At 62.7% G+C, this 48,518-nt stretch carries 30 protein-coding genes and 1 pseudogene; 9 read left to right on the forward strand and 22 right to left on the reverse strand.

From position 1 onward, the window contains the following. The 3 genes from JZY06_RS07100 to JZY06_RS07110 form a co-directional block, all read right to left on the reverse strand. On the reverse strand, positions 1-2,350 hold a 2,350-nt coding region (locus tag JZY06_RS07100; RefSeq protein WP_207278867.1), incomplete at its 3' end, for an Ig domain-containing protein. A 1,119-nt stretch (positions 2,351-3,469) separates the two neighbouring features. After that, a complete protein-coding gene (locus JZY06_RS07105; RefSeq protein WP_207278868.1) occupies positions 3,470-3,799 on the reverse strand; it encodes a hypothetical protein in 330 nt (109 codons plus the stop codon). Between the two features lie 144 nt (positions 3,800-3,943). After that, positions 3,944-4,930, reverse strand: a complete 987-nt coding sequence (locus tag JZY06_RS07110) for a bile acid:sodium symporter family protein (RefSeq protein ID WP_207278869.1) — start codon at positions 4,928-4,930, stop codon at positions 3,944-3,946. 146 nt (positions 4,931-5,076) lie between these two features. Here JZY06_RS07110 and JZY06_RS07115 point away from each other — a divergent pair, with 146 nt between their 5' ends. Continuing rightward, complete coding sequence (locus JZY06_RS07115) at positions 5,077-7,131, forward strand: MMPL family transporter (protein ID WP_330617175.1); 2,055 nt, start codon at positions 5,077-5,079, stop codon at positions 7,129-7,131. 4,183 nt (positions 7,132-11,314) lie between these two features. On the opposite strand, the gene trpA is transcribed toward JZY06_RS07115, so the two are convergent. The 6 genes and pseudogenes from trpA to JZY06_RS07140 all read right to left on the reverse strand — a co-directional run bounded on the left by trpA (position 11,315) and on the right by JZY06_RS07140 (position 18,455). Then, positions 11,315-12,154: a tryptophan synthase subunit alpha gene (trpA, locus tag JZY06_RS07120; RefSeq protein WP_207278871.1), complete on the reverse strand. Its 840-nt coding sequence runs from the start codon at positions 12,152-12,154 to the stop codon at positions 11,315-11,317. Further along, the gene (trpB, locus tag JZY06_RS07125; protein WP_207278872.1) at positions 12,151-13,419 is read right to left on the reverse strand and encodes a tryptophan synthase subunit beta; all 1,269 of its coding nucleotides are present in this window, start codon (positions 13,417-13,419) and stop codon (positions 12,151-12,153) included. Before trpB ends, trpA begins: the two co-directional genes overlap by 4 nt. 156 nt (positions 13,420-13,575) lie before the next feature. Beyond that, positions 13,576-15,057, reverse strand: a complete 1,482-nt coding sequence (trpCF, locus tag JZY06_RS07130; protein ID WP_207278921.1) for a bifunctional indole-3-glycerol-phosphate synthase TrpC/phosphoribosylanthranilate isomerase TrpF — start codon at positions 15,055-15,057, stop codon at positions 13,576-13,578. 18 nt (positions 15,058-15,075) lie between these two features. Continuing rightward, the gene (trpD, locus tag JZY06_RS07135; protein WP_330617182.1) at positions 15,076-16,101 is read right to left on the reverse strand and encodes an anthranilate phosphoribosyltransferase; all 1,026 of its coding nucleotides are present in this window, start codon (positions 16,099-16,101) and stop codon (positions 15,076-15,078) included. Between the two features lie 57 nt (positions 16,102-16,158). Further along, positions 16,159-16,824, reverse strand: a pseudogene (locus JZY06_RS12285) (anthranilate synthase component II); the annotation flags it as partial. Between the two features lie 2 nt (positions 16,825-16,826). Continuing rightward, entirely contained in the window at positions 16,827-18,455 is a 1,629-nt protein-coding gene (locus tag JZY06_RS07140; RefSeq protein ID WP_207278873.1) for an anthranilate synthase component 1, read from the reverse strand. Positions 18,456-19,345: 890 nt separating this feature from the next. On the opposite strand from JZY06_RS07140, the gene JZY06_RS07145 reads away from it, so the two are divergent. Then, a complete protein-coding gene (locus JZY06_RS07145) occupies positions 19,346-21,220 on the forward strand; it encodes a phosphoenolpyruvate carboxykinase (GTP) (RefSeq protein WP_207278874.1) in 1,875 nt (624 codons plus the stop codon). 428 nt (positions 21,221-21,648) lie between these two features. Here JZY06_RS07145 and JZY06_RS07150 read toward each other — a convergent pair whose 3' ends face one another. From JZY06_RS07150 to JZY06_RS07190, 9 genes are all read right to left on the reverse strand, one after another. After that, complete coding sequence (locus JZY06_RS07150) at positions 21,649-22,488, reverse strand: ABC transporter ATP-binding protein (RefSeq protein WP_207278875.1); 840 nt, start codon at positions 22,486-22,488, stop codon at positions 21,649-21,651. Then, positions 22,485-23,579 carry a FecCD family ABC transporter permease gene (locus JZY06_RS07155; RefSeq protein WP_242516811.1) on the reverse strand — a complete coding sequence of 365 codons (1,095 nt, stop codon included), beginning with the start codon at positions 23,577-23,579 and terminating at the stop codon, positions 22,485-22,487. The genes JZY06_RS07150 and JZY06_RS07155 overlap by 4 nt, the downstream gene beginning before the upstream one ends. Before the next feature lie 2 nt (positions 23,580-23,581). Beyond that, positions 23,582-24,586 carry a FecCD family ABC transporter permease gene (locus JZY06_RS07160; RefSeq protein ID WP_207278876.1) on the reverse strand — a complete coding sequence of 335 codons (1,005 nt, stop codon included), beginning with the start codon at positions 24,584-24,586 and terminating at the stop codon, positions 23,582-23,584. Positions 24,587-24,648: 62 nt separating this feature from the next. Continuing rightward, positions 24,649-25,701, reverse strand: coding sequence for a hypothetical protein (locus tag JZY06_RS07165; RefSeq protein WP_207278877.1), 1,053 nt, complete (start codon positions 25,699-25,701; stop codon positions 24,649-24,651). Positions 25,702-25,758: 57 nt separating this feature from the next. Next, complete coding sequence (locus JZY06_RS07170) at positions 25,759-27,957, reverse strand: hypothetical protein (RefSeq protein ID WP_207278878.1); 2,199 nt, start codon at positions 27,955-27,957, stop codon at positions 25,759-25,761. Continuing rightward, positions 27,957-28,961 carry an ABC transporter substrate-binding protein gene (locus JZY06_RS07175; RefSeq protein WP_207278879.1) on the reverse strand — a complete coding sequence of 335 codons (1,005 nt, stop codon included), beginning with the start codon at positions 28,959-28,961 and terminating at the stop codon, positions 27,957-27,959. The genes JZY06_RS07170 and JZY06_RS07175 overlap by 1 nt, the downstream gene beginning before the upstream one ends. Positions 28,962-29,143: 182 nt before the next feature. Continuing rightward, entirely contained in the window at positions 29,144-31,711 is a 2,568-nt protein-coding gene (locus JZY06_RS07180; RefSeq protein WP_207278880.1) for a YncE family protein, read from the reverse strand. 268 nt (positions 31,712-31,979) lie between these two features. Next, complete coding sequence (locus JZY06_RS07185) at positions 31,980-34,253, reverse strand: heavy metal translocating P-type ATPase (protein ID WP_330617177.1); 2,274 nt, start codon at positions 34,251-34,253, stop codon at positions 31,980-31,982. 160 nt (positions 34,254-34,413) lie between these two features. Further along, a complete protein-coding gene (locus JZY06_RS07190; RefSeq protein ID WP_207278881.1) occupies positions 34,414-34,737 on the reverse strand; it encodes an ArsR/SmtB family transcription factor in 324 nt (107 codons plus the stop codon). 123 nt (positions 34,738-34,860) lie between these two features. Here JZY06_RS07190 and JZY06_RS07195 point away from each other — a divergent pair, with 123 nt between their 5' ends. Further along, on the forward strand, positions 34,861-35,427 hold the full coding sequence (locus JZY06_RS07195; RefSeq protein ID WP_207278882.1) for a TM2 domain-containing protein: 567 nt from the start codon (positions 34,861-34,863) through the stop codon (positions 35,425-35,427). Between the two features lie 107 nt (positions 35,428-35,534). Here JZY06_RS07195 and JZY06_RS07200 read toward each other — a convergent pair whose 3' ends face one another. Then, on the reverse strand, positions 35,535-36,008 hold the full coding sequence (locus tag JZY06_RS07200) for an SdpI family protein (RefSeq protein ID WP_207278883.1): 474 nt from the start codon (positions 36,006-36,008) through the stop codon (positions 35,535-35,537). Between the two features lie 366 nt (positions 36,009-36,374). On the opposite strand from JZY06_RS07200, the gene JZY06_RS07205 reads away from it, so the two are divergent. Both JZY06_RS07205 and JZY06_RS07210 read left to right on the forward strand, forming a co-directional pair. Then, positions 36,375-37,673, forward strand: a complete 1,299-nt coding sequence (locus JZY06_RS07205; protein ID WP_207278884.1) for a dicarboxylate/amino acid:cation symporter — start codon at positions 36,375-36,377, stop codon at positions 37,671-37,673. Positions 37,674-37,845: 172 nt separating this feature from the next. Then, on the forward strand, positions 37,846-38,955 hold the full coding sequence (locus JZY06_RS07210) for a hypothetical protein (protein ID WP_207278885.1): 1,110 nt from the start codon (positions 37,846-37,848) through the stop codon (positions 38,953-38,955). 34 nt (positions 38,956-38,989) lie between these two features. Here JZY06_RS07210 and JZY06_RS07215 read toward each other — a convergent pair whose 3' ends face one another. Further along, entirely contained in the window at positions 38,990-39,910 is a 921-nt protein-coding gene (locus JZY06_RS07215) for a hypothetical protein (protein WP_207278886.1), read from the reverse strand. 867 nt (positions 39,911-40,777) lie between these two features. Here JZY06_RS07215 and leuS point away from each other — a divergent pair. From leuS to JZY06_RS07230, 3 genes are all read left to right on the forward strand, one after another. Further along, positions 40,778-43,651, forward strand: coding sequence for a leucine--tRNA ligase (gene leuS / locus JZY06_RS07220; RefSeq protein WP_207278887.1), 2,874 nt, complete (start codon positions 40,778-40,780; stop codon positions 43,649-43,651). A 157-nt stretch (positions 43,652-43,808) separates the two neighbouring features. Beyond that, positions 43,809-45,113: an FAD-dependent oxidoreductase gene (locus JZY06_RS12490; RefSeq protein ID WP_207278888.1), complete on the forward strand. Its 1,305-nt coding sequence runs from the start codon at positions 43,809-43,811 to the stop codon at positions 45,111-45,113. Between the two features lie 163 nt (positions 45,114-45,276). After that, complete coding sequence (locus tag JZY06_RS07230) at positions 45,277-46,566, forward strand: NAD(P)/FAD-dependent oxidoreductase (protein ID WP_207278889.1); 1,290 nt, start codon at positions 45,277-45,279, stop codon at positions 46,564-46,566. A gap of 24 nt (positions 46,567-46,590) precedes the next feature. Here JZY06_RS07230 and JZY06_RS07235 read toward each other — a convergent pair whose 3' ends face one another. Together JZY06_RS07235 and JZY06_RS07240 are read right to left on the reverse strand one after the other, a co-directional pair. Continuing rightward, complete coding sequence (locus JZY06_RS07235) at positions 46,591-47,028, reverse strand: hypothetical protein (RefSeq protein WP_207278890.1); 438 nt, start codon at positions 47,026-47,028, stop codon at positions 46,591-46,593. A 176-nt stretch (positions 47,029-47,204) separates the two neighbouring features. Further along, complete coding sequence (locus tag JZY06_RS07240; protein WP_207278891.1) at positions 47,205-48,014, reverse strand: Fpg/Nei family DNA glycosylase; 810 nt, start codon at positions 48,012-48,014, stop codon at positions 47,205-47,207. Between the two features lie 235 nt (positions 48,015-48,249). Between JZY06_RS07240 and JZY06_RS07245 the strand changes: the two genes are divergently transcribed. Continuing rightward, the gene (locus JZY06_RS07245; RefSeq protein WP_207278892.1) at positions 48,250-48,492 is read left to right on the forward strand and encodes a hypothetical protein; all 243 of its coding nucleotides are present in this window, start codon (positions 48,250-48,252) and stop codon (positions 48,490-48,492) included. Positions 48,493-48,518: the final 26 nt, after the last annotated feature.

The raw sequence follows: 48,518 nt of genomic DNA on the forward strand, positions 1-48,518 counted from the left end.
AGTCAAGGTCGCCGTCGTTGGTGACGCCGTCGGTTGTGGGGTTCAGCGGGTCGGTGCCGACGATTTTTTCGTCGGCGTTGTTTACGCCGTCGCCGTCGGCGTCCGGGTCCCTGCTATCGGGGATACCGTCACCGTCACGATCGCTGTCGCCTTCACCGACGACAAAGGTGATGGTGTCAGTGACGGGATAATTGATGCCGTCGGGGCCGGTGACCTGATAGCTGACCGGGAAAGTGTGGGTGCCTGCCTCGGTCGGGGTGCCTGACAGGGTGCCGTCGTCGGACAGGCTCATGCCTTCCGGAAGATTGCCGCCTTCCGGGATCGTGAACTGGGTTGCCTTTGTCCGGGCGTCGACACCGGCAACAGTCAACGGCTGGGAATACGGCTCGTCTTTGACGGCCTGTTCCCCTTGTTTGAGTCCCTTGTCAACGAGGCTGTCATCGGCCGGTGCGGCGGTGTCGACCACCAGGATACGGGTCGGAATTTCCTTGTCTTCGGTACGACCGTCGGCATAGGTGATTGTTGCCACGACCAGTGCGTCGGTGTAGCCGGCGGAACCGGGGGCAGGTTTGCCGGTGATGTTTCCGTTCTCGTCCAACTGCAGACCGTCGGGAAGTTGTTCACCCTCGGCCAGCTGGTAGGAGACACTGGCATCGTCGGGAACCGACTGGGTGACTGAACCGGAGTAGGAACCATCGTCACCGATGACCCCCACCGGTGTGTTGGTCTGCTTGGCCAGCGAGACAAACGAATCCACGCCCAGCGGTCCGTCATCTTCCGCACCGGTTTCGAACACCTTTGCCTCGTAGAGGGTGGTGTTTTCCAAATCATCGGGCACGGTGATCGGGCAGGAGGGCAGGTGCGCGGCGGCGTCAGGAACAAGGTTCTCGCAACGGGCGCCAGTGACTTCTTCCGTTGTGCCACGGGTACCGTCATCATTGAACGTGGTTTTGTACCACTTGATCACGTAGGTGAGGTTCTCCACCGGCGGGTAGCCGTTGGTTTCGGTCTGGACGGTGGTGCCGCCCGGAGCCGGATTGCTGATTGAATCGTATTCCTTCACATTGAAGGTTGCTTTACCACGGCCGAGAGCGAAGTCCGCGCTGCCGACGGAATACGGGGTATGCGTATCCAAGCCGAGCACACCGGAAGCGTCGCGGTAGCCCAACGGGAAGTAGCCGTAGGTGGACAGTGAGTCATCGATATCCGGTGCGATGTAGAGATAATCACGGTTGATGTGCTTGAGTTCTGTTTTTCGACTGCCGCGGCCGGTCTCCCAGCCTTTGCCCTCGGACGTGCCGATGGTGCCGTTGGTGTCGACCACATCTTTTTGCCCGTTGATAAGTCCCTTGAACTGGATGGAGTATTCACCGTTTTCCTGAACGGTGCCCGTTGCGGTTTCGGCAATCAGGGCGGGACGCTCGGTAACCAGCCTGGTCACTTCATTGGTGATGTCGATTTCCGAGGCATCCGGGTGCGCTGCTTTCCAGGCATCCATCAGTTCTTTGCCGGTGTCGTTCAAATATGAGGCGACGATAGTCACGCCCGTGGCCCAGGGATCACGGGTCCGTGACCGTTTCGGGAAGTCGGGGCCGTTGACCGGACCCAGACCTGTGGCGTCTTTCAGGTTCCAGAAAACCTCACCCTGGACGCGTCCACGGATGTTTCTGATCGCCAGGGGCACGGCCTCGCCGGAGTCACCGGAGTCATCCCACTGGTCGCGGTCTTTTTGCAGGCCCAATGGTTTGCGTTCAACAGCCATGTTGTAGCGGCGAACCTGGCCGTTGTCACCGGCGGGCAGCCACTGGGAGAACTGGCGGTTGGCGATGCGGGACTGCAGACGCCCCTGCGAATCGTTGTAGGCGGGCAGCCATTCGGTGCCGACAGTATTGGTCCACACCTTGATAAATTCCGCCCCGTCGGCCTCAAAGACGTGGGTGGTGCCGTCGAAAGCAGTGAAATCCGACATGGGGATGCGGTAGGTGCCGTCTGCGGCGGTGACAGCGGTATAGACCGGGGAACGGTAGCCGTCCTCGGTCCAGTAGGCGTAGACCGGCAGTCCCCCCACCGGAATATCTTCCTCATCCCAACGGTAGCCCTGTCTTTCCGAGAAGTTCACGAATACGCGACCTGCAACCGGCTTGGCTTGGGTGTCCCCCGACGAATCGATGGCTGATTCCTCAGCGCCTTCGGGGACCGGCGCGAACTGCTGTGACGGCAATGCCGCACTTGCCACGCCGATGGTTTGGGGAACGACAGTGATTGCGCCGAAGCTCATCGTGACGGCCGACAAGGCGGCGATCACCATCCGACCGACTCGTTTGTTCGTTTTCTTCTCAGTACTACTCAAGGGAACCTTCAATTGCTCTTCGCCGCTTTAAGTCTCATCCGTCGTGCGACGTGTTCTCTGGCAGTAGAAAACTGCCATGACGGAAAAGATGTGGTCCGGTGTGTTTACTCATGACGGCAATGCGCTTAAACGGCATAGCTGCCACCGGACGGCACCTTTGAGCTTACGCCATTAGATGATATCTAATAATGGTCAGTGGTGATCAGGGGTGGCTGAAAATGTGCGGCGCCGACCGCTCACTGATCGGAAAACGGGATGCACCGTGCTCCGGAATAAGGGTGACCTCATCAAAAATAGGCCCTAAAAATGACGAGGAGTCATAATATAACCTGAGGAAGCGGCGGCGGCATAGTCTATGTTTAATCGTTTGCCCGGCACGGGCAAACTGAGTCAATCGAAACAGTACAGCGTATGTAGAAAGAGTGCGTAGTAGCTGAAAAAAAGACGGTCATAAATGTGAAAATCCGTCTTTTTTCACCCCCGTTCACCTGTTGCGAGGTGCTGCCGTAAGAGGGGGGTAAGGAAAAAGCCAGGAAAGTATGGGTTTTTTCAGACCAGGTTCACCCTGCCGTGCCGGTCGTTCTCGGCCTGAAGGGCAAGCCGTGTCTTTGGCGGGCAGGCAGCTGTCGCCCGCACACACCGCCCCAGCGTGTTGTGGCCGGGCTAAACGTGCTTTTACTTGTGCAGGGGGCAATGCCTGGCGTGCAGGCGGCAGCAGGGAAAGAATCGTGCCGGCCCGGGTGGGAGTGGGTCCGATGGCACTGGCCCGCCGGAATAATCGGCCGGGCAGGCGGAGTATGCCGCTGCTGACTGTGCATCATCGTGGTGTGTGGCACACACGAGGCGGGACGGCGATTGCCACCTGCCCGCTGGTCGCCCGCCGGGGATTCGTATCGGTATCCAGCCATCCCGCTTGTACTGACGGTGAGGGCGCATCCGGTGCGGTGGGGCGAGTTCCTGGCGCACCTCACTGGCTGGAGGGGGGCGCTCCCCCGGATGCGGAAATCAGGATGGGAAAAACGTCGATAGCGGCGTCCCCGGCCCAACGGCTAGAATAGTCACATGACGAAAAGGCGTCCATGCTCCGGGACGCCGGAGCAACGAGCCATCAAGCCGATATCAGTCTTGCAGATCGGCAAAAAGTTCGACAGCTTCTGCCCACCAGCGATTGAATTGGTCGGGAGTGATTGATTCGTGCGAAATATCCGGGAAATGATGGAACTGGTCCGGGTGCGGCACCTGTTGCAAGGGAGGGGCGGCCATATTGCGGGCCTTTCCCGCCGTGTAGCCGCCGGTGACCTTATCCGTCCCATCGGCCATCTCGACCATCCGGACTACCGTGCACATGTCTGTGCCGGGGTCGGGTCGAAGTTCTGCGGCGTGGGCCAGCCGTGCCGCCCCCGGTACGTCCAGGAGAAGTCTCACATACAAAAAGTTGGATTCGCTCACCGGTCCATTGTGGCCGGAGACTCCCCCGGCGGCAAACCATGAAAAAAACAAGGATGTTTCACGTGAAACATCCTTGTTGCGATACCCAGTCATTGAAGGGACAAGGAGAACTGGGCCAGCGCGACTGATTCCGGGCAGGTGTTTTCAGCCAGCGGCGCGGCGGCTTGAATCCGAAGTGGCTGCCGCTGTCGCGTAGCGGCCGGCCAACCAGGCACACATCATCAACTGAACCTGGTGAAAAATCATCAGCGGCAAAATAAGCAGGCCCACACCTGCTCCACCGAAGATCACGGCGGCCATCGGCAACCCGGTAGCCAATGATTTTTTTGTTCCGCAGAATTGGATCGCTTTCATATCGGAGTCGTCGAAACCAAGTCGTAAAGCCGTAAAACGAGTCAGCCACAGCATGAACAGAACGACGGCGATTGAGAACAACACCAAAAAAACGATGCTTCGGGGTGATACTTTCGCCCAGATTCCCTCCACCATTCCCGCCGAGAACGCCGAATAGACAACCATGGTGATCGACCCGCGGTCAACGATCTTGGTCGCTTTCATCGCAGCGAAGTTTTTCACCCACCGACGGGTGAGCTGTCCCAGGGCAAAAGGCAACAGCAGTTGGATCGCAATATCGGCGAACACCTGTCCGTCAATGTGAACCCCACTGCCCTGTGCCATCACGAGTAATACCAGCAGCGGGGTGATCACGACACCGAGGAGATTTGACGCCGAGGCACTGACAATGGCACCTGCAACATTGCCCCGTGAAATAGAGGTAAAAGCCACCGAGCTTTGCACAGTCGACGGCACCAGGGTGAGATAGACCAAACCCAAAAATAGCCCGTGTGGCATCAGGTCCGACAAGGGAGCCATGGCGATACCGATCAGTGGAAACACCACAAAGGTAAATACCAGAATCGTCAGATGCAGCCGCCAGTGTTTAAGTCCCCGCAGAGCTTCCTGCGGCGATAAACGAGCGCCATAGAGGAAAAACAGCAGTGCAATAGCTAACTTCGTGGCGATGGTGAATAGGTGTTCAGCCTGACCAGTCACCGGAAACACAGCGGCGACAATAACGGCGCCAATGATGAGAACGATCAACGGATCGATGCGAATGCCCGGTTTGTTCATGGGCCTGATTGTATGCACACAGGCAGCATCTCTCTATCGGTGGCACTATCGGAGTTATGAATTCTGATACACCTGCCCGAGACGCCTGTGCACCCGGGCATGCTCACCACGGTTTCACCGACCGGGAGTCCGGTCCGTTGGACTTGGTGGCACTGAAAAAATCTGTTGCATGGGCGGTGATTGTCGTCTTTTTCGGCGCAGCCATAGCGCTGATGACGTTGCTTGACGGCGGCACCTCCTCCGGAGCGCCACAGACGGTACCAACCCAGTCCGAATCTCACCGTGTCAGTGATCTCCTTCCCGAATTTTCCGACGGGGACGGATTACCGGCCACCATCGTCTTTGAGGACAGTTCCGGGCTTACTCCACGTGAGCTGGGCATGCTCAATGGACGGCTGCAGGACATTCTGGAGAACACCTACGGAACGCAGCAGGCTTTCATTCGGCAATCGTCCCCGGTGATACCGCTTGACGACACCGTCGCCAGGGCTGAAGTGTCCCTGCCGGCGGAACTGTCGGGAATGGATGTCACCGAGGTTGTTGAAGGTTTACGGGATGCACTCGGCAATGAACTACCCGAGTCCGTTACTGCCAGCGTGACTGGCCCCGCCGGGTTCGCCGCGGACACCGCCAACGCTTTCAAAGGCGCTGATTTCCGGCTATTGGGCATCACGGCTGCGGTGGTGGCCGTATTGTTGATCGTCACCTACCGCTCCCCTGTCCTGTGGCTGGTGCCGTTGATCGGCATCGGCTTGGCTGACCGGGCAGCAGGAGTGTTCACCGGATGGTTGTCCGCCGAAACCGGCTGGTTTGCCAGCGACGGGTCGACTTCCGGCATCACCTCGGTTCTGGTGTTCGGTGCCGGCACCAACTACGCGCTTCTTCTGGTCAGCCGCTACCGGGAGGAATTAAGAAAAGAAACCAATCACCATCGTGCGCTAGCCCGTGCTGTGCGGGCTTCGCTTCCCGCCATCGTTGCCTCGAACCTGACTGTCGTTCTTGCCCTTCTTACTCTGCTTGCAGCCTCAGTTCCGGCCTACCGCAGCCTGGGCCTGTCCTCGGCTATCGGGCTATTGTTCGCGCTGGCATTCGCCCTGCTGCTTCTTCCGGCCATGCTGTCGGTGACCGGCCGAGTTTTGTTCTGGCCGAAAATCCCGCGACCGACTCAGGGTGTGGATCGAGACCAGGTTGGCGGCATGTTCTACCGTATTGCTCGGGCGGTGGGGCGCAAACCTGCGGCCGTTACCGTGATTATGGTGTTTCTGCTTGGCGTGCTCGGCTGTGGTTTAGCCACCACCGACTACGGTCTGTCGTCGACCGAGCAGTTCCGCACCCGCTCCGAAGCGGTCGAGGGGCAGAAACTTGTGGCCAGTCATTCCGCCGGTTCCTCTTCCGGTCCTTTGCACATCATCGCGCCATCACAGCACACACAAGCCTTGATCAAGGAAGTGGAATCCCTCGGATTGTCACCTTTCGGTCCTCCGGTGACAAACTCCGACAACACACTGGTGCTGATTAATGTTCAGCCTCCGGGCGCCCCCGGTTCCCCACAGCAGCTGGAAGCTGTCACAGATATCAGGTCATCATTACATCAGGCGGTCCCGGACAGTCTGGTAGGGGGACTGCCCGCGTCGACCGTGGACTCGAAGAATGGGACGCTGCGGGATATGAAGGTGGTTATCCCACTGATCTTTCTCGTCGTCTTCCTCGTGTTGATCGTGGTTCTGCGGGCCCTGGTGGCTCCGGTACTTCTGCTTCTCGCCGCCGCCCTGTCGGCAGTGGCCGCTATGGGAGTGGGAGCCGCGGTGTCTTCTCTTGTTTTCCAATTCCCCGGCCTGGCCTACGAAGCGCCGCTGTATTCAGTTCTTTTCCTCATTGCGCTGGGTATCGACTACACCGTGTTTTTGGTTCTGCGGGCCAGAGAAGAAGCCGATGATCACGGCACCAGGGACGGTATGATTCGGGCTGTTGGACTAACCGGTGGAGTGATCACATCAGCCGGTATCGTTCTTGCCGCGGTCTTCGTTGTACTTGGCGTCCTGCCGTTGATCACCCTGACGCAGGTCGGCATTATTGTCAGTATCGGGATCCTTGTCGATACCTTCCTCGTTCGGACGATCGTCGTTCCCGCCCTGTTCGAACTTGTCGGGTCGGCAATGTGGGCGCCGGGCAGAAAACCCGTGGCCGATCTCAACCACTAGCTCTCCCCCGCTTCCATCCCGTCGCACCTTCTCGTGCGGCGGGTTTTGCATATAAGGACCGCGGTGAGCATTAGGCGGAATTGTTTCTCCCGCGAGGCAGGGAACATCAGACGAGCGCACCGCTTTGCCGACGGGGCAGGAATTGAAGCCCGAGGTGTTCCCGGACGTCATTCAAAGAGTCTCTTCGGCCCTTAGGATTCCGCCCGGCATGCATCGTTCCCAGCGGCCAACGCCCTCGGTGTGCCCATGGGAGAGGCCGGTCCCGGTCCGGGGAGGCGTTGATGGCTGTGTGGGGATCTGTTGTCATTTCGTTGACGATCGGGATGTTTCACGTGAAACATGAAACGTCTGTTGGTACTGCCCTGGCAGACGGTCAACGTCGCGGTGCCCGGTGACAAGTATTGGTCTTCCTCGGCAGTGCCTGAAGATTGTGGATGGTGCGTCGTGAAAGGGCAAGATCATCAACGCTGAGTGGATAGGTGCTTTCCGTGGTGGTCGCTGTTTATCCAGCAGCGTAGTTGCCGCTGATGTTTCACGTGAAACATCAGCGATGGACAACCCCGGCAATGGTGTTGTGGAACGTGTCCTCTCAGGTGCTTGTTGGCCACGATGGGTGGGCAGCGTGGACCGGTAGAGCCGTGGACTCAATCGGTTGCAGGTGGCAATACGTGCGCGCCTACAAACTCCTCTGCCGAATTTTTTACGTGGCTAGCGCCTTGAAAAGACAGGTGTCGCCTTCGGTCTTTTTGAATCTGCACCCGCCCTGGTGTCCTCCACATTCGTTATCTGTCTTCCTCAGACGTGCGGCTGTAACCCGTCAGAACGGTGTATTAAGTTTTAGCTGAAGCATCTCGTTCTCGGCAGGCACTAGGCTTCGGCGGGAGGGCGCAACCTCCCCCAACATAGTGGTTCATGACCTATTACAGGTGCATCGGCAAAAGCCGTCTTTTCCGTGGGCCTCGCCTTGTCGCAGTGGTTCGATCTCTTGGCTTTCTGCTTTGTCCGTGCAATGCTGCGGGGTGACACGTGGCTCCCCTTTGACCGGATGGGGTGCCGCGGAGACGGGATTGACACACCATTGGCGGCCCACACGATAACCTGCAAACCCGGATGTTTCACGTGAAACATCCGGAACCCCGGCTTGGTATTCCTGCAGTCGGTTCCTCCCCTCCCCCACCGCGGAGAAAGATTCAGGTACAGGATGGACCAAAGTCAGCTGCGCGTACGTGGACGGTCTAGTGGGGAACAACGTTGTGAACTCCGGCTCCGTTAGCAATCGGTATCTCCTTCGGCGGCGGTGGGAGCGCCGATCGGCGCGAATGGAGCGGCACGGTAGGTGGGTATGTTTCACGTGAAACACGGTTATTTGTCCCCCATGGTTGTCCGGCATGAGACAGGTGCCGGTTGTGTGGGTGAACGATCACCCGGAATGCGGCGTTTCGTTATGCGCGAAATCCGGTTAATTCGTCACCAGGCAGTGGCTGGTCACCGGTAAATTCACATACCTTGGCATCCACTTGTCTCGATATTTTTCAAGACCACGGGCCTGGTGTCATCGGTTAGTCAGCAGTGCACTGGACTGGCTGCCGGTGGGGTGTTGTGGGCACTCGCGGTTGGCTGATCGCCTTTTCCTCATCCGAAACGTGTGCCGGGCTTGCCGATATGTGTCCACGAAATCGGTGAGCCGTTGTGGTTAAACGAGATTCCTTTTTCAAAGAGCTTGTTGTGGGCCGACGACGGGCTGTCACTCGTGGTTGTAGTCATTGGTGACTCGGAGGTCCGGGAAGACATGTTTCTCTGTCCCGGGGTGGCAACGTGCTGCAGCGGTTGACCTACGGGTGTTTGTGGATTGTCAGGCGGCGACGTCGATTGAGCATGGGCTTACAGGTGTCCCCCTCACCGGTATCTTGCCTCCATAGTGCCTACCCGGGAAGTGGAAGCAAATAGAAATAACAGTGGGGTGATGGCACTTCGGGTCAGTGGTGGGATAGCGATCCCTGTTGAGAATGTCCCCTGACAATGGCAGTCACCCGGGCCGGAAAAATTGCCCGATACTCCCCCGGGTGTTCGTTTTTGGGCCTCTGGTGGTTGTGGGGATGTCTCATGACACCGGTGTCCCCAATCGCCCCACCCCAATCGGTCATCGATCAGCTTTATGACTGTCGTGCAGGTAGTGTCGTGAAAGTTCTCAAGCTGCAACGCGCTAGGGATGTTTCACGTGAAACATCGTGGAATGACATCCGTGCCGCCGACGGGGCAAGAATTGGCTCAGGACTCAACAGATTCCTTCCATCTGGTGCTTCATTTGCCGCGAGTTGGCGAATGAGACACCCGTTGCAGCCTCCGGGATGCTGGTGCCTCTTCCCGTTGGAGTCCTGCCGCCAAAGGTGACACCGGATGCTTCCCTCGGGGCGAACATTGTGCAACAGGTGGGACGGGGAAGCGGTGTGCGTAAAAGAAGGCGGAGGGACAATGAGGTGGTCGAGGGCTACCTGCATGGGTCAGCGGCTCGTTGCTGTTTTGGCATGCTCGGGTCCCAGCTGTGGCCGGATGCTCCTACGGGGACAAATTTGGGTGGGCGGAAAACACGGTGTTTCCCCGCTCTGCTTGTGTGAGGTGGATCCGAGGATAAACACAGTTTTGCCGTCGTGGCATCCTCATGTGGGCAGAAGGATCCACACACTCGTCTTAGTGACAAAAAACGACGAAAAAATGGACGTATACTGACCCCGTCGCGTAACGTCACTGTGACACTGATGGGGTATGAGCGGCGAGACTCCATTTACTGGTTTACGGCGACGGCACAATGTCCAAGCGGAATATTAGCAAAGCTAATAACCGGTACAGAGTTTTCTGGCTCTGGCAAGGAAAACTAGCCCCTCCCCCAACCTTCGAAGGTCCGCTTTGTGCCGACGCTGACGCCAGGCTGTCCCTGTGGGCCGTTGTTTCACGTGAAACATCACCGCCTTTTGTCGCGGCGGGAGGAAGGCGTTGCTATGACTGCTCTCCGGTTGACGTCCACATGGCTGATGTGCCGTAGGGTTTTCACTCTGGTGGCTTTGCGGATGGCGGGAGAAAATCCGCTGCCTGATCTCTATGCGGGGCACGTGAATGGTAGGAGAATGATGGTCCGGGGTTTCGTGTGTGCCACTGAGTACTTCTCAACGTTGTGACGCACACACTGGCGGGTGTCGCAAAGCGCCAACGCAGAAGGGCAGCGGGCAGTGCTTTTCTATCGGGATCTGATGAAACTTGGCTGCCATAAAAAATCACCACCGAATCGAGCACTGGGCCTTCGCACCTCTCGGCGTTGAGAGGTTGTGGGTCCGGTGTGTTCATCATTGACTCATGAGATGGCGGTGGGGCTTGGCCAAGAAAAAATGAAGAAGATTTCTGTTGCGGAGCCATGTGATGGGTGACAAGGTGCGCTCCCTGGCCCGTGACGTGTGCCGGTCAGATATCTTTCATGCCCTGGAGCAATGTCCGCCCCATCGTTGAGTTTGCGACCGATCCCCCGAATGGATGGTGTGGAGTATCAAAGTTGTGCGGCATTTGGCGTCCATGGTTGCCCGATGTGGATCGTCCCGGCCCTTGCTTAAGGCGCTGCTGCGAGATGGTCGTGTGCAGGTCAAGCGTTATACCCGGCAGCTGGGGTTTTGCGTTGACGTGGACCAGGTTCCAGGATGTTTCACGTGAAACATGTGAAACAATATCGTTTCACCTGGGACCCGTGGATTGATATCCGGTCCGCCAATTTTTTGCTGGAGTGGCACTGTCCTTTCCTCGCCTGCGGTATAAGAGATAACGGATGCAGCGCTGCTTTGATGCGCTGGGCGGACTGGTTCAATCGGCACGAACCTGTGCCCGGCACAGCTACCGCAACCTGACATCGTGTGGTTTCAATCAACGTGGACCCGGAGTGGTGGCCATCGTGGCCCGGACGATTGTCCGCAGATAAGGGTCAAGGGGAACCGTTCGGCACACAGATGTTTCACGTGAAACATCCGGTGTGGCCCACTTCTGCGCCTACGATGGCGATAAGCGATGTTTCACGTGAAACAGGGACTGTTTATTTTCATCCCACATGGGAAAGCCGCCGTGATAGTGCGCGTCTGGGTTGTCGTAGGGGCCGGCGCAGAAAGAAACCCGGCCACAGTGTGGCCGGGTTTCGTTTCACGTTATTTTAACGCCTGGTGGCGGCTTTCATCGCTGAGACAAAGTTGATGAGATCGCGCCGCAAGGCTTCTTTGTCATCAACCGTGCGGGGATCCGGGTGCTGACCGACACAATGCCGGGCGATGATTTTGGTGATCGCGCTTCCCGAGATCGCCCCGGCCGCACCCGCGGCAATGGCATTGGCGACATGGTCTGGTGTGGAGATACCAAAGCCCAGAAGCGCCGGTGCGCGATGAAAACCCTCGAGGTACGTGACGATATCGGACAGTCCCTCGGTGGAGGACTCGACCTCGGTACCGGTGACACCAAGTCGACTCACGGCGTAGATGTAACCGGTGGAATAGGCGGCGACACTGGCAATGGTCTGCTCGCTCGCTGAGGGCGGGGCAATGAAGATCTGGTCGATGCCGTGCCGGTTGGCGGACTCTTTGAAGGGTCTGCCTTCACGGACGGGAACATCGGGGATCAGCACTGAATCGGCGCCGGCTTTCGCCAGATGCGAATAGAAACTGTCCAGTCCGCGGGCGAAGGGCACATTGCCGTAGATCAGCAAACCGATTGGCAGGGACGGATAGGTGTCCCGGATCCGTTTCACGACACCGAAACAGGTATCCACATCGACTCCGGCATCCAATGCCCGCAAATGGGAGTCCTGGATGGTTGGTCCATCGGCGACAGGATCACTGAAAGGAACACCGAGTTCCAGGGCGTCTGCCCCGGCTTCGATGACGGCCTCGATAATGCTGAAGCTGGTGTCGGCGTCCGGATCGCCGAGCATGATGAAGGGGACGAAAGCGCCTTCGTTTTTGGACTTCAGTGTCGCGAACAAATCTTCGTAGCGGCTCATCGCTGATCCTCCAGGAGGTAGTCGGGCTTGTCTTCCAGTGTGCGGCAGATGTGGTCGACATCCTTGTCGCCGCGCCCGGACAGAGACACCAAAATGGTGATCTGCTCATCGTTTTTCTCTGCAAACTCTGCTCGTTTAAGGGCGTAGGCCATCGCGTGCGAGGACTCCAGGGCGGGAATGATGCCCTCGAAGCGGGACAGGTACTGGAAGGCCCTGATGGCTTCTTTATCGGTGATTCCGACGTATGTGGCCCGACCGGAGTCGTGAAGATACGCGTGCTGCGGTCCAACCCCCGGGTAGTCCAGGCCCGCGGAGATCGAGTAGCTTTCTTCCACCTGCCCGTCGCCGGTGCGCATCAGATACGAGTGGGAGCCGTGCAAAATACCCAGTTCGCCGGCGTGGATGGCACCACCGTGGTGGCCGGTGTCAAAGCCTTCGCCGGCCGGTTCGACACCAACCAATTCCACGGACTCGTCATCGATGAAGTCGGCGAACATGCCGATGGCATTGGAACCTCCGCCGACACAGGCTGTCACAACATCGGGAAGAGCATCGGTGCGCTCAAGCATCTGCTGCCGGGCTTCCCGGGAAATCACCCGGTGGAATTCCCGGACGATGGTCGGAAACGGGTGCGGTCCGGCCGCGGTACCGAGCAGATAATGGGATTCGTGGAAGGTGGCGGTCCAATCGCGCAGCGCTTCGTTGACGGCTTCTTTCAGGGTCCCTTTGCCGGCGGTGACGGGCACCACGGTCGCGCCCATCAGTTCCATGCGGTAGACGTTCGGCTGCTGCCGGCGGACATCTTCCGCCCCCATGTACACCACACAGTCCAGCCCCAGCAGTGCACAGGCCAATGCCGTGGCGGTGCCGTGTTGTCCGGCACCGGTTTCGGCGATAATGCGGGTTTTACCCATCCGTTTGGCCAGCAGCGCCTGGCCGATGACCTGGTTGGTTTTGTGGGCTCCGCCGTGGACCAGGTCTTCCCTTTTGAGGAAGATGCGGGCATGGCCTTTTCCCCTGCCTTCCAGAGGCAGGTTGCGGCATTCGGTTAACGGGGTCGGGCGGCCCAGATAGTCCCGGAGATATCCCGCCAATTCCTCCTTGAAGTCGTCGTCGTTGATGGCGTCGACAAAAGCCTGCTCCAGCTGGTCAAGAGCCGGAATTAAAAGCTCGGGGACGAACTGGCCGCCGAACTTCCCGAAGTATGCGGGAAGGATGGTGTGGCCACCCGAATTGGTGTCGACAGACGGTGTCTGGTCGGTCATGGTGATCCTGAAGGGGTTGGTTGGTTGTTTATTGTTTTCGGTCTGCGGCCGGGTACCGGGCGCCGCATGGATGTTTCACGTGAAACATCCGGTGTGCCCGGGCGATGTTTCACGTGAAACACCGCCACAGATTTCTTGTGGGCGTTGGTGGGTGATTCAGTCGATGAAGGCGCGGATCCGGCCGAAGGCCTCCGCGATTTTACCGGCGTCTTTGTGGTGCGCCCACGTGCCGGCGGACGGGCCGTATTCCAGACCGGAGTTGAGGTCCACTCCCCCACATCCGACCCTGAGCGCATCATCCAGATTGTCAAGAGTTAAACCACCGGCGAGCAGACTGCGTTGTTTGATCTTGTCCGGGATCCTCGTCCAATCGAAACTGGTGCCCGTGCCGCCGCGACCGGAGTCAAGCACAAGCATGTCGACCAGGTCCTCGTCGATCAGCATCTCGGCAACTGCTCCAGCGCCGTCAGTAGTCATCGACAGTGCCCGCCAGTAGCGGGGTGACCCGGCCTCACCGGCAATCTCCGCGGTGACTTTTCTGGCCAGCTGACGTTCCTGTTCAATCGATCCGACAGGCTCATGAACCTGAACGGCGTGGACGCCAGCCAGTGCCAGGCGGCCCCAGTCCTGTTCGTGCCGGGAGACCGCCACATATTTCAGACCCGGTTCAGCGTTGATGATGCCCACTGCTTCGTCGGCTGTCACGGTGCGCGGTGAGTTCTCGTCGAGGATCAACCCGCCGTAGACAGCACCTGCCGCCCGGGCAGCCTGGGCGGCGCGGGCGGTTTTCAGGCCGCAGACCTTATTGTCGCCGAAGACCAGCCTGCGGGCCGCCAGATCAATATCGGGTTCCCCGGTGAGCTGACTGCCCACCAGGAAGCCGTTGACGGGGCCTGCAAGCCTGGTGACGGTTGCATGGTCCCGGATGCCCGATTCGGCGATGACAACGGCGTCCAGGGGCGCTGAGGGCGCCAACTGCCCGGACCGTGACAGATCAATCGACAGATCGTGGAGATTCCGGTGGTTGATCCCGATAATGCGGGCACCGTGTGCGCGGGCGCGTTCCATCTCCCCGTCATCGACCACCTCGGTGAGAATGTCCAGCCCCAGGCGGGTGGCTTCTTGTGCCAGGCGGGCATAGTCGTCATCGTCGAGTACCGACAGCATCAACAGCACCGCATCGGCCCCGAAGTAGCGGGCCGCATGCAGCTGGCACTCATCGATGATGAAGTCCTTGCACAGGACGGGAAGATGGGTGGACTGTGCCACAGTGGCCAGATGGTCGTAGTCCCCGCCGAAGCGTTCCGGTTCACACAACACACTGATACCCGCCGCGTAGCGGGAATAGATGCGGGCGATATCCCCCGGCTGGTAATGCTCCCGGATCATCCCCAGCGACGGGGACGCCGACTTGCACTCCATGATGAATCGCTTGTTGCCGCGCGGCAGCGGGGATGACTGAGTCTCATCCGACTGCGGGTCACGCTGTGGACTGTATGGTTGCCTATGGCACAGAGAGTCGTAGAGACTGCGGGTTGATACCGGCAGTGTCTGCGGGTCGAGACCACTGATCCGCCGGCGGATGGAATCCAGGTGTCCGCGTCGTTTCGTGACGATGCCTTCCAGCACCGTGGGCATGGGCTTGTTCACCGGCTGCTACTCCCCCGCCTGCGGAAAGTGGCTGTCGACGAAATCGAGCACCGTGCCCGAATCGATGAGACTTCCGGCTTTGGCGACACCTTGTTTCAGGGTGTCGGCATCACCGTTGAGGTACAGCAGCGCACCGGCATTGGCGGCCACCGCATCACGGTGGGCAGGGGCCCCTTGACCGGCCAGGATTTCCCGCAGGATACGGGCATTGTGCTCCCCGTCGCCGCCGCTGAGGTCACTGAGCGGGTGGCGGGACAACCCCAGCTGTTCAGGGGTGATCTCATAGGTGGTGATACGGCCGTCGTTCAGCTCCCAGACACTGGTCGGCCCATGGACGGCAATCTCGTCGATGCCGTCGCCGTGAACCACCATCGCACGCTCCCGGCCGAGGGTTTCCATCACCTCGATCACCGTGCCGCAGATATCTTTGTTGGCGACCCCCATCAGCTGGATGGTGGGCCGTGCCGGGTTCAAAAGCGGGCCGAGCACATTGAATACGGTCGGTACTTTCAGGGCTTTTCGCACCGGCATCACATGCGCGATCGCCGGGTGGTAGGCGGGGGCGAACAGGAAAGTGAAGTTGGCGTCCTCGAGCTGTCGTGCCGCGGCATCCGGTGCAAGATCCAGTGGAATCCCCAGCGCTTCCAGCACATCGGCGGAGCCGGATTTCGACGACACCGACCGGTTGCCGTGCTTGACCATCGCAACTCCTGCGGCGGCAGCCACCAGGGCGGCGGCGGTGGAGACATTGATGGTGTGCGCCCCGTCGCCGCCGGTACCGCAGGAATCAACCAGCCCGGTGCCGTCTTTCGGGAAGGGTTTCGCCTTGTCGATGAACGCCCGGGCAGCGCCCGCCAGGTCGGCGGCTGATTCCCCCCGGGTACGGATCGCCACGAGAAGAGCCGCTGTTTCCACATCCGAGTACACACCCTCGGTCAACGGCTCAAAAACAGCGGTGGCTTCCTCCACGGTGGGGTTGTCGTTGGTGAGGAATTCCCTCAACCTGGCACTGGCCTGATCATGTCCGGACACGGATGTTCCTTTCGGCAGATGGGGTGACTGGGTGGATTGGAGGGTGGCCCGGGCGTTGAGCAACGCTGTCACACACCGGGAGAGAATGTGCGGACCCGCGGGGCTGAGCACTGATTCGGGATGGAACTGCAGGCCGATGGCCATGCCGTCCTCGGTGGCGCCGGCCATGGTCACCGGGCCGATCGAGGAGTTGCATTCAGCCCAGGACACCAGTCCCGGCGGGGTGAAGCGGCAGCCCAGCGAGTGGTAGCGGGCCACCGGTACCGTGCGCGGACCCTGTCCCGCCTGCACCGGATCATCGTCGGTGGTCAAACCGGTGAACACTTCCGAGGCGCAGCCGGCATCGGTGAGTACCATGTCATCGGTGATGCCGTGCACCGGCCCACAGGGGGCGACCCGGCCGCCGAAATGCTCCAGCAGGGCCTGAAAACCCAGGCAGATACCCAAAATGGGGATATCACCTATCACCGTGTCGATCAGTTCCATCATTGTTCCGGCGTCCCGCGGATGCCCCGGACCCGGGGACAGGCAGATCAAATCCGGTTCGGCGGCGACAATGGTGGCCACATCGACGGTGTTGCGGTAGACGGTGCAGTCCATGCCTGAGACGGCGAATGCATCGACCAGGTTATAGACGAAAGAATCCCGGTTGTCGATCAGCAGCACCCTGACGTTGCGGGTGCCGTCGGCGGTGGTGATAACGGGAGTATCGGTTGTTTCCATGATCAGCGGATCACCTCCAGGGTGCGGTTTTGGGCGATGGCCAGCGCATTGAGCACCGCCCATGCTTTGTGCAGCGACTCGTCGGCTTCCCGCTGCGGTTGGGAATCCCGGACCACCCCGGCGCCGGCCTGCACAATCGCGGTGCCCCCCGACACGTAGGCCGACCGGATGACAATGCAGGTGTCCATGTCCCCGGAGCCGCGGACATAGCCCACAGCCCCGCCGTAGGTGCCGCGCCGGGTTTTTTCCACCCCGCGCAAAAGCTCGGTGGCCTTCAGTTTCGGTGCGCCTGTCAGGGTTCCCATATTCATGCACGCCCGGTAGGCGTCCAGGGCGTCCAGATCAGGTGACAGTTCGGCGGTGACCCGGCTGACCAGGTGCATCACCCGCGAATAGCGGTCCACCATGAGCAGGTCCTTGACCTCCCGGGTGGCCGGGACCGCGACCCGGGCCAGATCGTTGCGCGCCAAATCCACCAGCATGGTGTGTTCGGCCAGCTCCTTGGCGTCGGTGCGCAGCGACAACTCCTGGCGGATATCCAGCTCCGGGTTGATTGACCCGTCCGCATTCAGCCCGCGGGGCACGGTACCGGCGATCGGGTACAGCTGCAGGGTGCGGTCGTCCGCGGTGTATTTCAGATTCGATTCCGGGGAGGCGCCGAACAATTCATAAGGCTCAGTGCCGTCGGTGCCGCGCACATAAAACATGTACGGGCTGGGGTTTGTTTCCCGCAGTGCCCGGTAGGCGGCGAAAGCATCCGGGCAGTCGGCGGTAAACGCCCGGGCCGGAACCACCTGGTAGATATCCCCGGCGGTGATGTTGTTTTTCAGCTGTTGCACCTCCTGCCGGAAATCGGCGTCACTGACGGTGGCTGTCACCGTCAGGGTGCCGGCGGTATCGGCGGCGCTGTCGTGCGGATGGTCGACGGGAAGCTCGGCTGTGTCGATGGTGTGTTTGAGTGTTGCCAGCCTGTCATCCAACTGGCCTGCGGCGGCTCCCGCGGCCACCCCCAAAAGGCTGGCGGTCTGGTTTCTGTGGTCGATCGTGAGCACCACTTCGGCCAGCAGGAACTGGTAGTCGGGGTAGGTGTTGGCCGATGCCGCCACCGGCGGAAGGTCCTCGAAGGTCTCCAGGTAGTCGAAAGCGAAGCCACCGGCCAGAAGCGGCAGGGAGCCGTCCATGTGGGTGTAGCCGGGGGCGGACTGCAGCAGCTTCAGCGGCAGCATCGTCGATGGGGCGGTCAACCGTTCCCGCTCCTCAACGGCGGTGGAGACCGGAAACTCGAAGGACGCCCGTTGGGTGGTGGCCCCGGGGCTGGCATAGTCGGCCAGCTGGGCGCACAGCCGCCCGATGATCACTTCCCCGGAATCGGACAGCGCCTCGGCGGTGACCGTTTGCCCGCGGCAGGTCAACCGGACCGAACCGGCCAGCACCATCAGGGAATTGACTCCCCGCTTGGTGGAGATGTCGGCGCTTTCCAACAGCACCGCGTCACCGGCTGAGGTGGCGCCGAGATACTCGAACAACCGGCAGGCGTTGGCGTGGTGGCGCACCGGCAGCTGCACCACATGCGCGCTGATGCCGGGAACGGAAACGGCGGAACCTTCTCCGACGGGAACGGACCGTGTCATGGCGACTCCGATGGGATGATCGTTGAGGGGGACTGGACGGACAAGCTGGTGGGTGAAAAAAACACCCGCACGCCCCGGGGGGTCGGCTGCGGGTGGGCTGGTCAACTAAATGCCTGTGCACAACGTCGATGGGCCGCATGCCACCAGGCGATCTGTGGGCCAGGGTGACGCGGCAGGCTGGTTGTCACACAACCTGTCGGACCCTATGCGGCACCGCAACCGGGCAGGGGGTGCGGCTGGGCCATCGACGAAACAAAATCACAGTACATAAGGTTATCACCCGCACTGTTCCGGTGGCCGTCACGGCCGCGAACTGTGCACCCCGGCGACATCACCGGCGACAGCGGGCGCCGCAACACCACCGGGGCGCCACTGTCGTATAAATCACAGCCGGGGGACGGGAACACCCGGGGCCAAAGCCCGTGAAACCTGCCGTGAGCTGGCTGTTGGTGACATGACGCGAACTCAGTTCGGTTCCGGGGCCGGAAAACTATGTGGCCGATTTAACACCGGCAATTCCGGGGCCTGACGGGTGGGGCAGTGTGGTGTGGAACACGGTTGTCGTTAGGACATAATACTTCGCCCGGCGGGGGTAAACCCCCCGGCATGTGGGCGGGCGGAAAAAGCAAAGTGCCCCGTTGCCTGCGGATATGATGTTTCACACTGTTAGCAGACAGTTTTCAAAGCTCGCCGGGATCCACGTCACCGGACGTCGGGGTGAGTGCAACGGGGGTAGCTGATCGGTGTGGGTGACCGATCGGGCAGGTTTTTCGGCACCCCTCGGGGGTAGCCGGATTTCTGGTATTCTGGCGGAGGCAAAAGAGTTTCACATCCGGCCCTCCATTGTGTTCCCGACCACGGGTACCGGGGCCGGGGAAGGGAAGAAATAAGTGACCGACAACATTAATGTCTCCGAGGTTCTGTCCAAGGCGGGCGTCGACAACAAGCACATTGTCGAATTCGTCGAGAAGTGGGCGGACATCCTGGAGCCTTCCGCCATCGAGGTCATCACTGCCGCTGACAACGACCGTCTGCTCAAGGCCTGCCTCGAGGACGGGGAAATGCTTCCCGCCGGCAAGGATCTCTACTACTCGCGTTCCTACTCCAAGGACACCGCCCGCAACGAGTCCTGCACCGTTGTCGCCACCCACTCCGAAGAGGACAAGGGCGTCTACAACAACTGGCGTGACGCCGAGAAGATCAAGGCCTCCCAGCTGGAGAAGATGAAGGGCGCCTACAAGGGCAAGACCATGTACGTCCTGCCCTACCTGATGAGCCCGAAGGACTCCCCCTTCGCCAAGTGGGCCGCCGGTGTCGAGCTGACCGACAACCGCTCGGTCTGCCTGCAGATGATCCGCATGGCGCGTGTCGGCATCGACTACCTGTCCGATCTGGAGGATCCGGCACACTTCGAGCACTCGGTGCATGTCACCGGTGACATCGAGAACCTGGGCCAGGGCACCGACAACGACCAGCGCTGCTTCGCCACCGTTGCCGATGACCGCACCATCCTGCACTTCGGTTCCTCCTACGGCGGAAACGCCCTGCTGGGCAAGATCGCCCACGGTCTGCGCCAGGCCTGCTACGACGGCTGGGCTTCCGGCGACTTCCTTGCCGAGCAGTTCATGCTCATCGGCATCGAGAACAAGAAGACCGGTGAGAAGCGCTACGTCTGTGGTGGCTTCCCGTCCGCTTCCGGCAAGACCAACCTCGCCATGACCCTGGCTCCGGAAGGCCTGGAAGACTACAACGTCTACTTCTACGGCGATGACATCGTCTGGCTGCGCATCGGTGAAGACGGACGTCTGTACGGCATGAACCCGGAGTACGGCGCCTTCGGTGTCGCCCCCGACACCAACGAGAAGACCAACCCGACCGCCATCGAGGCCATCAAGCCCGGCACCGGCGCCATCTTCACCAACGTCGCCTACAACGAAAAGACCGAAGAGGTCTGGTGGGAAGGCCTCACCCCGGACTACCCGGAAGATGTCGACGGCTGGCTGGACTGGAAGGGCGAGCGCATTGCCGACCGTCCCGCCGACCGCCAGAAGTCGGGCACCAAGGAAGACGCCTGGGCACACCCGAACTCCCGCTTCACCACCTCCCTGTCGAACGTCCCGAACGTTGCCCCCGACTACGAGGAGCCGCAGGGCGTGCCGATCGACGCGATCATCTTCGGTGGCCGTGTCCGCGACCGTGAGCCGCTGATCCGCGCCTTCCGCGACCCGGCCGAAGGTGTCTACGACGGCCTGACCCTGGGTGCTGAAGCCACCGCCGCCGCTGACGGTGTCGCCGGTACCCTGCGCTACGACCCGATGTCGATGCGTCCGTTCCTGTCCTACCCCGAAGGCAAGTACGGCCAGCACTGGCTGGACATCCTCGACCAGGTCAAGGAAAAGGGCGGCGAGAAGGCCATGCCGATCTTCGCCCACGTCAACTGGTTCCAGCGTGGCGAGGACGGCCGCTACATGTGGCCCGGCTACCGCGACAACCTGCGCGCCCTGCTGTGGATGCTCGACTTCAAGGACGGCAAGGTCGAGGGCACCAAGACCTCCGTCGGCTACATCCCGAAGATCGACGAGCTCAACCTCAACGGCTTCAAGGGCTCCATGGATGACCTCAAGGCCATCCTGACCATCGATCACGAGCGCTGGATGCAGGAGATGGCCGGCCGCGAGGAGCACCTCAACCAGTTCCCGCACCTGCCCGAGCGCATCTGGGATGCCCACAACCGCATCAAGAAGGATCTCGAAGCAGAGAAGTAATCCTTCCCCTCCCCCTCTCCCGCCCACGCCATGCCGGCTGCGGCGGGTGAGACGGGACGGCGCGTAACAGCAACCGACGGCACCCTGGCCGACCACACCGGTCGACCGGGTGCCGTTTGGCGTCGGTGCAGCAGTGTCTTTTTGCCGCCCACGTGCGCCATATACCCGGCAGCACCCACTATGGGGACAGCCAGCAATCACAGGATTCCCCGGCACCGCCACCGGGTACCATGACCCTCCTCACCGGTCCTGCCGCATCCGTGTGACCTCCCAGAAACCGCCGGGTCCAGTCCGCAGGCCCCGGCGTGACCGACCCGCGTGCGCGGGCCGCACAACGCCCACTCCTGGGCCAGACCCACGGTGGGGGAAGCCACGGTATTCGGCTGGGTGGTCCGGGGGGTGGATAAGATTGTGCGAACCGCTCTGTGTCAGGGCTGGTCGACGGCGGGAGCGGGCACCACGATCGGCCGCCCAGTGGTCGGGTCGGTGATCAGCCGGCAGTCAAGGTTGTAGACCCTGCCGATCACCTCGGCTGTCACCACGTCTTCCACCGGGCCTTCGGCGACAATGGCCCCGTCTTTCATGACAATCAGATGGGTGGCGTAGCGGAAGGCGAGCATCAGCTCGTGCAACACAGCGACCACGGTGGTACCTTCCCGCTGCAGCTGCTGCACCAGGTTCAACAGCTCCACCTGGTGGGTGATATCCAGGTAGGTGGTCGGTTCATCCAGCAGCACCACCGGGGTCTGCTGGGCCAGCACCAGGGCCACCCACACCCGCTGGCGCTGCCCGCCAGATAATTCGTGGACGAAGCGGTCTTTCAAATCCCACACATTGGCACGGTGCAATGCCTGATCGACGGCCTGTTGGTCAGCCTGTGACCACTGGTGGAAGGTTCCCTGGTGCGGGTAGCGTCCCCGGGCCACCAGATCCTCGACAATGATGCCCTCCGGTGCCACCGGCGCCTGCGGCAGCAGGGCCAGGGTGCGGGCCACCTGTTTCGGTTTCAAACGGGTGATGTCTTCTCCCCCGAGCCGCACCTGGCCGGTGGTGGTGGGAAGCATCCGCGACAGGGCTTTCAGCAACGTGGATTTGCCGCAGGCGTTGGGGCCGACAATGACGGTGAAACTGCCGGTGGGAATCGTGGTCGACAGGTTGTCGATGATCGTCCTGCTGCCGTAGCCGACGGTGATTCCGGCAGCCGAGAGTTCCACGGGGCCGCTATCACGGGCGGTGGCCTGCCGGTGTGTTCCGGTGGGGTTGCTCATGCGTTTTTCTCCTTTTTCCACTGCCGGGACAGCAACCAGATGAGATAAATACCGCCCAGTGAGCCAGTGACAATGCCGACCGGCAGCTGGACGGGCGCCACAATGCGCATGGCCACCAGGTCGCTTGCCACCACCAGCAGTGCCCCCATCAAACCGGCATTGCCCATTCCCGCCCCGGAGCTGCCGGTGAGCCGTTTGGCCAGCTGCGGGGCGGCCAATGCGACAAAAGCGATGGGACCGGCGGCACTGACGGCCACCGCCACCAGACCAACCCCGACGACGATCAGTGCGGCCCGCACCGCGGGTACGTTGACCCCCAAACCGGTTGCGAGATCAGCCCCGGTGACCAGCACGGTCAGGGGGCGGGCCAGCACAAATGCGGCCGGCACCAGTACTGCCAGGGCCATGGCGATGACGGTGACTTTCCCCCACCCGGTGGCGTTGAGGGATCCGGCCAGCCACTGGGCTGCGGTTTGGGCGGCCGTCAGTGATGCTTTGACGATCAGCAGGCCGTTGACACCCTGCAGGATGGCGGCCACCCCGATGCCGATGAGCACGAAACGGGTTCCGGTCACCCCCTGCCTGCGGCTGAGCAGATAGACAGTGACACCGGTGGCGGCCCCGCCGAATAAGGCCCCCAGCCCGATGGCCAGCGGGCCGCCGCCGATGACGATGATCTGGATGATCGCCCCGGTGGCCGCGCCGGTGGTAAAGCCGGTGATGTCGGGGCTGCCCAGCGGGTTGGCGGTCAGGGTCTGGAAAATAGCGCCCGATATGCCCAACGCCGCCCCCAACAGCAGCGCCAGCACCACCCGGGGTGCGCGCAGCTCGAGGATGAAAAAACCGGCCATGGAATCGGTTCCGGCCCCGGCCAGGGTGGCCAGCACACCGCCCGCGCTGACGGGATAGTCACCGGTCATCAGCGACCAGACGGATACAACGGCAATGGCGACCAGCAGGCAGGCGGCCACAATGATGCCGCGTTTTTCCTGGCGGAATACCATCCCGCCCAGGGGAACAACAATAAAACGCTTGGTACTCAGCGACCGGCTGGGCAGGTTACCGGGTGCAGTGGTGGTGGGTACGGTCATTGTTACAGGGCCTCGATTCTGCGGCGGCGCACAATCGCGATGAAAAACGGTCCGCCGATGATCGTGGTGATAATGCCGGTCTGGATTTCCTGCGGCGCGATCACGGTGCGCGCCATAAGATCAGCCACCAGCATCACCACCGGGGCGCACAGTGCGGAAAATGGGATCATCCACCGCTGGTCGGGTCCGCACACCGCCCGGGCAATATAGGGGACCCCCAGGCCAATGAACATAATCGGCCCCACGGCAGCGGTGGCGGCACCGGCAAGAACAGTCACCGCCAGCATGACCATGGCCCGCAGGCGCACCACATTGACCCCCAGTGACGTTCCCTGTTCATCGCCCAGGGCCACCGCATTGAGGGCCGGTGCGGATACACAAGCCAGCACCAACCCCAGCACAATAAAGCCGACCACCGCTGTCACCACCGGCCAGCCGCGGTTTTCCACCGATCCGGTGGCCCACAGCCGAAACTCGTTGAAGGCATTCTGGTCCGATAAAATCACCACCTGCACAATGGAGCTGATCGCCATGGTGACAGCCACCCCGGCCAGAGCCAGCCGCACCGGAGAGGCGCTGTGGGATCCGCCGCCGCCGAGAACATAGACGAACACACTGGCCAGGGCGGCGCCGGCAAACGCAAACCACAGGTAAAACCAGATGCCGGTGATGCCGGCCACCGCCACCGAGACCACCACCGCCAGGGAGGCACCGGCGTTGACACCCAGTATCCCGGGATCAGCCAGCGGATTGCGGGTCAGTGACTGCATCAGCGCCCCGGCGGTGCCAAGGGCTGCACCCACCAGGATCACCAGAATGGTGCGGGGAATGCGTTGGGCGTAGATGACGGTGGTGTCGAAACCATCACCCGGGTTGAGCAGCAGATGCATCACCCGGCCCGGCGGAAGAGGGTTGGAACCGATGAAAAGCGAGGCCGCCGACAGCACAACGACCAGGACGATGCCGACAGCAAGACCGATGCGGCGGCGGGAACGGATGGTGTTCATGACAGGGGTGCGGGTTCTGTGGCGGGGGTGTGCGTGACGGGGGCGAAGATAAGGGGGGCGTCCTAGTTTTTCCGCCGGTTGACGTAGAGGTAGCTGGCGATGAAAGCGAATCCGACCACAAGGATCGCCCCGCCGACCAGCAACCCGATAACGGGTGCCCTGCCGCCCGGTGCGGCAGCGGCATCAGCGGCCGCGGCATCCCGGGAGACTTCCTCCCCGCGTGTGCCGCCCGTGCCCGGAGTGCCGGTGGCTGCGGTGGTTTTGGCGGCGGCCGAAGAATCATCACCGGTTGTTGCCGAATCCGGGATGTCCGCTGACAGGCTGGAGTGCGCCGCTGTCGGCTCAGTGCCGGCGGATGTGTCAGCTCCTCCCCCGCCCTGGGTGATGTTTTCTTCCACCACGCTGGTGACTGTGACGGCTTCCCGGGGAGCTGCCGCCTGCTGCCGGTTGCCGGAAGCGGCGGTGGTGTTCTGCCGGGTGGTGCCCGCAGCCGGGGCTGCGTCGGCGATGGACTGCTGGCTGCCGCTAGCCTGGTCCGCACGATTTTTGAGGAATTCCTCGTCTGCTTTGCTGTCGAGGGAAAGTTCATCGACATTGACCGTTCCCACCGGGGCGCGGGATCCGGCACCACCGGTACCGGTGGTGCCGGTGCCACCGGCGGATTTGGCGACCACCGTGAAGTTGGCGCCGCGCCGGGTGTATCCGTCGACACCTTTGTACTCACCGGTTTTGTCGTCGATGATTTCCGCGGCAGCCAGAAAACGCAGCCAGTGGCTTCCCGGGGTGGTGTCACAGTCGATGACCACCGATCCGCTGGCAGTCCCGTCGGAGGCGATCTGCTGCCGGGAGACCACCCCGGAGCCGTGCACCGACTGGTCGGAGTAGCCGGCCCCGTCGTCAATTTTCACATTGACTGTTTCACCGGCCGGGAAACCGGTGACCTTGTAGGAGATGCGTTCACACTGGGTGACGGTGGTGGGCGAAATAGTGGCACTGGTGCCGGGGGTGTCCGGGCCGGCACCGCCGGGCGGAAGAGCCTGTGACGGAACACCCGCACACAGCAGGGTGCCGATAAACAGTGCGGCGGCGGCAGGGATGCGCAAAAACAGTTTCACGGGGATGTCCTTGGTCGGTAATGGGTGGAAAAAGGGCGGATGGATGGGGGTTGTGCTCTAGGCTGTCGCCACCCGGCGGCGAACGACCACTGCCCCCAGACCGGTCACCACGGCAGCGCCGACGATCAGCAGCCAGTCGGTGATGCCCACAACCGGTGCCGCGGCCGCCGTTACCTGGGCGGCTGGCACGGTGGTGTCATTCGGTGTGGTGGTCGCCGCCGCAGCCTGCTGGGTCGGTGTGTGGGGTTGTGTGCCGGTCGGCGTGCCCCGTGTCAACGGCGCCCAGCCGACAAAACCCGACTCGGTGGTCAGCGCGATGGCATGCTCGCCGTCGGGGAGGGAAGAGATATCCAGAACAAACGACTTGTTGCCGTCCAACTGGGCAAAGCCGATGTCGTGGGCCAACCCGTTGACGAAGGCGCTGACATACACCCAGCTGCCGGGGGATTGACCGGTAACCACAATCGTCATGGCATCACCCACCACCGATGCGGTCACCGGACCTTTGTTGGCGTCGACAAGATCAGCCTCACTGGTCGGTTGGTTGTTCGGCGGGGAATCCGGTCGGGGTGTATCTGACCACCCGGGTGTATCGGCGGGAATCTCCCGGGTCACGGTTTTTTTAATCACCGTGACAACGGTGTCGGTGGGCGGGGCGGACTGTTGACCAACGGCGGGAGCGGCGGCAGCCTGTGTCGTTGGGGCACCAGTCGTGTCATCGGCAGCGGTGTCGGCGGGGCCGGTCGCCCCGATACCGAAGACCGCGTCGACCAGGTCAACGGTGGTGTCGGTTTTCTTGGCCACCGTGCCGATGTTGTCGACCAGCTGGAAAAGCGAATCCTGGTTGGTGTAGAAAAACCCGGGTCCGTCTGTGGCCAACGGTGGGTCGGCTTGTTTTTTCTTCGGCTCCGCGGGGGTGTCCACAGCAGTATCCCCACCGCGGGGGTTGATGGCTTCAGCAATATCCAGCGGTGTCCAGCCCATCAATGTTCCCTGCACACCCTCATTGCCGGACTGCAGCACAAGCTTCAGTTTGCCGGCGGGAATGTGCACTTCCTCGGTGATCGGCAAAACAAATTCGGCCCGGTCATTGGTGCGGAACCAACGCCCGCCCCAGGGCCAGATGGGGGAGGAATCCGGCAGAAACAGGGTCGGTATAAACCAGTCACCTTCCACAGCGCCGGGCACAGTGACAGTTATCGCGTCATCGCCCAATTCCGCTGTGACCCCGTAGCGGGTGCCCGGGGTCACGTCCCGCTCGTATCCCACCGGCGGCGGGACGGCGTTCGGCTCATAGGCGCCGATGACGAAATCGAGGGCATGGGAATTGCGGCTGGGAAGACTGCGGATCAGGTCACCCTGTTTCAACGATCCGGTCAGTGCCCGCAGGGTGTGCACACCCAGGGGAAACACCGGATCCGAGCCGAATGGTCCACTGTCGGTGCCGTCGGGAAGACGCATCACATAGGTGAAATCGCCGGTATGCGGATCAGTTTTCGTCAACCCCCACACCGTGGCGTTGGAGTTGACCAGGTGGCCGGGCACATGTTTGTACTTTCCGTCATCGATTTTGAAGGCGACGATGGATCCACCGTTGGTGGGGTGGCAGAATCCGGTGCCGGTGATGGTGACTTCACTCGACTGGTTGGGGCGGGCATCGACTGTCAGCGTCGGTGATGGTGTGGAGGGAACACATGTGATGGCTTCCCCGCCGTTGGGATCGACCCAATCAACCCCGCCCACCGGTATCTCCAGGGCTTTCAATGAACGGCGCACATCGGTGTCATCGGCCAGTCCCGAGGAGACCTGGATATCGAATCGCTGGCCCGGGATCAGGGTGTCGGGAAGGGTGGTGGTGAGGGAAAACCTGCCATCGTCGCCCGCTTTCGTCAATGCCCAGATCGTCGGGTCGGGATTGCCGTTGCGGGGATGGTTGATGATCCCGTCTGTGCGGGTGAGCATCTCGTCGATACCCGCGTCATCGAGCTGGTGCAGTTTGATCACCAGGGTGGATCCGGAACCGACGGTGCTTTGCCAGCCGGTTCCGGTGATGGTGATTTCCTGGCCGGGATCCACACCCGAGGGAACGGTTATCCCCACCCCGCTGTCGGTGACGGTGATGGAGTCGCCGCTGACGGTCTGTTGTGCTTCGGCGGCAAAGGACACCGGTGCGGCAATGATTGCCGGGGCTGCTGCTAGGGCGACAGCTGCCGTCAGGCGGGCAACCTTCGAGGATCGGGAAGATGGCTTCGTCATCACTTGCTGTTCTCCTCGGCGAAACGGGCGACATCGTCGATAATGTGGTTCATCAGTATCGGCCCCCCGGTGGAAGTCCACACCGCGCCCTGCACGGGAACAATGTGGCCTTTCTTGTATGCATTGAGAGTGCTGAAGCCGGGCACTTCCTCGGCTTGTTTCAGGGCGTCTTTGGCCCCTTGGACACCGGCGTCACCGCCGTTATCGGGGTTGGCGACCGACGATCCTCCGAGAGTTCCGAAAAATATCCAGTCAGCGTCGATTTCCTGCAGGTTTTCCGCCGACACCGGTTCGGAGTGGCCCCTGCCCCGCCGGTCCTGGTTGGGTGGACGTTTCAGTCCCAGATCGGTCAATGCCATTCCGGGGGGAAGGTCTTTCAAGATCATTGATGCGGAATTGCCCTGCCAGCGCACCACTGAGTAGGTGTCGTTGGCCAAGTCCCCCAGTTTCTTGCGGGTTTCGGCGACGTTGTTGTCGTAGCTGGCCAGAACTTCCTCGCCTTTGTCGACCATGTTGACGGCATTGGCGGTGTTGCGGAAATTCTCTTTCCAGTCACCGCCGGCGTAGCCGGTGTAAACCACCGGCGCGATCCGTCGGAGTGCCTCCACCACCGGGGGGTTGTTGTTGATCGATGTTCCATCGACCAGGATCAGGTCCGGTTGCGCGGCCCCGACAGCTTCAAAGTTGGGCTGTGCCACGTTACCGAGAAGCTCCACGCCTTCGGTGCGGTCTTTAAGGTATGGCGCAATATCGCGCTGTCCCCGGCCGGCGACAGCCCCCACGGGTTTGATCCCCAAAGCCAAAAGCCCGTCGAGAGTCGGCTCAGAGAGAGCGACAATGCGCTGCGGGTGGATGGGAACATCGACAACGGTGTCCTGGATATCTGTGATCTGACGGGTGTGCGTTGCTGATGTCTGATCGGTGGGACTGGCCCCGGAGCAGGCGGAGACGCAGGTGAAAAGACCGGTGCCCAAAAGCACAATCATTCGGCGGGCGAGGGACATAGGGTCGGACCTTCCATGGAGGGATGGGGTGGTGCAAGAAAAACAGACAGGCGGAGCAGCACAACAAGGCACCGGTCCCTGACGCGCGTCGTGCCCCGGCAGCGCCTTTTTGAGGCACTGCCGGGGCGTCCACGGCTGCGGGAATCAGGCGCGAAAGTGCTTTCGACCTGCGAATTGGGCCGTTAGCCCAGCATCCCCTTCAACTGCGGGGGAAGGGCGGCCATCAAACCAGCGGGCATCATCCCGGAGTTGAACAGGCTGAACATCAGCGCGCCGAGAACACCGAGCAGTGCCACTACACCGGCAATCGGACCCAGCGCCCCGCCGGAGCCTTGTTGATTGTTGCTGTCCTTGCCGTCGGAGGAACCGGACTTGTCGGACGAGGACCCTTCGCTGCCCTTGCCGGGAGTGTTGTTGTCACCCTCGCCGGGAGTGCTGTCGCCGCCTTCGCCGGGAGTGCTGTCGCCGCCTTCGCCGGGAGTGCTGTCGCCGTCGGGTTCAGTCTCGGCGTTCTTCCACTTCAGAACAACCACTTCATCGTTGTCTTTTCCGACCTGGGACTGTTTGTTGACCATGAAGATCCGGCCTTTGCCGTCGGTTGTCGCGAAGTTCGGGTTGTTGCCGACATCCAGGTTCGCGACCTTGGTCAGGGATTCACCGTCAACGACCGTGGCGGTGCCGGAGGTGCGGTTGAGAACCACGATCTTGTCGATGCTCTTGTCGTAGGTGATGCCGACAGGCTGGTCGCCGGTGGGCATGTTTTTCAAGACCTTGCCGTTGCTCATGTCGACAACAACCAGGTTGTTGGTCTTTTGACCGGCAATGTAGAGACGGTTGCGTTCGTGGTCGTAGGCCACATCGGTGCCGCGCTCGAGCACCATGTTGTCTTCGGCTGCGTCCTTGTTCAGATCAAAGACCGTGACGTCGTTGTTGGTGGTGTTCAACCGCATGACTTTGCCGCCGGCGAAGGAAGTCGTGTACAACATCTTGGTCTCGGGATCGATCTCCATGCCCATGGCGCCGGCGAAGCCGGGGGTTGGGACAGTGGAAACCTGCTTGGTTTTTCCGTCAATGACAGTCATGCTCTCATCTTTGGACACCGGTGAGGAAATGTAGACCTTGCCGGATTCTTCGTTGATCGCCACTGCCCGCGGGTGGCCGACGATGTCTTTGTCGAACTGTTGGATCAGCGAGAGATCCTTGGCGTTGTAGACGGCCACGCTGTTGGAGAGGGTGTTGGTCACCCACAGGTGGTCATTGTGGGGGGCGGCGATACCGAACACGCGGTTGTCATCGCTGACATTTGTCGAGGCCAGGGTCTCGAGAGTCTCCGGGTCGAGTTTCAGCAGCGACGAGGAGCCGCCGAAGTCGTTGCGGGTGACATACAGCTTGTTGTTTTTGCTGTCGTAGGCCTCCTGGTAGAGGCCGCTGGCGACCGATTTCTTGGTGACTTCCACCTCATCGGTACCGAAAATGGTGTTATCGGCTGTGACGACGGACCCGGTGGCCCAGGTCTCGACATAGCCACGTTCGTTTTTCAGACTCACAGACAATTCCTTGCCGATGAGGTTTTTGTCGTTGGGCAGGTCCAGGGTGAACTCAGTGGCGTGGTTGGCCCCGATGACCTTTTCTTCCTTGAGGAGATTCATTCCGCCGGTGAGCTTGAATTCCTCGATGGTCCCGCCGGCGGTGACGGCCGTGATCTTGGTGTTTTCCGGCAGGTTGCCCAGCGTCACCTTGGCGGTGGAATTGATGGCGGTGTTGTTCACCCGCGGATTGTCCACTGACTTGAATGACGAGTACAGGGCGGTGCGCTTACGGGTTTCGGCAATCGGTGTGGTCTCGTCCTTGGCGTCGTAAAGCTTGACGGAGTGGCCCTGGAAAGCCAGTGCTTTACCGTCTTTGACGTCCTCTGGGGAGACCACAATGGTGAACTGGTCCTTGTCGCCGCCTTTGGCCTTGTAGGTTTTGGAGGTTTTACCGTGGCCCATTGCGAACTCGACCGGGAAAGTTTCCTGGGAGTTGCCCTTGGTTAGTTTCGCGATCAGCTCCGTGCCCTCGGTCAGCCCCTCAGCCGACACGCTGTACACGACGGTCAGCTCATCCAGGCTGTTGGCTCCCCTGGGCAGCCGGGTGCTGCCGGGCTGCTGCATGATCAGCTTGGCGGCGGGTGTCGTCTCTTCGTCTCCCCCACCGGGGTTGGTGCTGGGTGTGACCTTGAACCAGGCGACCTTCGAGCCGCCGGGAATCAGGACGCGGACCCAGTACCAGCCGGCCGGAATGTTTTTCGGCACCTTGTAGTAGACGGAGAACGTCCCGTTGTCGCCAACGGGCTGTTTCACCACGGATGCTCCGCTGCTTTTATCCAGCTTTTCGAAGACATCCGGATCCTGTTCAAGCCATTGGGGCAGCGGATCACCGTCATCGGATTTGTCGCCATCCAAAAACTTGATGGTGATCTGATCGCCTTCGGTGTACCCGGTGCCCTGGATGAGCAGCCCCTTGCCGGCTTCGACCGATTCCGCGGCGGTAACTTTCTGCGGCCCGGACAACTCGGGCTTTTTGAATTCGGCGCCGTTGGCGGCGACTTTGCCTTTCACGCCCTGGGTGGAGCCCTGATCGGTGGTGGTGTCGTCAGCGGCGTAGGCGACGGCCGGAATACCGGCGGTGAGCATGGCGGTGGTGGCCAGTGCGGCGATGGCCTTGCGGCCGATGCGGTGGGTGGCGGAGCGGGAGGAAATCAACAACATGCAGTCCTTACAGTGTGTGGGGGCAGCTACGACACAATCCGGTGGTTCCCCCGGGAAAATCCGGAAGTCGTAGGGAAGGCTAGCCAACACTCGCAAGGGGATTCCAGTGCTGAGAGGTAACTTAACGTTAATTAGGCAAGGCTAAAAATGAAAAATGATTTCATTGGCCATTGGTGGCACGTGGCCGGGCAACATTTCCACTGGTCGCAAGCACGGTGCGTGGGTGTGGCCGTCGTGTCGGTCACACCCATCGCTGTGCTGTGATATATCACTCAGAGTTGCTGTGGTGTGTTAGTTTCTCCCCCCGAATGGGAGGCGCCGCAGGCGGGGTCCATCCGGTCACCCGGGCGGCCCGCAGGCCGTTGGCGATAATGATGACCTCGGCTGTTTCGTGGATGAGGACCACCCATCCCAGGCCGAGCACACCGAACAGTGCCAGCGGGGGAAGCACACAGATCACGGCCAGTGCCAGGATGATGTTCGCGGTGATGATCCGCCGCCCGCGCCGGGCGTGCCTGACAGCTGTGACCAGTGTGGCGAGGTTGTCGGAGCGCAAGGCCACATCGGCTGATTCCACGGCTGCGTCGGTGGCTTTCGGCCCCATGGCAATTCCCACATCGGCCCGGGCCAGGGCGGGTGCGTCATTGATGCCGTCACCGATCATGGCGGTGTGGTCCCCGCCGACGTAGTCGGCTTTGTCGCCGGGTGCCAGTTGGGCGTGGATATTGGCCGCATCGATTCCCAGCCGGGTGCCGACGGCTGTGGCGGTGGCCTGGTTGTCGCCGGTGAGCATGACCGGTTCAATACCCATGGACATCATGTGGGTGATCGACTCCGCGGCATCGTCGCGCACCGGGTCGGCGACGGCGATGATGCCGATGATTTTCGCGCCCCACGCCACGACGGCCACACTGCGGCCCTGGTTTTCATGGTGGGTGACCCGGTCGGCGAAGCGTCCCGGGTTCAGTGCCCGCGGGTTGGCCACTGTCACCGACTGGCGCTCAACCACCCCGGAGACCCCTTTGCCGGGGTGCTCGTCCAGGTGGCTGACGGTGGGAAGGGAAAGACCCTGGTCTTCGGCGGCCTGGGTGATGGCCACCGCCAGCGGGTGGGTGGAGGTTCTTTCCAGGGCGGCGGCCAGTTCGAGGGTGCGCCCGTCACCTTCCACGGCCACGACTTTCGGGGTGCCGGTGGTTAGTGTTCCGGTTTTGTCGAAAGCGATCCGGTTGATGGCCCCGAGGCGTTCGAAAGCCGCCCCGGAGGTGACCACCACGCCGATTTTGCTGGCCGCGCCAATAGCGGCGATCACCGTCACCGGGACCGCGATGGCCAAGGCGCAGGGGCTGGCCGCGACCAGAACCACCAGGGCACGGTTGATCCAGACGTGCGGATCCCCCAGCAGTGAGCCGATGGCCGCCACTGCCGCGGACACCGCCAGCACCGTGGGGATCAGTGGGGCGGCGACGGTGTCGGCCATGCGGGCGCGCTCCCCTTTGTCCCGCTGGGCGGCGGTGACCAAAGACACGATCGTGGTCAGGGTGTTGTCGCTGCCGGGGGCGGTGGCTTTCACCGTGACCGGCGAGGACTGCACAATCGCCCCGGCGGGGACACTGTCACCTTCGTCGACGGCAACCGGAATGGATTCACCGGTGACCGCCGAGGCGTCAATGGCGCAGTTTCCCCACACCACGATTCCATCGGTGGGGATGCGTTCGCCGGGGAAAACCGCGAACACGTCACCGGCGGCCAGGTCAGCGACCGGGATCTGCCGGGTGGAGGCGCTGGCCGGTGACAGTATCGATCGCCGACCCTTGTCCACCACCAGTCGGACGGTGTCGGGGATGAGGGACACAAGAGCGGTCAGGGATGCCCGGGCCCGCCGCATGGCGGTGTGCTCCAGAGCCTCCGCGAGGGAGAACAGAAAAGCCAGTGCCGCGGCGGATGATATTTCCCCCAGCGCCACGGCACCGGCCGCGGAGATCGTCATCAGCAGCCCGATGGTCAGGCGTTTCGGGCCGGTGACAAGACGGGTCAGTGAACCGGGCACGAACTGGGAAGCGCCCAGTGCCAGCGCCGCGAAGAAAAACAGCGGATGGGCCAGATGACCTGCAACCAGCATCACGCCGGCTGCCAGCGGCACCAGGATTGAGCTGTCTTTGTACCAGGGGGTGTTCTGCTCGGTGGTGACGGTTTCGGGTTCCTCCACACATCCGCAGGCGTCGACAAACCCAATCGGGGCGGCGGCCGGTGCCGTCTGGCTGCTGCAGCAGTCATCGTCACAGGACTGCCCGCAGTCACTGGCGGTCCCGCAGTCACTGTCGGCCCCGGTGTCGTCCCGGCCGCAGCTGTCCCCGCTGGTGTCGCTGGCACAGCCGCAGCCGTGTGTACCGCTGTCATTGGTACAGCTGGTGGGGGGTGCGGTGTCATCGCCGCAGCTGTCGTCGCAGCCGCACCCGCAGCCGTCGGGTGAGGGGGAAATGTCGTTCAGGGGGATGTCGTTGCTGCCCGCGGGTGGCGGGGTGCCGATGGGTGTGTCATTCACGGAAAAAATCAGGTCCCTTGGGGTGTGTTGTCGGTTGGTTGGTGGTCGCGGCCGGCCCGGTGGGGCCGGCCGGTGGAAAAACAAGGTGTCAGGCACAAATCCGGGGTCCCGGGCTTTGCGGTGCGGTGGGGCGAAAAGTGCCCCGCACGCCGGGACGCGGTCACCGGGTGCAGCCGCAGGGGCACTTTTCGTCCGGGTCGGTGACCAGCGTGACGTGGCCCAGCGCAGTGAGCGCGTGGCCGAGTTCCGGGGAAGAGATGTCATAGCGCACCCGCCGGCCCTGTTTGGTGGCTGTCACCAGTCCGCAGCCGCGCAGGCATGCCAGATGGTTGGACACGTTGGCCCGGGTCAGCCCCAGGTTGTCGGCCAGCTCGGCCGGGTAGGTGCAGCCGCCGGTAATGGCCAGAAGAATTCTGCATCTGGTGGCATCGGCCAATGCTTTGCCGATGCGGGTCAGTGCGTGGGTGGAGGCGGGTGTGCTCATACCCGAGATAGTACAGCAATAACTGTATTAAAAGGAAGGGGGTGCGCCTGCGGGGTGGCGGGTAGGGTGATGTCTGTATCTGTGTGACCTGATTGCCCCATCTTCCCGGAAGGAATGATTTCCATGGACCGCAACGCCGACGGGCAGCCGGATTTTTTCCGTTCCGGCAGCTTTGATGCGGCAGCAGCCTGGGACAACAGTGCGCCGCAGCCGCCGGTGCCACCGGTCGGCCCGCCGGGGCACACCACCGTGCCGCCGCGAAGCGGGGTCGGCCATTTCGGCATTGTTCCGGCCGCGGGCTGCGGCAATCCCCTGGCGGATGCGGCCGGCCCGGGGCATGCCGCCTTCCCGGTTCCGGTCCCCGGCACGCCGCTGGCCGGGCCGGTGCCGGTGGATGATCAGGCACTGGGCTGGGCGCGGGCCGCCTACCGCACCCAGTCGCGTGAGGCCGGGGTGACGGTGGTGCTGTGGCTGTGTCTCGGGATCTTCGGTATCCACCGCTTTTATCTGGGCCGTGCCGTCAGCGGCATCGCCCAGTTTCTCACCGGCGGCGGTTTCCTGGTGTGGTGGCTGGCCGACGTGTTTGTCCTGAAATCGATGATCGACCGCCGGAATCTGGACACCTGCCTGTCCGTTGCCGCCCGCTTCGGGGTGCCGCCGGAGTTGGTGGCACCCGACCTGTTTGCCTGAGGCCGCCGCCGGGCACCTGTGGTTGCGGGATTTGAAAAACCCGCCGGAGAAATCCGGCGGGTGTCGTGGTTGCGGGACAGTGTCGTCGGCGGGCCCGGGTGGGGGCTTTACGTCCCGGCGGCGGTGCCGGAATCGGTCGATTGCGCGGCTTTGCGCACCGCCTCCAGGTTGACCTGCGGGCCGGTGGCGCCACCGGCCCCGCCGCAGCAGCCGCCGGGTGCGGGCTGTGCGGTGCCGTCGATATCCATCTTGCTGTCGATCAGGGCCACCGCGTTGGCGCCCATGGCGGCCCCCACCCCAATCAGAATCAGCCCGCCGGCCAGGGCGATCGCCGGGATGATCCACAGCCAGCCGCGGGCGGTGAAGGTGACCATGGAGCCGAGCACGAACACCACCCCGCCGATGGTCCACAAGGGGCCGGCGACTTTGTGGGCGATCTCCCACAGGGCCGGGGAGCGGCGGACCTCCGGGATGCGCAGGCCGACGACCGCGTTGCCGGGCAGTCGGCCGGTCCATGCCAGCACACCCGCGGCGATGACGGCGAGAGCGAAAACCAGGAAAACGACGGCCAGGATAGTCATGCCGTTTACTCTATCGCCTGCCGGCATGGTGGCAACAATCACAGCGCACCCATCCGGCCGCACAGGGAAAACGCCGGTCACGGCGGCAGGGCGGCAGCCCGGGACAGCCGGTGAAGCTGTGAGAAGTTTTTAATACCTGCTCACAATTCTTTAAGATAGGACAAACCCGCGCACACTGATCGGTCCATCCACCGCAACAGGGTGCCGGGTGCGGTGCACCGGGCCGCAGGTGCTGCGGCGGTGCCCACCATCCGCGTGTTCCCGCCGCGGCGGCCACACCGGTGCCGGTCTTTTTGTGACAGGACCGGTGCCGCATGTCGGCTGCCCCGGCGGTATGGATATCCGTCAACCCGAAAATTTTCCCCCATGCAAAAACAGAAATTCACCTCCACGCTTCTTTTCAAAATCATTGTGGCGATCATCGCCGGCATTGTCTGCAGTTTCTTCCTGCCGGAGCCGCTTGCCCGCGTGTTCATCACCTTCAACGGCCTGTTCGGCAACTTCCTCGGATTTTTCATCCCGGTGCTGATTTTCGCCCTGATCACCCCGGCGATCGCCGGTATCGGCCGCGGTGCCGGAAAGTGGCTGGCGATCACCACCGGTGTGGCCTACGCCTCGACGGTTTTCGCCGGTCTTTTGGCCTACGCCTCCTCCCAGGCGATCTACCCGTGGCTGTTGGCCGGGGAATCGACCGCGGAAGCAAAAGACGTCGACTCCGGTGCGCTGAGCTCCTACTTCACCATTGAGATGCCCGCCCCGGTCGGGGTGATGACCGCCCTGCTGCTGGCTTTCACCCTCGGCGTGGCGATGACCGCGGTGAAATCGGACACCCTCTACAACGGGGTGCGTGACCTGGAGCGTGTGATCATGCGGGTGATCACCCGCTTCATCATTCCGCTGCTGCCGGTCTACATCTTCGGCATGTTCCTCGGCATGGGCATGAACGGCAACCTGACCGCCACACTCACCACCTTCGCCAAGGTGCTGCTGCTGGCGGTGATCATGACCATTGTGCTGCTGGTCATCCAGTATCTTCTGGTCGGCGGGATTGCCCGGGTCAACCCGTGGAAGGCGTTCGCCACGATGCTGCCCGCCTACGGCACGGCGTTGGGTACCTCCTCGTCGGCGGCCACCATCCCGGTGACCTACGCCTGCGCGAAGAAAAACGGCGTCGCCCCCTCTGTGGCCGGTTTCACCGTCCCGCTGTGCGCCACCACCCACCTGGCCGGTTCGATGATGAAAATCTGCCTGTTCGCTTTCGCCATCATGTCGATGGACGGCATGGATCTCCCGGCCGGGAAAGCCATCGGCTTCATCCTCATGCTGGGCGTGACCATGGTGGCCGCCCCCGGTGTTCCCGGTGGCGCGATCATGGCCGCCATCGGCCTTCTGGAATCGATGCTGGGGTTCTCCCCGGAACAGCAGGCACTGATGATCGCCGCCTACATTGCCATCGACTCCTTCGGCACCGCCTGCAACGTCACCGGTGACGGCGCGATCGCGCTGATCATCAACAAGTTCGCCAAGGGCCAGATTTCGCGTGCCGAACTGGTCGACACCCCCAACTTCGAGATCGACTCCGTCATCGAGGAAGACATCGAGGACACCACCGCCGCCGACAGCCGGGTAGAGTCCAGCGCCCCCGACGGCAGACACCGCCTGTAGACCACCGGGTGGCAGCCACCACCCCGGCCCCGCAGACAGCGGAATTTCAAAAAAACAACCACCCCGCCCGCCGCGGGTTGTGCCCGCCACCAGGGCGGGCACAGCCTGCGGCGGGTTTTTCCGTGCCCCTTGCCCCGGTGGGTGACGGGTGCGGCCACTAGACTTGGGGGCTGTGAAAAAAACCCGTGTCACGCCAGCGCTTGCCGCAGTGGTGGTGTCTGCCAGTCTTGCCGTCGGTATCCCGGCGGTGTCCTCCCCGTGGGCCTCGGCTTTGTCGGTCACCGCCCCCGTCCCGGCCCGCACCGAGGTAGCGGTGTTTGACGGTGCCACCGGCTCCTGGAGCGGATCCAACGCCACCCGCCCGGGGCCGTCGCTGTCGCTGGCCAAACTGTATCTGGGCTATGCGGTCATCGCCGCCGGGGACCCGGCCGACGCGGCGAAAGTCCCGCACATGATCGCCACCTCCGATGATGCGGTGGCATCCTCTCTGGACGCCACCTATCCCGGGGCCATTGACTGGACCATCACACGGTTCGGTTTGACCGGCACCACCGCCGGGCCGACCTGGGGCTGGGGCAGCACCACCATGAGTGATGTGGCCTATTTCGTGCAGGCCATCCGGGACGATCCGGTGGGGCAGCCGATCCTTGAGGGCATGAGAGCCGCCACCCCGGTCGCCGCCGACGGCTACCGGCAAAACTACGGCACCTCCACCATCGACGGGGTGTGGGCCACCAAATTCGGCTGGGATGATGACGGGCTGATCAACGCCACCGTGTCAGTGGGCCGCGACTTTGTTGTGGCCGCCCGCACCACCGGCCCCGCAGATCAGCTCACCGCCGACCTGTCGGGGTTGGGGGCGCGCCCGGGCCACAACTTCAACCGGGCCAACACCGCCGATCCGGTATTCGACCCGGCGGCCGCCACCGGGCGCATCCCCGACCCGGACCACAGCGCCGGGCACGCCGATGCGGTCTACCGGCCCGGTGACGCCGTGCCGCTGCACATTGTCACCGACCGGATCGCCTGTGCCGCGGGCGGCTCATCGGCAGCACTGTCCTCGGGCCTGTCGTCGGCAATCAGTGCGTCCGTGACAGTGCCGGGCTGGCTGGCCACCATGGTCGCCGCCTGCCCGCGACCCACCGTAAGCCACGCCACCACTGCTGTCACCGACGCCGACCGGGCGGCGATCCGCACCGACCCGCCGGGTTCGCTGCGCCGGGCACCGCTGACCGAACAACCCTGGTATCTGCGCCGGCACGGGCTGCCGGTCCCCCGCTAGACCAGTCACGGGACCGGCCCGGCTACGCCACCTGTCACCAGGTCGGGATGGGCCGCGGCAGGGCCAGCTGCAGCTTGCCCGACCAGACATGGTCAGTGTCGCCGTCGGCCCGGGGAAGTATTCCCGCCGCCGGGCAGCCGATCACGGCCGGGTTCGGCTCCTGCCCGTCATAGACCACTGTCAGCGGGGAGCAGCCGGTGGTGGTCCTGGCGAGCGCCCGGTACATCAGCCCGGCATAGAACTGCAGCCAACTGTCGGTTCCCCAGTGCAACAGCGCCGCATCACGGTGCAGGCTGTAGCGCCCGCAGCCGGCGGCAACCGATTCGGCAACACTGACCGCGGTGCGGAAAACATCCATGACCTCCCCGTGGGGGCGGGTTGCGAGCTTGTCCCGCACATCCCTTCCGAAGCGGTAGCTGAACAGGTTGAGCATGATGACCCCGTCGACTTCCGCCCCGTTGCCGACCCATGACCGGTCCGGTTCATCCTCGTCGGGTTCGGCGACGGGAATGAAATCGGCGGCCGGGGTATGCCGCAGCCGCACCAGCCCCTCGGTTGTGTGGCGCACCAGACGCAGATGCCCCCGGCAGGCACGTTCGGTGACGCACCGGCTGTACGGGTCAAGCGGCCGGGGCGTGCCGTCGGCCGCCACCGACCCGCCGTAGGAGGGGGTGCGGCCCATGCACAGCAGCAGATGCGGAATCTGTTGTGTGGCCAGGTCTTTGACCACACCGTAGAAATAGCGGTGGGTGTTGTCCGGGCCGTCCCACACACTGACCGCCACCCCGTCAAAGGGGTCGGTGACCCGGTGGATACGGACGGTGTCTTCGACGGCCAGCCCGCAGCGGGCGACCGTGGCCCGGGCGATACGGGCCAGATTCAGCAACACCGTGGGCGCTGCCGTCCCGGAAGCGGTGTCCGTCGAATCCGGGGTGGGGGATGGATGATCGTGCATGGCGGTAAGCCACCTTTCCTGGAAAAAAAGAGGGAGATGTCGGTGCGCCGGGAAGAAGAACAATCCACCGGCCGGCCTGTCGGCGATCCGGGCTTCTTTCCGTCCGGCGCGCCCCCACTGTTTCAGCCCACACAAGCCTGTGACAAGCGCAAACAGGTCACTGCACTCGCATTTTCGCCCCCGCCCCCGTGGTGTTGTCCCCCGCCGGTTTATCCCCCTTCCCAACGCCGGATGTCCCGAATTTCCCTTCCCTTTAAAATCAGAATAAAAAAACACCTTTCCCCATTGGACATCGCTATGGACCCTGTGTGAAGACAGTGGGGGCGGGAAGAAAAAAATCCTGGAAAAAATTGCCGTGGGGGTGGCGGCTCCCACCGCGGGGAACCCGCCGGCAGCCCCGGGACCCGGTGACACCGTGGCGGAACCGGGATTCCGGCACGCCGGGCATCTGGCCGGACATACCGTGGTTCGTCGATCAAAGCCCAAAAGCGGGGGTGGGTGACAGCGGTCGACATTTTTCCCGCCGGGTGCGGCAGGGCGAAAAAACAACGGCCGGGAACGTGCTGCGGATTGCCGGCACCGCTGCCGGGGCGATGTCCCCCGGCCCGGTCCACCGGATTGTCAGCGATCACCCGGCAACAAGCGGCGACCAGCCGGCTGCGGCGGTGGTGCAGGCCAGCGAAAAAATCCCGCCGGTGATGCTTTCCGGAAGACCTCCCCGGACCACCCGCCGGGCGCGCCGGGCGTGACAGGTGTTTTCCCGTCTGTCCGCCCCCACCGGATGCCTGTGGTTGTGCCGGCCGGGGCGGCAAGGAAATCCGCGGGTGGTGTCAGGGGGTTTCACACAGGTTGACTATTCTTTTTGGCATGACTAGACCGAGTGAAGTTCCCGCACACCGTTACTCACCGGAGCTGGCCGGGAAGATCGAAAAAACCTGGCAGAGCTACTGGCGCGACAACGGCACCTTTCAGGCCCCGAACCCTGTCGGCGATCTGGCGCCGGCCGACGGTGTTCAGGTGCCGGACAACAAGTTGTTCGTGCAGGACATGTTCCCCTTCCCCTCCGGGGTGGGGCTTCACGTCGGTCACCCGCTGGGCTACATCGCAACAGATGTGTTCGGCCGTTTCCACCGCATGCTGGGCACCAATGTGCTGCACACCATGGGCTACGACGCTTTCGGCCTGCCTGCCGAGCAGTACGCCATCCAAACCGGCACCCACCCGGCGGTGAAAACCAAGGAATCCATCGCCAATATGGAACGCCAGCTCGATCTTCTGGGCCTGGCGCACGACAAGCGCCGCAGCTTCGCCACCACCGACCCGGACTACTACCGGTGGACCCAGTGGATTTTCCTGACGATCTTCAACTCGTGGTTCGACCCGGAAGAAAACAAGGCCCGCCACATCGACGAGCTGATCCCGCTGCTGGAATCCGGTGCCCGCCCGGTGCCTGCGGAACTGGCCGACCAGTTCGGTACCACCGACTACGCCAGCCTGGACCGCATCCAGAAAGCAGAGGTCATTGACCGCTACCGGCTGGTCTACCGCTCCTCGTCGATGGTCAACTGGTGCCCCGGTTTGGGTACCGTGCTGGCCAATGAGGAAGTCACCGCCGAGGGTAAATCAGAGCGCGGCGACTTCCCGGTCTTCCGCAAGAAACTGTCGCAGTGGATGATGCGGATCACCGCCTACGCCGACCGGCTGGTCGACGATCTGGAATACCTGGACTGGCCGGACAAGGTGAAAGCGATGCAGCGCAACTGGATCGGCCGGTCGGTGGGCGCAGAGGTCGACTTCACCTGCCAGGGCCACAAACTCACTGTGTTCACCACCCGCCCGGACACCCTGTTCGGCGCCACCTACATGGTGCTGGCCCCCGAACACGAGCTGGTCGATGACCTGGTGGCCGGCGGCACCGGCAGCTACGACGGCATCGACAGCCGGTGGACATTCGGGGAAGCTTCTCCGGCAGCGGCCGTGGCCGCCTACCGGACGGCGATTGCCGCGAAATCGGAGCTGGAACGCCAGGAAAACAAGGACAAAACCGGTGTGTTCACCGGCGCATACGCCACCAACCCGGTCAACGGTGAGAAAATCCCGGTGTTCATCGCCGACTATGTGCTCACCGGCTACGGCACCGGCGCGATTATGGCTGTTCCCGCCCACGACGACCGCGACTGGGAATTCGCCACCGTTTTCGGCCTGCCGATAGTGGAGGTCGTGGCAGGCGGCAATACCAGTCAGGCCGCCTACACCGAATCCGGGAAAGCGGTTAATTCCGCCAACGACTCCGGCCTGGACATCAACGGGCTGGCCAAGGTTGATGCGATCGCACAGACCATCGCCTGGCTGGAAGACAAGGGTGTGGGCACCAAGAAAATCCAGTACAAACTGCGTGACTGGCTGTTTGCCCGCCAGCGCTACTGGGGCGAGCCCTTCCCGATTGTCTACGACTCCGACGGGCTGCCGCACGCTTTGCCCGAATCCATGCTGCCGGTGACCCTGCCGGAAGTCGACGACTACAAGCCGGTCTCCTTCGACCCGGAGGACAAAAATTCCGAGCCGCACCCGCCGCTGGCGAAAGCGAAAGACTGGTTGACGGTGGAACTGGATTTGGGTGACGGGCCGAAAACCTACACCCGGGACACCAACGTCATGCCGCAGTGGGCCGGCTCCTCCTGGTACCAGCTGCGCTACATTGATCCGAACAATGACCGGGCTTTCTGCGACAAAGACAACGAGGCCTACTGGACGGGGCCGCGCCCGGATATCCACGGCCCCAACGATCCCGGTGGCGTCGACTTTTATGTCGGCGGTGTGGAACACGCCGTGCTGCACCTTTTGTACTCACGCTTCTGGCACAAGATTCTGTTTGATCTGGGGTATGTCACAAGCAAAGAGCCCTACCGCCGGCTGTACAACCAGGGCTACATTCAGGCCTACGCCTACCGGGATTCCCGCGGCATGTGTGTGCCGGCGGCTGAAGTGGAAGAAAAAGACGGCAAATTCTTCTACGACGGCCAAAAAGTCACCCAGGAATACGGCAAGATGGGCAAGTCGCTGAAAAACGCCATCGCCCCGGATGATTTCTGTGCCGAATACGGTGCCGACACGCTGCGCGTCTACGAGATGTCGATGGGTCCGCTGGACCAGTCGAAGCCGTGGGCGACCAAAGACGTCATCGGCGCGCAGCGGTTCCTGCAGCGCCTGTGGCGGCTGGTGGTTGATGAAACAACCGGCCGGTGCGTGGTCACCGCCGATAAACTCACCGACGGGGATGCGGCGAAACTGCACCGCACCATTGCCGGTGCCCGCGACGACTACGAGAACCTGCGGCTGAATACGGTGGTGGCGAAACTGATCGAATACGTCAACTACCTGACCAAAACCTATCCCGCGGGCGCACCCGTCGACGCGGTCGCCCCCGCGGTGCTGATGCTCGCGCCGGTGGCCCCGCACATCTGTGAAGAGCTGTGGCAGCGGTTGGGCCACGACACTTCACTGGCCTACGAGCCCTTCCCCGACTACGACGACAAGTGGCTTGTCGATGACACTGTCACCTACCCGGTCCAGGTCAACGGCAAAGTCCGGGCCACCATGGAAGTTCCGGTCGACGCCGACAAAGACAGCATTGTCGACATGGCGCTGGCCCAGGACAATGTGCGGGCCCATGTGGACGGCAAAGAAATCCGCAAGACGATTGTGGTGCCCGGAAAAATCGTCAATATCGTCGTCGGCTGATCAGCTGTCACGGCTATTTCCGCAGCGTGTGGCGCACAGGGGTGCGCCACACGCGGCACACTGGCTAATGTTGTTCACGGCAGGCTGGTGTGTGCGCAACCACCGGCACACTGGTTTTTTACCCGCCCGTCCGGTGGCGAGGAGTCGTTGAACACACATGGATGCTGACGTCGTTGTTGTTGGTGCCGGGGCCGCCGGTGTGGCTGCCGCCATCCACTTGGCCCAGGCCGGCCGGGAAGTGCTCGTGCTGGAGGCCGCCGATCATGCCGGTGGCCGCGCCCACACCCGCACCATTGACGGTTTTCTGCTGGATGAGGGGTTCCACACCTTCAATCCGGTGTACCCGGAAAACGCGATGATGCTCGATATCCCGGCCCTGGATCTGCATCCCCTGGCCCCCGGGCTGGCGGTCAAAGACCAGCCGGAAGCACCGTTGGCGCTGTTCGCCAAACCGGGGTTCAATCCCCTGGTCACCGCCTCCACCCTGGTCACCGCCGCGCGGCAGGGAATGTTCAGCCTGGATACCGCCCGCGGCGCCCTGCGGTGGATGCTTCCGGCGATCAACACCCGCTCCGCCTATCCCTTTCCCGGTGATGAACCGGATATGCCGCTGAGCGAGTCGTTGGACCGGGCCGGTTTCCCGGAGTCGTCGAAACAGCTGCTCATCATGTTTTTCGCCGGGGTGCTGGGCGAGGACAAGGGGGAAAGCTCGGCGACGTACGCCAAATGCATGCTCAAGGCTTTCACCGCCGGGCAGCCGTCGCTGCCGGTGCGCGGTATCGGCATGATTGCCGAACAGCTGGTCCACCGGGCGCAGCAGCTCGGGGTGCGGTTTTGTTTCTCCACCGCTGTGGCCGGGGTGGATGAATCCCGCGCCGACCGGCCGGTGGTTGCCGTCGTCGACGGTGACAGTATTACCGCCAACCATGTGGTCATCGCCACTGACGCCGTTACCGCCGCCGACACTTTCGGCAGCACAGCCCCGGCGATGCGGGGACTGTCGACGTGGTGGTACGCCGCCGATGAGCCGCCGGAAGGCAAACATTTGACCATGGATCCGCATGCCCGCGGGCCACTTGTCAATACGGTGGTAATGAGCAACACCAACCCGAATCTGGCGCCGGTGGGAAAGCATCTGGTGCAGGCCTCGGCGATCATCAAAAACCACCGGGCACTGACCGACCGGGAAGCCCTGGACCACATGAGTTTCATCTGGGGCATGGATCCGGGCCACTTTGAGCTGATTGTCCGCGACGATATTGTCCGGGCGCTGCCCACCCAGCTGCCCGGCCGTGAGCCACGCGCCCCGCAGACGCTGCGCAATGTGGTGTTCGCCGGTGACTGGTGCCATTCAGCCACCCTCAACGGGGCGCTGGTGTCCGGGCGGCTGGCCGCCGGGGCGGTGCTGAGGGCCAACAACCGTTCCACCATGGATGCCACCACCCCGCCCAAAAAGAGCTGAAGGGTGGAAAAAACGGGCCGGTTCCCCCGGTGAACATGCTTCCGCCCGCCCGGCGGGGTGGGATAGACTGTCCCCGCGAACTCCCGTTGCACCGGGGCTGTCCCGGCGCCGGGCCCCGGGTGGGGCTGACCCCTATTTTTTGCGAGGAGCTGATCCACACGCCATGGAGGCAGACGTCATCATCATCGGTGCCGGTGCGGCCGGGCTGCGGGCGGCCGGCATTCTGGCGGCTGACGGGCTGTCGGTGACCGTGGTCGAAAAGGACCCGCAGATCGGCGGGCGGCAGAAAACCCGCCTGATCGACGGCTTCGTCGTCGACGAGGGCTTCCATGTGTTCAACCCGCAGTACCCGGAGGCGGAGAAAGCGCTCGACTATGCTGCCCTGGATTTGCACTACTACGACACCGGTGCCTGTTTCCGGGTGCCGGGCAAAAAACAGGGTCAGCCACCGCGGCTGGTGTCACTGGCCTCCCCGCTGCACCATCCGCAGCGGTTGACCAGCCTGTTTTCCTCCGGGTTGGTCGATCCCCCGTCGGTGGCCGCCTGCATCAAATGGTTCGACCCGCAGTTGGCGAGTACCCGCACCTACAGTTTCCCCACCGGCAACCCGGACTGCACCCTGGAAGAAGGCCTGGACAAAGCCGGCCTGACCGGGCCGATGCGCCGGGTGTTCGACACGTTTTTCTCCGCCCTGTTCACCGACTGGTCGGCACAGACCTCCAACGAGTTCGCCCGGGTGATGGGCTGGCTGTTTCTGGCCGGCCGGGCCGCGATTCCCGGCCGCGGTATCGCCGCGATTCCCGCCTACCTGGCCTGTCAGGCGACATCCGCCGGGGCGCAGGTGCTCACCGGAACCGAAGTCGTGGCCGTCAACCGGGATGAGACAACACCGTCGGTCACCCTGGCCGACGGGCGCACCATGACCGCAAAAGTGGTGGTTGTCGCCTGTGACCCGGATGGGGCGGCAGGGCTTATGGGCACCACGCCGGTACCCATGAACGGTTTGAGCACCTGGTGGTTTGCCGTTGACGGCCAGCCGCACCCGTCGAAGCAGCCGATGATCGATACCACCCGCTCCGGGCCGTTGTCCTCGACGGTGGTCATGTCCAACATCAACCCGGCATTGGCCCCGCCCGGCACATCACTGATCCAGGCCACCGCGGCCTGGGGGCGCAGCACCGATCCGGCGGAGGTGGCAGAACACGAGGTGCGCCGCCACGTGGCCGATATTCTCGGGGTCGACACCCGCGGCTGGGATCTTCTGGCCCGCGATGATCTCCCCCACGCCCTGGTGTTCCAGCAGCCCGGCCGACCGGCCCGCACCCCGACCGTCGACGGCGGGGTGAGTGTCTGCGGCGACTGGTGCCATTCGGCCAGTTTCAACGGTGCGCTGCTGTCGGCCGAACAAACCGCGGCGGCGGTGGTCGACCACATTTTCGGGCGGGCGCGCTAGCGCCCGGCGTGCCCGGACCGCACCCTAGCGGGGCCCGGTTGTTTCCAGCTCGTCGAGCAGCCGGGCGATCTCCTGGTCGGTGATGATGATTTTGGCCTGTTTTTCCTCCGCGATACGCACCGCCAGGGTGAACACCATCTCCAGGGCATTGCGGGTGGAGGGTGAATACAGTGCCGCCTGGCCGGTGACCTCATCGGTGGTGATCAGCCGGGCCACCGCAGCAAGCTGCAGCAGCGCATCGGCCAGGCCGTCAAAATGAGCTTCATGGCTGACCCGGGCGGCGGTTGCCGCCGCATCCGCGGCTGCGGCCGGAAGGGGGCTGTCGGCCAGGCAGTCGGGCGGGAAAGGCGGCCAGTGCCCTTCCGGATCATTGGGGTCGAATACCTGCGGATCACGGGGGGCGATATGCTGCCTGACGAACGCCACCAACCACTCCGTGACAGTCTTGTCGCGAGCCACCATAGCTGCCCCATCTCCTTCATTGGTCATTCCCGTTTTCTCCCCGGCCCGCCGGTGCCTGCGGCACCGGTCGGCCACGCCGGGACTCTCCGGAGTCTATCAGTTGCCGTTAAGCCAGTTTTCACATCATACCAATGGGGTGGGCCGGCCGGGCGCGGGCGGCCCCGGCCACCATCCTGTCACCGCTGGCAGGCGGGGCAGTAAAACAGGTTCCTGCCTTTGACGCTTGTGACCGCCACCGGTGTGCCGCACACCAGACAGGGCTGGCCGGCCCGCCGGTAGACATACACCTCACCGCCGTGGGCATCCTCCCGCGGCGGGCGGCCCATCGCCTCCGGGGTGTGGTCGGGGCGGACAGTGTCAATCCGACCCACCGCCACCCCATCGGCCATCAGGGACACCAGATCATCCCAGATGGCGTCGAATTCACGGCGCCTGATCTGTGTGCCCGGCCGCGACGGCCGGATCCCGTGGCGGAAGAGCACTTCCGCCCGGTAGATGTTGCCCACCCCGGCAAACAGCGCCTGGTCCAGCAGCAAATCCCCGATCGCGCGGGAAGATGCCGCCACTTTTTTCCACACCGGTTCCGGATCGGCATCGGCGCGCAGTGGATCGGCCCCCAGTTTCGCCACCGCGGCCGCCTGCTCTTCCCCGGTGATCAGCCGGCACCACTGGGGGCCGGTCAGATCGGCGGCCTGCCGGTCATCGGCGATCCGCAGACGAACATGACCGACCGGATCGGCCAGCGGCCTGACACGCAGTTTGCCGATCAGCCCCAGATGAATGTGGATGATGTGGTCCGGGATATCCGAGTCGAAGTCGATGAACAGATGCTTGCCCCACGCTGATGCCCCGGCCAGCACTGCACCGTCCACCCGGGCAGCCTCGGCGGCGAAACGCCCCTGCGGCGAGGACACCGCGGGAACCTTCCCGCCGAATTGACTGGTGATCTGGGTGGCGAGCCTGTGGATGACGTGACCTTCGGGCATGGTTGCCAAGTCTACGAGCCGCCCGCGCCGCACCGGTAACGGTGGGTGGTGCCCCACCGCCGGCGCAGGCGATCAAACACAGAAGCGACAAAAAGGGAAGGAGGTCTCGGAGGGTGGGCATACAGTTGACATCAACAACCATCAATCCCCGCCCGGCAGACACCGGGCAGCCGGCAAACGCGCCATCTGTTGCCGTGCGCCGGAACAACAAGACAATCAGGGAGAAAGAACCACAATGAGCAGCAACACCAGAACCCCTTACGCCCTTGTCGACAGCCTCGGTGAGTTCGAGGATGCCCTGGCATTGGTCAACGCCATCCGGGTCAGCAGCGGACTCCCGGAATTCGCCGAGGACAGGATCCCCGAGTTGCGGGCCGAATGGGAGTATGAGGAGCAGCGGGCGCGCCAACTCTGTGAAGAAGACGCCCGCGCAAAGGCGGAAAAGGAACAACACTCCGCCACAGATGGCACCGCCTGACCATGGTCCGCCGTCACCGGCGGTGG

The sequence above is a fragment of the Corynebacterium mendelii genome (genome assembly GCF_017307055.1).
In the GTDB taxonomy this organism is placed as follows: domain Bacteria; phylum Actinomycetota; class Actinomycetes; order Mycobacteriales; family Mycobacteriaceae; genus Corynebacterium; species Corynebacterium mendelii.

What these genes read in the sequence shown, in the direction of transcription:
- JZY06_RS07110 (WP_207278869.1), bottom strand. Translation starts at nt 4,930, where the DNA reads ATGAACAAACCGGGCATTCGCATCGATCCGTTGATCGTTCTCATCATT.
- trpA (WP_207278871.1), bottom strand. Translation starts at nt 12,154, where the DNA reads ATGAGCCGCTACGAAGATTTGTTCGCGACACTGAAGTCCAAAAACGAA.
- trpB (WP_207278872.1), bottom strand. Translation starts at nt 13,419, where the DNA reads ATGACCGACCAGACACCGTCTGTCGACACCAATTCGGGTGGCCACACC.
- trpCF (WP_207278921.1), bottom strand. Translation starts at nt 15,057, where the DNA reads ATGCCCACGGTGCTGGAAGGCATCGTCACGAAACGACGCGGACACCTG.
- JZY06_RS07140 (WP_207278873.1), bottom strand. Translation starts at nt 18,455, where the DNA reads ATGACACGGTCCGTTCCCGTCGGAGAAGGTTCCGCCGTTTCCGTTCCC.
- JZY06_RS07150 (WP_207278875.1), bottom strand. Translation starts at nt 22,488, where the DNA reads ATGAGCAACCCCACCGGAACACACCGGCAGGCCACCGCCCGTGATAGC.
- JZY06_RS07155 (WP_242516811.1), bottom strand. Translation starts at nt 23,579, where the DNA reads ATGACCGTACCCACCACCACTGCACCCGGTAACCTGCCCAGCCGGTCG.
- JZY06_RS07160 (WP_207278876.1), bottom strand. Translation starts at nt 24,586, where the DNA reads ATGAACACCATCCGTTCCCGCCGCCGCATCGGTCTTGCTGTCGGCATC.
- JZY06_RS07170 (WP_207278878.1), bottom strand. Translation starts at nt 27,957, where the DNA reads ATGACGAAGCCATCTTCCCGATCCTCGAAGGTTGCCCGCCTGACGGCA.
- JZY06_RS07175 (WP_207278879.1), bottom strand. Translation starts at nt 28,961, where the DNA reads ATGTCCCTCGCCCGCCGAATGATTGTGCTTTTGGGCACCGGTCTTTTC.
- JZY06_RS07180 (WP_207278880.1), bottom strand. Translation starts at nt 31,711, where the DNA reads ATGTTGTTGATTTCCTCCCGCTCCGCCACCCACCGCATCGGCCGCAAG.
- JZY06_RS07190 (WP_207278881.1), bottom strand. Translation starts at nt 34,737, where the DNA reads ATGAGCACACCCGCCTCCACCCACGCACTGACCCGCATCGGCAAAGCA.
- JZY06_RS07195 (WP_207278882.1), top strand. Translation starts at nt 34,861, where the DNA reads ATGGACCGCAACGCCGACGGGCAGCCGGATTTTTTCCGTTCCGGCAGC.
- JZY06_RS07200 (WP_207278883.1), bottom strand. Translation starts at nt 36,008, where the DNA reads ATGACTATCCTGGCCGTCGTTTTCCTGGTTTTCGCTCTCGCCGTCATC.
- JZY06_RS07205 (WP_207278884.1), top strand. Translation starts at nt 36,375, where the DNA reads ATGCAAAAACAGAAATTCACCTCCACGCTTCTTTTCAAAATCATTGTG.
- JZY06_RS07215 (WP_207278886.1), bottom strand. Translation starts at nt 39,910, where the DNA reads ATGCACGATCATCCATCCCCCACCCCGGATTCGACGGACACCGCTTCC.
- leuS (WP_207278887.1), top strand. Translation starts at nt 40,778, where the DNA reads ATGACTAGACCGAGTGAAGTTCCCGCACACCGTTACTCACCGGAGCTG.
- JZY06_RS12490 (WP_207278888.1), top strand. Translation starts at nt 43,809, where the DNA reads ATGGATGCTGACGTCGTTGTTGTTGGTGCCGGGGCCGCCGGTGTGGCT.
- JZY06_RS07230 (WP_207278889.1), top strand. Translation starts at nt 45,277, where the DNA reads ATGGAGGCAGACGTCATCATCATCGGTGCCGGTGCGGCCGGGCTGCGG.
- JZY06_RS07235 (WP_207278890.1), bottom strand. Translation starts at nt 47,028, where the DNA reads ATGGTGGCTCGCGACAAGACTGTCACGGAGTGGTTGGTGGCGTTCGTC.
- JZY06_RS07240 (WP_207278891.1), bottom strand. Translation starts at nt 48,014, where the DNA reads ATGCCCGAAGGTCACGTCATCCACAGGCTCGCCACCCAGATCACCAGT.
- JZY06_RS07245 (WP_207278892.1), top strand. Translation starts at nt 48,250, where the DNA reads ATGAGCAGCAACACCAGAACCCCTTACGCCCTTGTCGACAGCCTCGGT.